Origin of the sequence: Pseudomonas sp. 39004 (assembly GCF_028682155.1) — a bacterium.
Lineage (GTDB): Bacteria > Pseudomonadota > Gammaproteobacteria > Pseudomonadales > Pseudomonadaceae > Aquipseudomonas > Aquipseudomonas capeferrum.
Genome location: NZ_JANIAG010000012.1, coordinates 1 through 55,867 on the forward strand (window position 1 = coordinate 1; position 55,867 = coordinate 55,867).

The following is a 55,867-nucleotide window of genomic DNA, read 5'->3' on the forward strand; positions in this document are numbered from 1 at the left end:
TTCCGACCGGTCCGGCGCCCCGGCAAGGCCGCTCCTACACAGGTCAGTGCGGCGTTGAGAAGGTATCGGCTGTCAGCGCCAGCGTGCTATCACTTCAGGCAATTGCGAGAGGCGCTGAATCTCTGCATCCGGAGCCCGCTCACCGGCCCAGGGCTTGCCTTGGGGGTTGAACCACACGGCACGCAACCCAGCACGCTGGGCGCCGGCGATATCATCGCCTGGGTGGTCACCCACATGCACTGCCGCGCCAGCGTCGACCTCGCCGCGTTTCAGTGCCTCGAGGAACGGCGCCGGGTCCGGCTTGCCGATCCCCAGGTCCTCGGCGCACAGGGCGAAGCGGAAGTAGTCCGCCAGGCCCAGGCGGCTCACATCGGCATTGCCGTTGGTGACCACGCCCAGGGTGTATTGATGGCGCAGGATTTCCAGCACAGGCTGCACCTCAGGGAAAATTTCCACCTGGTGCCGGGCATGCAGGAACACTTCAAAGCCTTCGTTGGCGAGCGCCTGGGCGTGCTTTTCGCTGTAACCGACCTCTTCCAGGGCATGGCACAGCACCCGCCTACGCAAGGCGCTGATACGGTGCTTGAGGCCCGGTTCGGCCTGCACCAGGCGCTCTCGGATGGTGAACAGGTGCTCGACCGGTACGCCGCCCAGGATCGGTGCGTTGGCTTCGAGCCAGTCGCGCAGGACGACTTCAGCGCTGGCAATGACCGGCGCGGTGTCCCACAAGGTGTCATCGAGGTCGAAGGTGATCAGCTTGATGCTCATGAGTCTGTGCCTTTGCTGCGTTTGGCCCGAGGGTGGGCGCTGTCGTACACCGCGGCCAGGTGCTGGAAGTCCAGGTGGGTGTAGATCTGCGTGGTGCTGATGTCGGCATGGCCGAGCATCTCTTGCACCGCACGCAGGTCCTGGGACGATTCCAGCACATGGCTGGCGAAGGAATGGCGAAGCATGTGCGGATGCAGGTGCTGGCCCAGCTCGCGCTCGCCGGCAGCCTTCACGCGCATCTGGATGGCCCGCGGGCTCAGGCGATTGCCCTGGCGGGTAATGAACACGGCGCTGTCGCGCGGGCCGCCGATGCCGCGCAGGCGCAACCAGGCCTGCAGCGCCTCGCGTGCCTTGCGCCCGACCGGCAGCACGCGTGCCTTGCCACCCTTGCCAAGCACCTGCACCAGCCCGGCGGCAAGGTCGAGGTATTCGAGGTCCAGGCCGGTCAGCTCGGACAGGCGCAGGCCTGACGAATAGAACAGTTCGAGGATGGCCTGGTCGCGCCGGGCAATGAAGTCGTCGTCGACACCGCCGTCGAGCAGTTGCAGGGCACGGTCGGTATCCAGCGTCTTGGGCAGGCGCCGTTCGCCCTTGGGCGCAGACAGGCCGTTGGCCGGGTCGTGCTGGCACAGCCCTTCACGGTTCAGGTAACGGTACAGCCCGCGTACCGCTGAAAGCAGGCGCGCCAGGCTGCGCGAGGACTGCCCCTGATGGTGCTGACGGGCGATCAGTTGGCGCAGTTGCTGGATTTGCAACGCTTGCCAGCCGGCAATGCCGTGTTCGTTACAGTAGGCGACGACCTTGTCGAGGTCGCGGCGATAGGCCAGCAGGGTGTGTTCGGACACCTGGCGCTCATTGCGCAGGTGCGCGCAATAAGCTTCCAGCTGGCGGTCCATCAGCGCACCTGGCGCAAGGTCTGGGTCACGCGCGGGACGACGCGGCCGAGCACTTCGGCAATGTAGCCGAGGAACAGCGTGCCGACGCTGCTCTTGTAGTGCTGCGGGTCGCGGCTGCCGATTGCCAGTACACCGTGCAGCCCTTGATATTCGAGGGCTGCAACGGCGCTGGAACCGACCTCGCGACGCTCTTCTTCACCAAACAGGAAGGCCAGTTCGTGTTCGCGCAGGTTGCCGCTGACGGTCTTGCCGCCCCCCAGCAGGCCACCGATGGCCTGGTGTGCCTCGGCATTGCTGACCCAGCGGCCGACCGGGGCGACGTTATCGCCGAACAGAATCAGGCTGACGAAGGGCACCTGAAACTCCTGGCGCAGGCTGTCTTCGACCGCCATCACCACTTCTTCCAGGCTGCCGGCATCGAGCAGGTCGAGGATCAGCCGGCGGGTCTTGTCGAACAGCCGGTCGTTGTCACGCGCCACGTCCATCAGTTGCGACAGGCGATGGCGCATCTCGATGTTGCGATCGCGCAGCAGCTTGAGCTGACGCTCCACCAGCGACACGCTGTCGCCGCGCTGGTGGGGAATGCGCTGCTCGACCAGCAACTCGTCGTGTTCGGCGAAGAAGGTCGGGTGGGCACGCAGGTACGCGACCACCGCCTCGGCATCGAGGTCACTGGACTGCTGGGGTACAACCTTGGGCTGATCGGTCATGGCGGTTACTCACTTAGAGACGAACCTGTCCTTCGTAGACGCGTACGGCCGGGCCGGTCATCAACACGGGCTTGCCGGGGCCGGCCCATTCGATGTGCAGGCGGCCACCCGGCAGGTCGAGGCTTACCGGTGAGTCCATCCAGCCCTGGCTGATAGCCGCCACGGCCGCGGCGCAGGCGCCGGTGCCGCAGGCCTGGGTCTCGCCCGCGCCGCGTTCCCAGACCCGCAGGTTGGCACGGTGACGGTCGATGACCTGGATGAAACCAGCGTTGACCCGCTGCGGGAAGCGCGGATGGTTTTCGATCTTCGGGCCCAGTGCGTGCACGGGCGCGGAATGCACGTCATCGACACGCAGCACGGCATGTGGGTTGCCCATGGACACTGCGGCAATCGAATAGACCTCGCCGTCGACTTCCAGTGGGTAACTCAGTGCCTGCTCGTCGGCGACGAAGGGGATTTCGGCCGGCACCAGGCGCGGAGGGCCCATGTCGACACTCACCTGGCCGTCGTTCTGCACGTCCAGTTCGATGATGCCGCTTTTGGTTTCCACGCGGATGCGTTTTTTCGCGGTCAGGCGTTTGTCCAGCACGAAGCGGGCGAAGCAGCGCGCGCCGTTGCCGCACTGCTCGACCTCGGAGCCGTCGGCGTTGAAGATCCGGTAGCGGAAGTCCACTTCCGGATTATTCGGCGCCTCGACGATCAGCAGCTGGTCGAAACCGATGCCGGTATGGCGGTCGCCCCATTGCTTGGCATGCTTGGGCTGGATATGTGCGTGCTGGCTGACCAGGTCGAGGACCATGAAGTCGTTGCCCAGCCCATGCATCTTGGTGAAACGCAGCAGCATGGGCTCACTCCGGCAGCAGGCTTTCGCCAGCATACAGTTCGGCGATGGTCTCGCGGCGGCGCACTTCAAATGCCTGGTCACCGTCGACCAGGATTTCGGCGCAGCGGCCACGGGTGTTGTAGTTCGAGCTCATGACAAAACCATAGGCGCCGGCAGACTGCACGGCCAGCAGATCGCCTTCGGCCAGGTTCAGCTCGCGGTCCTTGGCGATGAAGTCGCCGGTTTCGCAGATCGGCCCGACCAGGTCATAGGCACGGCCCTGGCCTTCGCGTGGGGTGACCGCGCTGACGCCCATCCAGGCCTGGTACAGGGCCGGGCGGATCAGGTCGTTCATCGCCGCATCGATGATGGCGAAGTCCTTGTGTTCGGTGTGCTTTAGGTACTCGACGCGGGTCAGCAGGACACCGGCGTTGGCCACGATGTAGCGGCCTGGCTCGAACACCAGGGCCAGGTCGCGGTCGCCGACGCGCTCGCGGATGGCCTTGATGTAGTCGGCCACCAAGGGCGGCTCTTCATCGCGGTAGCGCACGCCCACGCCGCCACCCAGGTCCAGGTGGCGCAAGTGGATGCCGCAGTCGGCGAGGCGGTCGACCAGGTCCAGCAGGCGGTCGAGGGCATCGAGGAACGGCTCGACGGTGGTCAGCTGCGAGCCGATGTGGCAGTCGACACCGACCACGTCCAGGTTCGGCAGCTGCGCGGCGCGCACGTAGATCGCTTCGGCGTCGGCGATGGCGATGCCGAACTTGTTTTCTTTGAGGCCGGTGGAGATGTACGGGTGGGTACCGGCATCGACGTCCGGGTTGACCCGCAGCGAGACCGGGGCGACTTTGCCCATCTCGGCGGCCACCACTTGCAGGCGCTCGAGCTCGTCGGTGGACTCGACGTTGAAGCAGTGCACGCCGACTTCCAGGGCGCGGCGCATGTCTTCGCGGGTTTTGCCGACACCCGAGAACACCACGCGATCCGCGCGCCCGCCAGCAGCCAGGACGCGCTCCAGTTCACCGCCGGAGACGATGTCGAAGCCTGCGCCCAGGCGCGCCAGGACGTTCAGCACACCCAGGTTGGAGTTGGCCTTGACGGCAAAGCAGACCAGGCTGGAAATACCGTCCAGCGCGTCGGCATAGCTGCGGTACTGGGCCTCGATGTGGGCGCGCGAGTACACGTAGGTGGGGGTGCCGAAGCGTTCGGCGATGGCCGACAGGGCCACGCCTTCCGCGAACAGTTCACCGTCGCGGTAGTTGAAAGCGTTCATCTGATTTCCTTACTGCGCTGGCGACTGCTCGGGCTCGGATTGCAGCTCGGGCTGCTGTTCTTGCGTCTGGGCCGGCTTGGCTTTGGGCTGGTGCTGGTGCGATTTGCGGGTGTCCTTGCCGTCCTTGCCGTCTTCCGGCAGGTACAGGGGGCCTTTCTGGCCGCAGGCAGAAACGAGGCAGGCAACAGCGACCAGCGCCGCGAGGGAGGAAATCAGGCGCTTCATTGGGTGAAATCCTTTGAAATATGCAGTATTGCGCCCGAGTATACCGAGCGACCGGCGGATTGCCTATGCAAGGGCCGGTCCGCTGGGCGGGCTATTCTTACCGCCTTCAATGGCTAATCTTTGCATTCAGCGCCAAGCGCCCGTATCTTGCCCGGCTTGCCTGTCACGCAGCCAATTTCGAGGTTCCTGCAATGAGTTTGAGCGAAGCGCGTTTCCATGATCTGGTCGACGCGACCCAACAGGCGCTGGAAGACCTGTTCGACGAGAGCGACTTGGACCTGGACATGGAAAACTCCGCCGGCGTCCTGACCATCAAGTTCGACAACGGCAGCCAGCTGATCTTCAGCCGTCAGGAGCCGCTGCGCCAGTTGTGGCTGGCTGACAAGTCCGGGGGTTTCCACTTCGACTACGATGAAGAGAGCAAGAAGTGGACCTGCGAGAAGACCGACGAGCTGCTCGGCGAGATGCTGGAACGCATCGTCTGGGAGCGCGCCGGCGAGAAGCTGGACTTCGACGAGATCTGAGATGAGTGAGCAGCCCCGGCCGCCCAAGCCGCTTTACAGCAATGTCAGCACCGCCGTGAAATCGCCGTGCATCAGTGTCTGCCGCCTGGACGAGCAGCGCGTCTGCACCGGCTGTCATCGCCATGTGGAGCACATCCGCGAATGGCGCTCTGCAGATGACCAGCGGCGCCGGCAGATCTGCCAGGAAGCCGAGGCCTTGCGCGCGCGGGCTTGAGTATTTGCCCGGCTGTGGTAGTGTCGGGTTATGCGTCGGTGACGCCAAAGCATTCACAAACCCCGCCCTTGGGCGGGGTTTTGCTTTATTTGCCCACAGAAAACCGCCTGTTCAATGGAGTCTGACTGGATCATGAGCACCAAGCCTTCCCTCACCCTCACCCGATTGGACGTACAACGTCTGGAGCGTCTGATCGACAGCCTCGACGAAAGTACGCCGGGTGTGCTCGCCCTGCAGGACGAGCTGGACCGCGCCGAGAAGGTGGTCGGTCATGAGGAAGTACCGGCCGGCGTGGTGACCATGAACTCGCGCGTGCACTGCCGTGAAGAGGCCAGTGGCAAGGATTACCACCTTACCCTGGTGTATCCAAAGGATGCCGGCGGCGAAGGCAAGGTCTCGATCCTGGCGCCAATTGGTTGCGCATTGCTGGGCCTGACGGTGGGCGAGCAGATCGACTGGCCGGCGCCCGGCGGCAAGACGCTGAAACTGAAGCTGGTGGCGGTTGAGTACCAACCGGAAGCGGCGGGTGATTTCGATTTGTGAGCCTTTGGGGGCGCAAAGCGCCCCCAACTATTCAGAAGCCCAGCGCCTGCACCTGCTCCAACCCCTCGTTCAACGCCTGCTCCAGCTCCCGCTTGTAGCGCAGATACAACACGGTCGCCCCCAGCTCGTCCCCCAGTAGCTCGGACAAATCCAGGTCGGTGATGTAGCAGCGGTAATGCCCGGCATTGCGCCGTTGGCCGACGATCTGCCGCGCGACCACTGCGTACAGCTGATCACCATGATCCAGCTCGGAAAACTCCTGTTGGTCACAGTACAAGGTGACCTGCACGGCGCCCGCTGCCCCAGCCTGAATGATGGCCTGGACCTCATAGAAAGGCTGGTCGCTGCCGTCCACCGGCGCCAGGCGCGGCTCGATGCTGCGGGCCTTGCCTGTGCCTGAAGGCAGCAACTGCCCATAGCGGATATCCAGCGAAGCCGCCCCCAGGCTGTCGAGCGGCAGTTGCGCATCGCGGCGCATCAGTACCGAGCGCAGAAAGCGTTGCAGCGGCTGCAGCAAGTGGGCTTCGTCCTGCAGTGGCAGGCGCTGCTGCCACAACGCATTGTACTCATCCAGTACATACAGGTCGGCCCAATCACCCAGCAGGCGATAGAACACCTGGATGCAAGCGGGCCGGCCGTGCTCCAGTACCAGTGGCAGGTCGTGGTCCTGCAGGGCATTGGCGTCCAGGTGCAGCGGGCTGTAGACGCTGCGCTCTTCGCTCAGGCAGTCCAGCACGGCCTCGTGGTCGCCCAGGGTCGCCAGGCTGACCTGGCCGGGCAGAAGCTCCAGCACATGGGTGTGCTGGGCCACCTGCAGCACATAGCGGTGGTTGGCACCCTGGTCGAGCAGCCGTTGCACCGTGGCGAAAATGTCCTCGACCCGCTGTTCGATGGCCTGCGCGCGGTTGTGGCAAAAGCAGCGCACCCGCAGCCGGGGGCGATGGCCGCGCTGGCCGAGGTTGTTGAGGTAGTCGCGCAGGCAGCGCAGCAGCGCGTGCTCGCCGTCGTAGCGCTGCACCAGCACCTCGCTCCAGCTGTTGAGGGTGACCTGGTCCAGCGTTAGCACCAGGTTTTCGCGAACGCCGGCGTAGCTCAACGAGTCGGTGCGCTCGGTGGTCATCAGGATGTTCAGGTCGCGGTGGTGGCGCAGTGGGTCGACACCGACGTTGACCAGCAACAGGATGTCGTCGGCCACGCTGGGCTGCAGCAGGCGGACTTCGCTGACGGTGGGCAACGGCAGGTCGATGGCCTGCTGCAGGCTGCCCAGCAGGTTGAACAGTTCGAGCTCTCTGAGATCGCTGGCGCCAGGGTGCAGGGCGAAGCGCGTGCTGCTGTCGATCACGCCGTTGCGATGGGCCCAGGTCAGCAGTTCGAGCAGTTCGCGGCAGCGTTTGATCGGGCTGAAGTGCTCCACTTCGTGGGTGCTCAGGTTGCCTGTGTACAGTTCCCAGTGATGGCTGCCGGGCTCCTTGCGATTGGGGGCCTGGACCAGGGTGAGGGTGCCCTCGGCCAGGTCCGGGGCAATCCCAGGGTTGATCACCTCGGTCTTGCCAGCACGGCGTTCGAACGCGGCATACAGGCGCCGCCCCAGCACATTGAGGTCACGCTGATCGGCGCGGCTGCTGGCGTTGCGGGTCTGGGCGAACTGGCTGAGGAAGCGGTAGCTGTGGTTCAGTTCGGCCACCAGTTCGCGGCGCTCCACGGCCACCTGGCCGACTTTCCATTGGCTGCGGCTATCGAGCACGGCCAGTTGGCGCTCGTCCCAGCCCCATTCGTCTGCCAGGCGCTGCAGCAGCTGGCGCTGCCAACCGTTGCCGCGCACCTGGCCGCTGAGTTTCTTGTTCACCTTCAGGTACAGGCTGCGCCTTACCCGTTCGAGGCGTACCGGCTCGCCGCGTTGGTGCAGGTACTGCTCGATGCGCCGGTAGACCATCACGTAGGGGTCCAGCGCGTCGAGGTCGAGCTGGTTGGCGAACACCGCTTGCTTGTAGTCCAGGCTCAGGCAGCGTACGGCGGGGTGCTCACTGGCGTAGGCTTCGGTCAACAGCAGCTTGAGCAGCGATTTGTAAGGCGAGTCGATGCCCTTGAACAGCTGCCACAGCCCGGCACCGACGAACTCGCCGGGCGGGATATGCGCCAGGTTGCCAAGGTCGAGCACGTCCTGGCTGCGGATGAAGCGCTTGCTGAGCAAGGTCTGGGTGTAGGCCCTGTAGTTGTGCTCTTCATACACCGGCACCAGCCACCACAGGGGCGTGCGCCCGGCCAGCCAGATGGCGGTGCGATAGAACTCGTCGAGCAGCAGGTAATGCTGGGTGGTGCCACAGTCGTCGGAGCCGAGCTGGCCGTCCCGCTCGCCTTGGGCAAAGCCTTGCGGGTCGATCAAGAAGAAGTGTGCCTCGGCCCCCAGGCTGGCGGCCCAGGTTTCCAGCAGCTGGCATTTGCGCCGAAGCTCGTCCAGCTGGCTGTCGCCCAGGTCAGGCGCGTGGCAGACCCAGAAGTCCATGTCGCTGAGTTCTGCCTGGGCCAGGGAGCCAAGGCTGCCCATCAGAAACAGCCCATGGATCGGGCGCGGTGCGTGCCCCTGGCGAGCCTTGTAGGCAAACGAGCGAGCCAGGCGCTGGGCTTCGGCGACCAATTCTGCGCCAGGCTCGAAGCCGGCCACCCCGGCAGGGGTGCTGCCCGAGACATAACCGGGCAGCAGCGGGTGATTGACTTGGAACAGCAGCGGCAACAACGTCAGTACTTGCTGCTGGCGCGTCGACAGCCCCTCCCTCGCACGCTGCAAACGGCCTTGATTGAGCTGCAGGAACCGCGCCCGTAATGTCGCCAGGACCTTGCGGTCGATGCCTTCGTCCAGGTCGGGGCGGATTTCGTGGGGGTGGTTCATTGCACACTCGGGGCAGGCCAGTGGGGCTGCGGCGAGTTTAGCCTGAGTGACGCACTCGGATAAGCGCTAAATGGATCGTTGGCGCCATTTTTCAAGCGCCGGCGTGCCTTGTGCAGGCCAGGCAGCTCCAGCTTTTGCCACGCTTCGGGCATGATATGAGGCATGAGCGTAGTCTCGCTGATTTAGAGGTGTTTCCCGATGCGTGTATGGATCGATGCCGACGCCTGCCCCAAGCCGGCCAAGGACTTGATCGTCAAGTTTGCCCTCAAGCGCAAACTCGAGGTGGTGATGGTGGCGGGCCAGGCGCAAAGCAAGCCGGCCTTTGCCTGTGTGCGGCTGATCGTGGTGCCCAGCGGCATGGATGCGGCTGATGATTACCTGGTCGACAACGCCGCGCCTGGCGAACTGGTGATCTGCAGCGACGTGCCCCTGGCCGATCGGCTGGTCAAGAAAGGTGTGGCGGCGCTGGACCCGCGAGGGCGTGAGTTTGACGAGCGCAACATGGGTGATCGGCTGGCGGCGCGCAACCTGTTCACCGAATTGCGCGAGCAGGGGCAGGTTGGAGGAGGGCAGGCGCCTTACGGCGAGCGGGAGAAACAGGCGTTCGCCAATGCGCTGGACCGCATCATCGCGCGCTTGTCCAAGGGCCCCTGACGCGCGAGCGCGGGTTTTGGTCTTTGTAGGAGCGGCCTTGCCGGTCCGGCGCCCCGGCAAGGCCGCTCCTACAAAGAGGGTGCAGGCCGGGGGTTACTGGTCGTTCTCGTGGGTCAGTTCCAGCACGCGATCCACCAGCTTGTAGATCCCGCCCGCCGCCTCGCTGATTGACTTGGCCACCATGTATGCCGGGGTCGTCACCAGCTTGCGCTGGGTGTCTTCGACGATATCGTGCACATCGCATTCTTCATGCTTACCGCCCATTTTTTCCACTGCAGCAGCGGTGCCGGCATCGTTGCCGATGGTGCAGACCACGCCCGGGCCATAGATTTTCGCTGCCAGCGCTGGCGAGATGCAGATCAGCCCGACCGGCTTGCAGGCGTCGGCAAAGGCTTCGGCCAGGGCCAGCACGTCCGGGTTGACGCTGCAGTTGGCGCCTTCGACGGCAAAGTTGGACAGGTTTTTTGCCGCGCCAAAACCACCGGGCACGATCAGTGCGTCGAAGTCTTCGGCATTGGCTTCGCGGATGTCCTTGACCTCACCGCGGGCGATACGCGCCGACTCCACCAGTACATTGCGCGATTCGGGCATTGGCTCGCCGGTCAGGTGATCGATCACATGCATCTGCGCGATGTTTGGCGCAAAGCACTGCACCTGCGCCCCGCGCTGGTCGAGGCGCAGCAGGGTGATCACGCTTTCGTGGATTTCGGCGCCGTCATACACGCCACAGCCTGAAAGAATCACCGCTACTTTTTTTGTCATGCTCATTACTCCAGTGTCGAGGCGCTAAATGTCCTCTAGTTTGGCAGATGTAGCCATAGGGGTTCCCGCAGTCGCGGCCTAATCTTGGTGGATAACGCCTGAGGTCGTTGCCATGGACCTGATACTGCTGGCCGTGCCGTTCTTCTTCGTATTGATTGCCGCGGAGCTGGTCGCCGACCGCGTGCGCGGCCTGCGCAATTTCACCTTGGCCGACTCGATCAACAGCCTGAGTACGGGCGTCTTGTCGACCAGTACCGGCCTGCTGACCAAAGGTGTAGGGCTGGTGACCTATGCCCTGGCCTGGGAGCACCTGGCGTTGTTGCGCCTGCCGCACCAGGCGTGGTGGGTGTGGGTGCTGGCCTTTGTGCTGTACGACTTCTGCTACTACTGGCTGCATCGCCTGGGGCATGAGCGCAACGTGCTGTGGGCAGCCCATTCGGTGCACCACCAGAGCGAGGAGTACAACCTCACCACGGCGCTGCGCCAGACCAGCAGCGGGTTCATCTTTTCGTGGGTCTTCTACCTGCCGTTGGCGCTGATCGGCGTGCCGCCGCTGGTATTCATCACCGTGGCGTCGCTGAACCTGCTGTACCAGTTCTGGGTGCATACCCGGCACATTCCCAAGCTTGGCTGGCTCGAGTGGATACTGATCACGCCATCCAACCATCGCGTCCACCATGCGCAAAATCCTGTTTACTTGGATCGCAATTACGGCGGCGTGTTCATTCTCTGGGACCGCCTGTTCGGCACCTTCAAGGAAGAAGACCCGGCCGAGCCGGTGGTATTCGGGGTGACCACGCCACTCGCCAGCTGGAACCCGCTGTGGGCCAACCTGCAGTTCTATGCCCAGCTGTGGAGCGATGCACGGCGTACCCAGCGCGTGTGGGACAAGCTGCGGATCTGGTTCATGCCCACGGGTTGGCGCCCGGCCGATGTCGCGGCGCGCTATCCGCAGGCCAAGCCGGACCTGGCGCTGTTTCGCAAGTTCGAGGTTGCCCTGGGGCGGGCGGCGCAGGCCTACGTAGCGGCGCAGTTCGTCGTCTATGTGGCCGTGGGCAGCTACTTGATGGAGGTGGCAGAGCGCGTGCCGAGCGCCGCCCTGGTACTGGGCTGGTCGGTCATGGCCGTGGGCCTGTTCGTGCTCGGCACGCTGCTTGAGAATCGGCCGTGGGCCAGGCGCCTGGAGTGGCTGCGGTTGCTGTCGAATGCGCCAGCGCTGTACCTGGCTGGCGCACTGGGTTTAGCGGTGATCACGCCGCTGGGGTGGTTCCTGCTCCTGGTCTACAGCCTGCTCAGCGTCTGCGGCCTGGCCCAGTGCGGCCGCCTTGCGCTCGGCGCGCATGGTGCGAAAGCGCCGGCGCAGCCAGAGCAGGGCGCCAAGCAACAGCAGGCCGCCGAGCACCCATAGCTCGTATCGCTTCACATTACCCAGCAGGCCTTCGAGGATAGCGCCGAAGTGGTAGGCCGCAGCACCCAGGGCCAATGCCCAGATGGCGGCGCCGAGGCCGTTGAGCAGCAGGTAGCGGCGCGGCGGGTAGCCCGACAGGCCAATGGCCACCGGCATGACCGTGCGCAGGCCATAGACGAAGCGAAAACTCAGCACCCAGATGTCGGGGTGGCGGCGGATGTGGTCCAGCGCCCGATCACCCATGGCCTGCCAGCGCGGCTTGCGTGCCAGGATCTTGCGCCCATGGCGACGGCCCATGAAGTACCACAGTTGGTCGCCAGCATAGCTGCCCAGGAAGGCCACCAGGCACACCAGCTTGATGTCCATGTAGCCGCGGAACGCGAGAAAACCCGCAAGCACCAGGATGGTCTCGCCTTCAAAGAAGGTGCCTAGAAAAAGGGCGAAGTAGCCGAAATCCTGCAGGAATTGTTGAAGCATTTTCTGAGGTGCTGGCGAAATGAACGCGCAGCCTACCCCTTCGCGCGCGTGGATGAAAGTGTCCAAATGTGTCTCGACGTGAACATTTCCTACAAGGACAATGCCTTCGGCCACAAGTCGCAGGCTTGCCAGTGGGTGTAACACAGGCGTCATAATGGCCGCTTATCGTCCCGCTCAATTGATGATAGGGCGTTATCGTCCTCCAGGAACGTCCAGATGAATAATGAAGTGCTCACCCCTGTCGCGATCAAGGACGCCCAGGCAGTCCCCGAAGAGATGGTGCAGACCCCGCCAGACCTGCCGCCGGCGCCAGAGCCCGAGCCAGAACCTGCGCCGGTGGTCGAGGCTGCGGCACCGGCCCCTGCGCCGGCACCAGCGATCGCCGTCCCCGGCCTTGACGACAGCAGCCTGTACATTCATCGCGAGCTGTCGCAGCTGCAGTTCAACATTCGGGTACTGGAGCAGGCGCTGGACGAGAGCTACCCGCTGCTCGAACGCCTGAAATTCCTGCTGATCTTCTCCAGCAACCTCGACGAGTTCTTCGAGATCCGCGTCGCTGGCCTCAAGAAGCAGATCAACTTCGCCCGCGAACAGGCCGGTGCCGACGGGCTGCAGCCGCACCAGGCGCTGGCGCGCATCAGCGAGCTGGTGCACTCCGAGGTGGACCGTCAGTACGCCATCCTCAACGATGTGCTGCTGCCGGAGCTGGAAAAGCACCACATCCGCTTCATCCGCCGCCGTCACTGGACGCCCAAGCTCAAGACCTGGGTGCGGCGCTTCTTCCGCGACGAGATCGCCCCGATCATCACCCCGATCGGCCTCGACCCGACCCACCCGTTCCCTTTGCTGGTGAACAAGAGCCTCAACTTCATCGTCGAGCTCGAAGGCGTCGATGCCTTCGGCCGCGACTCGGGCCTGGCGATCATCCCGGCGCCGCGCCTGTTGCCGCGGGTCATCCGGGTGCCTGAAGAGGTCGGTGGCCCGGGTGCCAACTACGTGTTCCTGTCGTCGATGATTCACGCTCACGCCGACGACCTGTTCCAGGGCATGAAGGTCAAAGGCTGCTACCAGTTCCGCCTGACCCGCAACGCCGACCTGGCGCTGGACTCCGAAGAGGTCGACGACTTGGCTCGCGCCCTTCGCGGCGAGTTGTTCTCGCGCCGCTATGGTGACGCCGTGCGCCTCGAGGTGGCTGATACCTGCCCGAAACACCTCTCGGATTACCTGCTAAAACAGTTCAGCCTGAGCGAGAGCGAGCTGTACCAGGTCAACGGCCCGGTCAACCTTACCCGCCTGTTCAGCATCACCGGCCTCGACAGCCACCCGCAGCTGCAATACACGCCGTTCACCCCGGCGATCCCCAAGCTGCTGGTGAACGCTGACAACATCTTCAGCGTGATCAGCAAGCAGGACATCCTGCTGATGCACCCGTTCGAGTCCTTCACGCCGGTGGTCGACCTGCTGCGCCAGGCCGCCAAGGACCCGCACGTACTCGCCGTGCGCCAGACCCTGTACCGCTCCGGTGCCAACTCGGAGATCGTCGACGCGCTGGTGGACGCTGCCCGTAACGGCAAGGAGGTCACTGCGGTGATCGAATTGCGCGCGCGCTTCGACGAAGAGTCCAACTTGCAGATGGCCAGCCGCCTGCAAGCCGCGGGTGCGGTGGTGATCTACGGTGTGGTCGGGTTCAAGACCCACGCCAAGATGATGTTGATCCTGCGCCGCGAGCACGGTGAAATCGTGCGTTATGCGCACCTGGGCACCGGTAACTACCACGCTGGCAACGCCCGTCTGTACACCGACTACAGCCTGCTGACGTCCGACGACGCCCTGACCGAGGACGTCGGCAAGTTGTTCAGCCAGTTGATCGGCATGGGCAAGACCCTGCGCATGAAGAAGCTGCTGCACGCGCCGTTCACCCTGAAGAAGGGCATGCTCGACATGATTGCGCGCGAGACCCAGTTCGCGCTCGAAGGCAAGCCTGCGCACATCATCGCCAAGTTCAACTCGCTGACCGACGCCAAGGTCATCAAGGCGCTGTACAAGGCCAGCCAGTCCGGCGTGCGCATCGACCTGGTGGTGCGCGGCATGTGCTGCCTGCGGCCAGGCATTGCGGGGGTCTCGCACAACATTCACGTGCGCTCGATCATCGGCCGCTTCCTGGAGCACACCCGGGTGTTCTACTTCCTCAATGGCGGCGAGGAGCAGATCTACCTGTCCAGTGCCGACTGGATGGAGCGCAACCTCGACAAGCGCGTCGAGACGTGCTTCCCCGTCGAAGGCAAGAAGCTGTTGCTGCGGGTGAAGAAGGAGCTGGAAAGCTACCTGACTGACAACACCCATGCCTGGACGCTGCAGTCGGACGGGCGCTACGTGCGCAGCACCCCGACCGGCAACCAGAACCCGCGCAGTGCCCAGGCGACCCTGCTGGAGCGCCTGAGCAACCCGGTGCTCAACGTACGCTGAGGACGAAGCCGACCCGGGCCAGCCACTCTGCCTCGTTGGCGAAGTCGGCCTGGGTCAGCTGGTGTTGCTCCAGCCAACCCTGCGGGAAGACCACTTCGAGGCTGTTGTCGCCGGCTTGCAGCTGCACTTTCGGCATCTGTTGAGTACCACGAATGTGGTGGAACAGGATGGCGAAGCGCAGCAGCACGCACAGGCGAATCAGCTGCACGCCTTCATCGCCGAACTCGGCGAATTTGTCTCTGGGGATGTTGCGGCGATGGCCGCGCACCAGCAGGGCCATCATCTGCTGGTCCTCGCGGGAGAAGCCCGACAGGTCGGAATGTTCGATCAGGTAGGCGCCATGCTTGTGGTAGTGGTAGTGGGCAATGTCCAGCCCAACTTCGTGCACTTTCGCCGCCCACCCCAGAAGATCGCGCCAATTGCCATCTTCCAGCTTCCAGGCTTTGGCCACTTGGTCGAAGGCATGCAATGCCTTGCGCTCGACGCGTGCGGCCTGGCCTTGGTCAACGTGGTAGCGCTCCATCAATGAGTTGAGGGTGCGCTCGCGCACGTCTTCGTGATGATGGCGACCAAGCAGGTCGAACAGCACGCCTTCGCGCAGGGCGCCGTCGCAGTGATCCATGCGTTGTAGCTCGAGGGCATCGAAGATCGCCTCGAGAATCGCAAGGCCTGCCGGGAAGATGGTGCGCCGGTCTGGCTTGACCCCGTCGAAGTCGATCTTGTCGACCTCACCCAGCTTGAACAGCTTGCGTTTGACCCATGCCAGCCCCTCGGCGTTGACCTCGCCATTGCCCAGGCCACTGGCCTTGATGGCTGCGCCGATGGCGCGAATGGTGCCGGACGAGCCGATGGCTTCGTCCCAGGTCAGGCGGTGCAGGGCGTTTTCGATGCTCATCAGTTCCAGGCGTGCGGCGGTGTAGGCCTGGGCATAGCGCGCCGGGGTGATCTTGCCGTCGCGGAAGTAGCGCTGGGTGAAGCTGACGCAGCCCATCTGCAGGCTCTCGCGCAGCAGCGGCTCGAAACGCTGGCCGATGATGAACTCGGTACTGCCGCCGCCAATGTCGGCGACCAGGCGCTTGCCCGGGTTGTCGGCCAGGGTGTGGGAGACGCCCAGGTAGATCAGGCGGGCTTCCTCACGGCCGGAAATCACCTCCACCGGGTGGCCGAGAATGGCCTCGGCGCGCTGGATGAATTCGTTACGGTTGCGCGCTTCGCGCAGTGCGTTGGTGCCAACGATGCGCACGGCGCCCGCAGGCAGGCCGTTGATCAACTGGGCGAAGCGCTTGAGGCAATCGAGGCCTCTTTGCATGGCTTCTTCGCTGAGCTTGCGCTCTTCGTCGATGCCGGCGGCCAGCTGAACCTTTTCCCCCAGCCGTTCGAGAATGCGGATCTCGGTGTGGTGGGCCTTGGCCACGACCATGTGAAAACTGTTGGAGCCAAGGTCGATGGCGGCGATCAGAGACAGGTTCTTCGCGTTGGTATGCGGCATGATCTGGATGTTCTCGGTCGTTAACCTGGCAATCGTGCCACGATACGGGGCTGTCGCCAACGCGTGGCACGCCAAGGCTTGATGCAAGGCAATGTGCCATTCGATGTTATGACACACGTATGACAGTTTTCGATTCGCGGCGTCTTGCACAACTATAGTTACACTCAATCGTCTGTGACTTCCTGTAGCCAGCCTCTGCGGCTATCATGGGTCACGTTTTTTTGCTTACGACCCTGGAGATATCCATGAGCAGCGATCTGATCAAACACGTCACCGACGCGGACTTCGAAGCCACCGTACTGCAGGCTCAAGGCCCGGTGCTGGTCGACTACTGGGCTGAATGGTGCGGCCCATGCAAAATGATCGCTCCAGTCCTGGACGACATCGCCAGCACTTACGAGGGCAAACTGACCGTCGCCAAGCTGAACATCGACGAGAACCAGGAAACCCCCGCCAAGCACGGCGTGCGTGGCATCCCGACGCTGATGTTGTTCAAGAACGGCAACGTCGAGGCCACCAAGGTCGGCGCACTGTCCAAATCGCAGCTGGCCGCGTTCCTCGACGCCCACCTGTGATGTGAAAAAGCCCCGGAAAAACCGGGGCTTTTCTTTTCCAACCCACTAGACGTCGAAAAAAGCAAGTGTTACATTCGGCCTCGCACTGCTTCTCCAGTGCCCCCTGCACGCCGTCGCCGACGCACTCCTAATTAGAATCTGTGCGCGATCCTATCGCCTTCTAGCGGCGCGGCTTCATTAAGCCAGAAGCTTAATCCTCCCTTCATACATGATTACGTCACTCCCCTTATGAACCTGACTGAACTCAAGCAAAAGCCGATTACCGATCTGCTGGAAATGGCCGAACAGATGGGCATCGAAAACATGGCCCGTTCGCGCAAACAGGACGTGATTTTCGCCCTGCTGAAAAAGCACGCGAAAAGCGGCGAAGAGATCTCGGGTGACGGCGTGCTGGAGATTCTCCAGGATGGTTTCGGTTTCCTGCGTTCGGCTGATGCGTCCTACCTGGCCGGCCCCGACGACATCTACGTCTCGCCCAGCCAGATCCGCCGTTTCAACCTGCGTACCGGCGACACCATCGTCGGCAAGATCCGCCCGCCGAAGGAAGGGGAGCGTTACTTCGCCCTGCTGAAGGTCGACACGATCAACTTCGATCGCCCTGAAAACGCGAAGAACAAGATCCTGTTCGAAAACCTGACGCCGCTGTTCCCCAACAAGCGTCTGAAGATGGAAGCCGGCAACGGTTCCACCGAAGACCTGACCGGCCGTGTCATCGACCTGTGCGCCCCGATTGGCAAAGGCCAGCGTGGCCTGATCGTCGCCCCGCCGAAAGCGGGTAAAACGATCATGCTGCAGAACATCGCGGCGAACATCACCCGGAACAACCCCGAGTGCCACCTGATCGTCCTGCTGATCGACGAGCGCCCGGAAGAAGTGACCGAAATGCAGCGCACCGTGCGCGGCGAAGTGGTTGCCTCGACCTTCGACGAGCCGCCGACCCGCCACGTGCAGGTTGCCGAAATGGTGATCGAGAAGGCCAAGCGCCTGGTCGAGCACAAGAAGGATGTGGTCATCCTGCTCGACTCCATCACCCGCCTGGCGCGTGCCTACAACACCGTGATCCCGAGCTCCGGCAAGGTCCTCACCGGTGGTGTCGACGCCCATGCCCTGGAGAAGCCGAAGCGCTTCTTCGGTGCCGCGCGTAACATCGAGGAAGGCGGTTCGCTGACCATCATCGCCACCGCGCTGGTTGAAACCGGCTCGAAGATGGACGAAGTGATCTACGAAGAGTTCAAGGGTACCGGCAACATGGAGCTGCCCCTGGACCGTCGCATCGCCGAGAAGCGTGTGTTCCCGGCCATCAACATCAACCGCTCCGGCACCCGCCGCGAAGAGCTGCTGACTGCCGACGACGAACTGCAGCGCATGTGGATCCTGCGCAAGCTGCTGCACCCGATGGACGAAATCGCCGCCATCGAGTTCCTGGTCGACAAGCTCAAGCAGACCAAGACCAACGACGAGTTCTTCTTGTCGATGAAGCGCAAGTAAGCTTCGCTGCATCATACAAAAAGCCGGGGAAACCCGGCTTTTTGCTGCTTGTCACAAAAGATCGTTAGCCAGCCCCCTGAACGCAGGCCAGTCGGTGAGACTGTGCGCGGCCCAGACTCCCTTGGCCATTTTGCCCTCTTAGGCGCTACACTCTGCACCCCGACCGATACGGCCAACACGAGGCTCCTGCATGCAGTATCGCGACTTGCGCGACTTCATCCGTGGCCTGGAACAGCGCGGCGAACTCAAGCGCATCCAGGTTCCGATTTCTCCCGTCCTGGAAATGACCGAGGTCTGCGACCGCACCCTGCGTGCCAAGGGCCCGGCGTTGCTGTTCGAGAAGCCCACCGGCTACGACATCCCGGTGCTGGGCAACCTGTTCGGTACGCCAGAACGGGTGGCCATGGGCATGGGCGCCGAGTCGGTCGAAGAACTGCGCGAAATCGGCAAGTTGCTGGCCTTTCTCAAGGAGCCCGAGCCGCCGAAGGGCCTGAAGGACGCCTGGTCGAAACTGCCGATCTTCAAGAAGGTTGTGTCGATGGCGCCCAAGGTGGTCAAGGATGCCGTGTGCCAGGAGGTGGTGGTCGAGGGTGACGACGTTGACCTCGGCCAGCTGCCGATCCAGCATTGCTGGCCAGGCGATGTGGCGCCGCTGATCACCTGGGGCCTGACCGTGACCCGCGGCCCCAACAAGGACCGCCAGAACCTGGGCATCTACCGCCAGCAGGTCATCGGCCGCAACAAGGTCATCATGCGCTGGCTGAGCCACCGCGGTGGCGCGCTGGACTACCGCGAATGGTGCGAGAAGCACCCCGGCCAGCCGTTCCCGGTTGCCGTGGCGCTGGGCGCAGACCCGGCGACCATTCTTGGGGCGGTGACGCCCGTGCCGGATACCCTGTCCGAGTACGCCTTCGCCGGCCTGCTGCGTGGCAACCGCACCGAGCTGGTCAAGTGCCGTGGCAGCAACCTGCAGGTACCGGCCACCGCCGAGATCATCCTCGAAGGGGTGATCCACCCTGGCGAAATGGCGCCCGAAGGCCCCTATGGCGACCACACCGGTTACTACAACGAAGTGGACAGCTTCCCGGTGTTCACGGTCGAGCGCATCACCCACCGGCAGAAACCGATCTACCACAGCACCTACACCGGCCGCCCGCCCGATGAGCCGGCCATTCTCGGGGTGGCGCTGAACGAAGTGTTCGTGCCGATCCTGCAGAAGCAGTTCCCGGAGATCGTCGACTTCTACCTGCCGCCGGAAGGTTGTTCGTACCGCATGGCGGTGGTGACCATGAAAAAGCAGTACCCAGGCCACGCCAAGCGCGTGATGCTGGGGGTGTGGTCGTTCCTGCGACAGTTCATGTACACCAAGTTTGTTATCGTCACCGACGACGACATCAACGCCCGCGACTGGAATGACGTGATCTGGGCCATCACCACGCGCATGGACCCCAAGCGTGATACGGTGATGATCGACAACACCCCGATCGACTACCTGGACTTCGCGTCGCCGGTGTCGGGGTTGGGATCGAAGATGGGCCTGGATGCCACCCACAAGTGGCCGGGCGAGACTACACGCGAATGGGGGCGGGTCATCGTCAAGGACGAAGCCGTCACCCGCCGTATCGATGAGCTGTGGGATCAGTTGGGAATAGATTGATGCAGGTAACGTTGCAGCCGTCCGGGGCAGTGCTGGCGCTCGAACCCGGGGAACGGATCCTGGATGGAGCGCGGCGGCTGGGCTATGACTGCCCCAACAGCTGCCGCAATGGCAATTGCCATGTCTGCGCCGCTTTGCTGGTAGAAGGGAGCGTCCGCCAGAACGGCGAAGTACGCGACCATGGCGAGCTGTTCACCTGCATTGCCGAACCGCTGGAGGATTGCGTGTTGCTCTGGGATGGTGTGCTCGCCCTGGGCGAGCTGCCAGTGCGCAAGCTGGCGTGCAGCGTGAGCGAATGCGTCGACGTCGGTGGCGACGTCTGGCGCGTGCGCCTGCGTGCGCCTGCCGGCAAGCCGCCGCGTTATCACGCCGGGCAGTATCTGATGATCGAGCGTGAAGGCGGCAAGCAGGCGGCGTTCTCCCTGGCCTCGGCCCCCCACGGTGGGCGTGAGCTGGAGCTGCACGTGCTGGCGCGTGAACCCAGCGCACTGCAGTTGATCGAGCAATTGCAGCGCGATCGCCTGGCACGTATCGAACTGCCGTTCGGCGATGCGCACCTGGCCGAGCTGCCAGACGGCCCGCTGGTGCTGATCGCTGCCGGTACGGGGATGGGCCAGATGCACAGCCTGGTCGAGCACTGCCGCGCCCAGGGTTTCAAGCATCCGGTACACCTGTATTGGGGTGTGCGCCGGCCCGAGGATTTCTACCAGATCGAGCACTGGGACCAATGGCAGCACTTGCCTAACCTGTTCCTGCACAAGGTCGTCAGTGACCTGTGCGGGTGGGAAGGCCGGTGCGGCATGCTGCACGAGGCGGTTTGCGAAGACATCGCTGACCTCAATACCGTGCATGTGTATGCCAGCGGCTCGCCCAACATGGTCTATGCCACCCTCGATGCGCTGGTCGAGGCGGGCATGGATGCGCACCGCATGCGCGCGGATGTATTTGCCTACGCGCCGCGTGGCTAATAACCGAAGTTTGAACCACTGGGTATAAGGCGGTAATTGTTACCGCCTTGGCTAATAACTTTCACCCGGCTTGAAACAATGCGCTCCAACCGTCGGAAGTTCGCGTGAAACTTTAGCTGCGGGGCTTGAGTATTGGCCTGTTTATATCCTAAGGTTAATCCAGACACCTTTGGTGCGGGGCGCAGGCCCTGGCACACAGCGACTCTCGCTACGACTGTAGTTCACGGGGAATAATGGCGGCAGCTTATGTCGGCACTTCAACAGTTATCCTGGAATAGTTCTTACCCTCCGGCGCTCGATTTCGGCCAGCAATTGACCCGCGAGCAATTGATCAACTCCATGCACACGACCATGTCACGCCATGAAGGCGGGCCGGTGTGGTTGTTTGCCTATGGCTCGTTGATCTGGCGCCCGGAGTGCAGTTCGGTTGAGCGTCAGCGTGCGCGGGTGCATGGGTATCACCGTGGGCTGTACCTGTGGTCGCACGAGCACCGTGGCACGCCGGAAACACCGGGCCTGGTGTTCGGCCTGGACCGTGGCGGGTCGTGCAGCGGTTTTGCCTATCGGCTGGATGAAAGCAACCTGGATGATTCGCTGATGGCGCTGTGGCAGAGGGAGATGCCTTACCCGGCCTACCGCCCGCACTGGCTCAGTTGCCGGTTGGGGGATGGCAGCAAGGTGCAGGCCTTGGGTTTTGTGCTGGAGCGCCACTTGCCGTGCTATGCGGGGAATCTGCCAGATACGCTGCTCAGCCAGATCCTTGCCAGTGCCAAGGGGCGGTATGGCACCACGCGCGAGTACGTGGAGCAGACCTTGAACGCATTGCGCAGTCACCAGATGCCGGATCGCAACCTGGAGGCGCGGTTCAGGCGCTGCCATAACCTGCGCGAAGTTTGAGCAAGACAGTTGCTCAGGTTCTCTGCGGTCTTCAGGTTGTGGGAGCGGGCTTGCCCCGCGAAGAGGCCGGTGCTGCCAACCTTGTGATGCCTTATCGGGTTAGCACCACCAACTTACCCACCGCCTTCCTCTGTCCCAATTGCTCGATAGCCGCCCCAGCCTCGGCCAGTGGATAAGTCTTCGACACCAACGGTTTCAGCTTGCCTTCGGCATGCCAGGCAAACAGCTGGCTGAAGTTCGCCGCATTGTCCTCCGGCTGACGCTGTGCAAACGCCCCCCAGAACACCCCCAGCACCGCAGCGCCCTTGAGCAGCACCAGGTTCGCCGCCATCTGTGGGATGGTGCCGCTGGCAAAACCGACCACCAGTAACCGTCCATTCCAGGCCAGCCCGCGCACGGCATGGTTGAACAGCTCGCCGCCCACCGGGTCGTAGATCACGTCCGCGCCCTGGCCGCCGGTCAGGCGCTTTATCTCGTCCTTGAGGCTGGCCTGGCTGTAGTCAATCAGCTCGTCGGCCCCGGCAGCCTTGGCCACAGCCAGTTTTTCAGCGCTACTGGCCGCGGCGATCACCCGGGCGCCCATGGCCTTGCCTATTTCCACTGCCGCCAGGCCCACACCGCCAGACGCCCCCAGCACCAGCAGGGTTTCACCGGGCCGCAGTTGGCCGCGCTGCTTGAGAGCATGCATCGAGGTGCCGTAGGTCATGCCAAAGGCGGCAGCGGTCGTGAAGTCCATGCTTTCGGGGATCGGCATCACGTTGTAGAAGGGCACCGCGACCTGCTCGGCGAACGCACCCCAGCCCGTCAGCGCCATGACCCGGTCGCCGACCTTGAACGCCCCGGCCTTTTCGCCGACTGCGGCGACCACGCCCGCTGCTTCGCTGCCCGGGGAAAACGGCAGCGGTGGCTGAAACTGGTATTTACCTTCGATGATCAGGGTGTCCGGGAAGTTGACGCCTGCGGCCTGTACCTCCAGCAGGAGCTCGTTCTTCTTCGGCGCGGGGCTGGCGACGTCTTCCAGTACCAGGTCGCGCGCCGGACCCAGGGTTTTGCACAACACAGCTTTCATCGGGGCTATTCCTTTGCGGGTAATGGCCGATAAGTGTAGGAGGGCCACCTGCCGGGTCAACGAGCATGGCCCACCCTGATGGGCCGGCATAAGCCTGGGCTTGGGTTTGAGCGGTGTGCTGGGTAAGCTGGCGCCAATTGTATTGAGGAGCGAATTCGTGAAAGCGTGGATCTTGATGGTGCTGGCCCTGATGCTGCCAGTGGCGGCCATGGCCGAAGAGGCCAAGGAAGGGCAGCCAAAAGTCGCCTACATCACCCTGAGCCCACCCTTTGTCGGTAACTACGCGCTCGACGGTGGCCCCAAGCTGCGCGTCTACAAGGCTGATGTAGCCCTGCGCGTGACCGGTGACGAGGCCGCCAAGGCGGTGAAGCATCACGAGCCGCTGATCCGTAACCAGCTGGTGGCGCTGTTCACCCAGCAGACGGTAGACAAGATGAGCAACGTCGAGGCCAAGGAGCAACTGCGCCAGGAAGCCCTCAAGCAGGTGCAGCAGGTGATGGAAGCGGAAGAGGGCAAGCCGATTGTCGAAGACCTGCTGTTCAACAACCTGATCGTGCAGTGATCAAGAGGCCAGGCTGCGCCGAAAGCGCGCCAGTGCCACGCTGAAGAACACCAGGCCGATCACGGCCAGGGCCAGGATATCTGGCCATACCACGGCCAAGCCGGCGTCGCGGAACAGAATGGCGGCGCCGAGGCTGACGAAATGCGTCGACGGCGAGCCTTGCATCACCCATTGCAACCACTGCGGCATGCTGTCCAGCGGCGTGCTGCCGCCCGACAGCAACAGCATCGGAATGATCACCGGGATTGCCAGCAGGCCGAACTGAGGTGTCGAACGCGCCAGGGTGGCCAGAAAGATGCCCAGCGCGGTGCTGGCGAACAGGTACAGCGCCGTCACACCCAGAAACAGCCCCATGGAGCCGGACAACGGCACGCCCAGGGCGCCTTTGACCACCACGATCAGCGAGATCCAGGTGCAAAGCACCACCACCAGTGCGTTGCTGGCGATTTTCGCCAGCATGATTTCCAGCGCGGTCAACGGCAGCACCAGCAAGTGATCGAGCGTGCCGTGTTCGCGCTCACGCAACAACGCGGTGCCGGTGAGGATGATCGCCAGAATCGTGATGTTGTTGACGATCTGGATCACCGCCAGAAACCAGCCGCCCTCAAGGTTGGGGTTGAACAATGCCTTGGGGTTGATCAGCACCGGGCTCTGCGTGGTGGTGCGCTGGGTATAGTCGAGCAGCTCACGTTCGAAGATCCGGCCGATGTAGCCGGCGCCCATGAAGGCCTGGCTCATGGCTGTGGCGTCGACGTTGATCTGCAGCTCCGGCGAACGCCCGGCCAGCAGGTCGCTCTGGAAATTCACCGGCACATTGATCACGAAGGTGTACTGGCCACTGTCCATGGCCTGGTCCAGGTGGTCCGGAGGCAGAGGCACGGCAGGCTGGAACTCGGGCGGTTGCAGCGACTCGGTGAGTTTGCGCGAGAGCAGGCTGTGGTCTTCGTCGACCACGGCGACACTGGCGTTGTGCACGCCGATCACCGAGCCGGCCGCAGGCATGTAGATCGCCACGCTAAAGGCATAAAGCAGAAACAGCAGCAGCACGCTGTCATGGCGCAGGCTGGTGAGTTCTTTCAGGCCCAGGCGCAGGGTGTGGTTCAAGCGCGACATATCAGGCCTCCTGCTTCTTGAGCATGATCAGGCTCAGGCCGGTGAATACGGCAAAGAAACTCAGCAGGATCAGGCACTGCGGCCACAGCTCGCGCAGGCCCAGCGCTTTGGTGAAGGTGCCGACCGCGATGTCGAGGAAATACCCGGCCGGGAACAGCTGGCCCATCACCGCCGCAGCGCCGTCGAGCGACGAGCGCGGCACGATCAGCCCGGAAAACTGAATGGTCGGCAAGCTGGTGATGATCATGGTGCCCAGAATGGCCGCGATCTGGGTGCGGGTGAACGCCGAAATCAGCAAGCCCAGGCTGGTGGTGGCCAATAGGTAGGCCACGCCGCCACAGGCCAGGGCCAGTACGCTGCCCTTTAGCGGCACGGCGAACAGCCAGCGGTTCATCGCCACCAGCAACGCCAGGTTGACCAGGCTCACGGCCAGGTAGGGCAGCTGTTTGCCGAGCAGGAACTCCAGGCGGGTGAGGGGCGTGGCGTAGAAGTTGGTAATGGAGCCGAGCTCTTTCTCGCGGACAATGCCCAGGGCGGTGAGCATGGCTGGTATGAAGGCCAGGATCAGCGCCATCACCCCGGGGCCGATGGCATTCACGCTGACCACGTCCTGGTTGTAGCGAAAGCGTGTTTCCAGGCGAACCGGCTCCTGGCGCTGCACCGGTTGTGGGCTGTAGGCGGCAAGCTGTTCGAGGTTCGCCTGGTGCACGGCTTCTACGTAGTTACGGCTGGTTTCCGCACGAAATGGCATGCCGCCGTCCAGCCAGGCTGCCACGACCGGCTGGCGCCCGGCGTGCAGGTCGCGGCCAAAGCCCGGTGGGATCTCCAGCGCCAGTTTGATTTCGGAGCGCTGCAAGCGCTGGTGCATCTCGCGGGTATCCCGGATCGGCGCCTGTTCGGCGAAATAGCGCGACCCGCGAAAGGCCTCGAGGTAGGCGCGGCTCTGCGGGCTCTGATCCTGGTCGTGGACGGCGAAGGCGAGGTTCTCCACATCCAGCGAGATGCCATAGCCGAAGATCACCATCATGAACACGGCGCCGAGCAGGGCAAAGGCCAGGCGCACCCTGTCACGCAGCAGCTCCTTGCCCTCCCGGCTGGCCACCGCCAACAGGCGGCGCAGGCTGAAGCCTTGGCGCAACGGCGGCGTGGTCGCTGCCGCCTGCTCCAGTACCGCGTTGTCCGGGGCCTGGGGACCAGCCTCCTGGGCCAGTTCCAGGCAGCGGACGAAGGCGTCTTCCAGGGTGTTGCCGGCGTATTGGCGCTGCAGGGCGTCGGGCGTGTCGCAGGCCAGCACCCGGCCGGCGTGCATCAGCGAAATGCGGTCGCAGCGCTGGGCTTCGTTCATGAAGTGGGTGGAGAGGAAAATGGTCACGCCCTGCTCGCGGGACAATTCCACCAGCAGCCGCCAGAAGTCGTCCCGGGCGGCAGGGTCGACGCCAGAAGTCGGCTCGTCGAGGATCAGCACTTCAGGGCGATGCAGCACCGCGACCGCCAGCGACAGGCGCTGGCGCAGGCCAAGGGGCAGGGCGCCTGACGGCTGGTCGGCGAAGCTGCCCAAGTCGAAGCGTTCGATCAGTTCGCTGATGCGCTGCGCGCTTTCGGCCTTGGGCAGGTCGAACAGGCGGGCATGCAGCGTCAGGTTCTGACGGGTGCTGAGTTCGCCATACAGCGAGAAGCTCTGCGACATGAACCCCACCCGCTTGCGCGTGGCCAGGTCGCTGGCATCCACCGGGCGGCCGAGCAGGGTGGCGCTGCCCTCGGTGGCGGGCATCAGGCCGGTGAGCACTTTCATGGTGGTGGTCTTGCCGCAGCCGTTGGAACCCAGGAAGCCGAAAATTTCCCCACGACCAATGGCGAAGCTGACCTTGTTCACTGCGGTGAAAGCGCCAAAGCGCAGGGTCAGGTCGTGTGCCTCGATGGCAACCGGGCCGTCATTGGTCGGGCGTGGCGGGATGCTCAATGGTGCGTGTTGCGTGCTGCCTGCGCCCTGATAATGGGTAAAGGCGTCGTCCAGCTTGCCGCTGGGCGTGACCGCGGCCAGTGCCTGGCTGGGGCCTGCGGCAATCAGCTGGCCGCCATCGAGCATCAAGCAGTGCTCGAACTGCTCGGCCTCTTCCATGTAGGCGGTGGCCACCAGCAGCGTCAATTGCGGGCGTTGCGCACGTACCTGCTCGACCAGCTCCCAGAAGCGACGGCGCGACAGGGGGTCGACCCCGGTGGTGGGTTCGTCGAGGATCAGCAGGTCAGGCTCGTGGATCAACGCGCAGCACAGGCCCAGCTTCTGCTTCATGCCACCCGACAGCTTGCCGGCCGGGCGCTCGGCGAAACGTTGCAGGTCGGTGGCTTGCAGCAGGTTGGCCATGCGCTGGTCGCATTCATCACGGCCAAGGCCAAACAGGGTGGCGAAAAAGCGAATGTTCTCGCTGATCGACAGTTCGGGATACAGGTTGTTGCCCAGCCCTTGCGGCATGAACGCCACTTTTGGGTACAGCGCCGCGCGATGGCGGCGCTGACGGATCGAGCCGCCGAGCACCTGCAGCTCACCCTGTTGCAGGCGCTTAACGCCGGCGATCAGCCCGAGCAGGGTCGATTTGCCGGCCCCGTCGGGGCCAATCAGTGCACAGCGCGTGCCCGCAGGCAGGCTGAAGCCCAGCGTATGCAAGGCGACCAGGCCGCCGTAGCGGTGGCTGATACCCTCGGCCAGCAGTGCCGGCGCGTTCATTGCAGGTTGGCCGGCCAGTCCACATCAGCCGTGCGCACGTAGCCAGCACCCGGCATGCCCGGCTTGGCTTGAGGCACGGCGCTTGGGTCGATCAGGCGCAGTTTGACGCGAAACACCAGCTTCTGCCGTTCGTCACGGGTTTCGACCTGTTTCGGGGTGAACTGTGCCTTGGCCGCAACAAAGGCCACCTTCGCCGGCAAGGCCTGCTCTGGCAAGGCGTCAAGGACGATGCGTGCCTGATCGCCAACGGTCAGCCGACCGCTGGTGGAGGCCGGCAGATAGAGGTTCATGTACTGGTCGCTCGGGTCGATCAGCATCAGTACCCGACCACCAGCACCCAACACCTCACCCGGCTCGGCCAGGCGCAGCTGGATGATGCCGTCGATGGGCGCGCGCAGGCTGCTGTCGTCGATCTCGCTGGTGAGCTGCGCCACCTGGGCCTGCGCAGCGCCGATGGCGGCCTTGACTGCCGCCAGCTGGGCACGTGCCGCGACGACTGCTGCGTTGGCCGTGTCGAAGCGGGCCTGTTGCTGGTCGAGCAACTGCTGGCTGGCGTACTTGCGCTGGAAGATTTCGCGCACGCGCTTGAGCTCCTGGCCGGCCAGCAGCAGCTCACTTTGGCGCAGTTGCACACTGGCCTGGGCTGCCGCGTAGTTTTCCCGCGCGCGCAGCACTTCGGCCTCGGCCTGGTTGCGTTGGGCCTCCATGGTGCGGGTGTCGATACGGGCCAGCAGCTGGCCGCGGACAACCTTGTCGCCTTCGTCGACCCGCACTTCGGCCAAGCGCCCGGGGACCTTGCTGGCAATCTGCACTTCGGTCGCCTCGAGGCGGCCGTTGCCCATGCTCAAGCCTTCCGGCAATTGGTCGTGCAGCGACTTCCAGTAACCCAGCCCTGCAGCGGTCGCCAGTAAGGCGATCAACGCGGTGGCGAAGACCCTGGGGGCATATCGATTCATCAGTCAGCATCCTGCTCAATGCACGCCCCTATCGTGGCGTGTGGCTATCCATGGCGTGTTGATATCGGTCAAACCCCATGACCATAGCGCACCTTCAGCTCAGCGCGACAATCGCCGCCCATTGCTCGGGGGTCACCGGCATCACCGACAGGCGGCTGCCTTTCTGTACCAGCGGCAGTTCGGCAAGGGCAGCCTGTTGCTTGAGCCAGCCCAGCTCCAGCACCTTGGGCAGGGTCTGCACGTGCGCCACATCTACGGCGCTCCACGGGTTTTTCTCGGCCGTGGCCTTGGGGTCGTGATAGGGGCTCTCTGGGTCCAGTGCGGTTGGGTCCGGGTAGGCTGCCCGCGTGATCCGGGCGATGCCGGCAATGCCCGGCTGCGGGCAGCTGGAGTGGTAGAAGAAGAACGTGTCGCCCACGCTCATGGCCCGCAGGAAGTTGCGCGCCTGGTAATTGCGCACGCCGTCCCAGCGTGTTTCGCCCAGGCGGCCAAGGCCTTCGATCGAGAGCTCGTCGGGCTCGGATTTCATCAGCCAATAGGCCATGGATGCTGCTCCTGAAAAGGTTTGAAATAACCTGTTGCACGAAACCGACAGCCGGTTGGCGTCAATGTTTGCGTGTAGACGCAGGTTGTCGGAAAATGCGCCCCGTTTAAAGCGAGATGCGCTGGCGATACCCAGAAAATCGCCAAGCCGGAACAGTTTGCCTGGGGGGCAATCTTCGATGAATCAACGCAAAAAGCCGGATCTGCTGTGGATCCTGGTGTTCATTTTTGGCCTGGGTGTGGTCACTACCGGTTATGCGCAGGGGTTCTGGGAGCGCAAGCTGGATACCGCCTATCAGATGCCGGTCGACGCCAGCCAGCCGCCACGTTGATGCCCTTCGCTGGCGCCGCTCAGCTCGGCGCCAGGTACCAGTCGCAGTCCGATACCGTCCCCTGCAAGGGTACATCCCAGCTGGCCTGCGCCAGCCGCCCGACCTTCTGGCATTCATGCGCCAGCCCCAGCAGCAAGGGCTTTTTCCAGGTCTTGCGGCGCGCCTGATAGGCCAGGCTGCGGTCATAGAACCCCCCGCCCATGCCCAGGCGCCCACCCACTTCATCGAAGCCCACCAGCGGCAGCAGGATCAGGTCCAGGGACCAGATCGGGCGTTGGCGTTTGCGGTCGGTCAGTGGCTCTGGAATACGGAAGCGGTTGCGCTTGAGTTTTTCACCCTGCTCGAAACGCTGAAACACCATGCGCGTGCGCGGCCAGGCGTGCAGTACCGGCAGGTAGGTGCGCTTGCCGCGTCGCTGGGCTTCGCGCAGTAGCAGGTATGGGTCTATTTCGCCGTCGTTGGGCAAGTACAAGGCAATGTGCCGGGCGCGGCGGAACAGCGGGTCTTGCGCCAACTGGCGGTACAGGCCGAGGGCGGCCTGGCGCTGCTGGGCAGGCGTCAGTGCGCGGCGGGCATTGCGCAGCAGGCGACGGAGCTGGGGGCGGGTAGGCGGCGCGGTGTCGGTCATGGCACGGGCGTTCCCAGTTGTCGCTACTGGTGTGGAGTCTGCCCGCAGCAAATGCAGGCAAGAGAAATAAGGCTCCCCGATAGGACCGCTATCGGTGTAGCCCTTGAACCCGAAAGTTCAAGGTGGAGATTGCAGGGGGCGTTAAGGCTTTCCGTCGAGCGGACATGCACACCGGCCCCAGCGTGCAACCCCCGTGGTTGTGCGTATCGGCTCAGGGACATAACCGACTGGCGCATCCCCCAGGGAGTGGCGCCAGTATACCAATCTCAGCCGATTTTGGTATCCGTGTCGTCGGACAAAGCCTTATCGACCCGATCCAGCAGCTCGCGCACCTGTTCGCGGTTGGTGCCAGCGGCGGGTGCATCGGTACGCTCTTCCTGGCGGTGCAGCATCTCGTGGGTAATGTTCAACGCCGCCATCACCGCGATGCGGTCGGCACCAATCACCTTGCCGCTGCTGCGGATCTCGCGCATCTTGCCGTCCAGGTAGCGCGCTGCGCTGACCAGGTTGTTGCGCTCTTCCGGCGGGCAGATGATCGAGTATTCCTTGTCGAGGATCTGCACGGTGACGCTATTGCTTGAACTCATGAGTCTTGCTCCAGAGCCTTGAGGCGTAAAATCATCGACTCGACCTTGCGCCTTGCGATCTCGTTCTTTTCGATGAGGTGGGCGCGCTCTTCGCGCCAGGATTTTTCCTGAGCTACTAGGAGTGCATTTTGCCGTTTTAGTTGCTCGACACGTTCGATCAGCAACTCGAATCGGCTCATCAGCGCTTGCAGGTCGTTCTCTTGCGTGGGTTGCACTCGAATCGCTCCGTCGTTGAGTCACCTGGCGATGATGCCTCTCCCTGGCCCGCGACGGCCAGTGCCGATGGTCTTGGCGCGCCTGCCGGTGCTAGGATACAAGGTCTCCATTCTAGTCATTGCGCCGTCTGGCGCCTAGTTGCCCATGCCCAATACCCAATCGCCCTACATCGCCTTCGCCATGCTGCTTTCCAGCAATGGCCACCCTGTCACTCCTGCCGAGCTGCACGGCTTGCTGGTCGGGCGCAGTTGCGCCGGTGCCGGCTTCGATGCCGAGGCCTGGCTGGCCGACGCCGCCCAACTGCTGGAAAACGAACCCGGTGACACTGTCCGCAATGCCCTGATCGGCCTGCAGGAGATGGTCAAGGGTGAGCTGACCAGCGACGACATGGCCATCGTCCTGCTGCTGCCCACCGATGACGCCGCGCTGGCCGACCGCGCTGCGGCGCTGGGCCAGTGGTGCCAGGGCTTCATCACCGGCTTCGGCCTGAACGCAGGTGGCAAGGAGCTTTCCACCGAGGCCAAGGACGTGCTGCAGGACCTGGTTGCCATCTCCCAGGTGCAGGAAGCCCTCGAAGAGTCCGAAGACGGCGAGAGCGACTACATGGAAGTCATGGAATACCTGCGCGTAGCGCCGCTGCTGCTGTTCTCCGAGCTGGCCAAGCCGGCCGCACCCGCGTCCAAGCCATCGTTGCACTGATCAACCGGGGGTAGTCTGCCCATGAGCCACATTCCCAAGGCCGAGTATGCCCGTCGGCGCAAGGCGCTGATGGCGCAGATGGTCCCCAACAGCATCGCCATCCTGCCCGCCGCCGCAGTTGCCATTCGCAACCGCGACGTCGAGCACGTGTACCGCCAGGACAGCGACTTCCAGTACCTCAGCGGCTTCCCGGAGCCTGAGGCTGTCATCGCGCTTATCCCTGGCCGGGAACATGGCGAATACGTGCTGTTCTGCCGCGAGCGCAACCCCGAGCGCGAGCAATGGGAAGGGCTGCGCGCCGGCCAGGAAGGTGCGGTGCGTGATTTCGGCGCCGACGATGCCTTCCCGATCACCGACATCGACGAGATCCTGCCGGGCCTTATCGAAGGCCGGGAGCGGGTCTACAGCGCCATGGGCAGCAACCCCGAGTTCGACCGCCGGCTGATGGACTGGATCAACGTGATCCGCTCCAAGGCGCGCCTTGGTGCTCAGCCGCCGAACGAGTTCGTTGCGCTGGATCATCTGCTGCATGACATGCGCCTGTATAAATCGGCGGCGGAAGTGAAAGTGATGCGCGCTGCCGCAGAAATTTCCGCTCGTGCCCACGTGCGTGCCATGCAGGCATGCCGGGCCGGGCTGCACGAGTACAGCCTGGAAGCCGAGCTGGATTACGAGTTCCGCAAGGGCGGGGCGAAAATGCCGGCCTACGGCTCGATCGTCGCCGCCGGGCGCAATGGCTGCATCCTGCACTATCAGCAGAACGACGCCCCGCTCAAGGATGGCGACCTGGTGTTGATCGATGCGGGCTGCGAGATCGACTGCTATGCCAGCGATATCACCCGCACGTTCCCGGTCAGCGGGCGTTTCTCGCCCGAGCAGAAGGCCATCTACGAGCTGGTGCTCAAGGCCCAGGCTGCGGCCTTCGCCGAAATCGCCCCCGGCAAGCACTGGAACCACGCCCACGAGGCGACCGTGCAGGTCATCACCGAGGGCCTGGTGGCACTGGGGCTGCTCAAGGGCGATGTGCAGGGGCTGATCGAAAGCGAAGCCTACCGCGCCTTCTACATGCACCGCGCCGGGCACTGGCTGGGCATGGATGTGCACGATGTGGGCGAGTACAAGGTGGGCGGTCAGTGGCGCGTGCTGGAGCCCGGCATGGCGCTGACCGTCGAGCCGGGCATCTACATTGCCGCCGACAACCAGGCGGTGGCGAAGAAGTGGCGCGGCATCGGCATAAGGATCGAGGACGACGTGGTAGTGACCAGGCAAGGCTGTGAAATTCTGACCTCCGGCGTGCCGCGCACGGTCGCCGAGATCGAGGCGCTGATGCAGGCTGCGCGCAAGGACGCGGCATGAGTCGAGTAAACCTGGCGATCATCGGCGGCGGCCTGGTCGGCGCGAGCCTGGCCTTGGCCCTGCAAGCCGGGGCCAAGGCGCGCGGCTGGAAGATCCTGCTGATCGAGCCGTTCGCGCCTGGCGACAGCTTCCAGCCCAGCTACGATGCGCGCTCCTCGGCGCTGTCGTTTGGCACACAACAGATCTACCAGCACTTGGGGCTGTGGCAGGCCATCGGCCAACGCGCCGAACCGATCCGGCAGATTCAGGTATCCGACCGCGGCCGGTTCGGCGCCACGCGCCTGGATGCCGTCGAGGAGGGCGTGCCAGCGCTCGGCTACGTGGTCGAGAACGCCTGGCTTGGCCAGTGCCTGTGGCAGGGGCTGGACAGCGACGTGGTGAGCTGGCGTTGCCCCGCCGAGGTGCGGGCAATGCACGCCATCGAAGGCGGTTACCGCCTGCAGCTGGATGACGACACCAGCCTGGACTGCGACCTGGCGGTGCTGGCCGATGGCGGCCGCTCCGGCCTGCGTGAGCAACTGGGCATTCATGTGCGCCGCACGCCCTATGAGCAAAGCGCCTTGATCGCCAACATCACGCCTGGCGAGGCCCATCGCGGCCAGGCGTTCGAGCGCTTCACCGAGGCAGGCCCGATGGCGCTGCTGCCGTTGCCGGAAAACCGCTGTGCGTTGGTCTGGACCCGTCAGGGCATGGACGCGCAGCGGCTGGCCGAAATCGATGAGCGCAACTTCCTGCGCGAGCTGCAGGACGCCTTCGGCTATCGCCTCGGCGCATTGCGCCAGGTGGGGGCAAGGCATCTGTACCCGCTGGCATTGGTCGAAGCCGACGAGCAGGTACGCCCGCACCTGGTGGTGCTGGGCAACGCCGCGCACAGCCTGCACCCCATTGCCGGCCAGGGCTTCAACCTGTCGCTGCGTGACGTTCAGGCACTGGCCGAAGCGCTGTTGGCGGGCCCGCAGCAACCCGGAGACCTGGCTACCTTGCGCGTCTATCACCAGCGTCAGCGCCTGGATCAGGCCCTGACCATCGGCTTTTCCGACCAGGTTACGCGCCTGTTCGGCAGCAACCAGCCGTTGTTGGCCGCAGGGCGCAACATCGGCCTGCTCGGCCTCGACCTGTTGCCCCCGGCGAAAAGCTGGTTTGCCCGCCAGGCCATGGGCCTGGGTACGCGCCCCGACCCGCGAGGCCAGGCATGAGCAATCCGCGCAGGCTGGCGCGCCGGGCCCGTATGTTGCGCTGGTTGTTGAACCTCTACCCACCGTACCTGGGCGCCGGTATCCGTGTGCAGCACATCAGCCCGGACATGCGCAGCGTCAAGGTATGCATGAAGCTCACGCGCTGGAACCGCAATTACGTCGGTACCCAGTTCGGCGGCAGCCTCTACTCGATGGTCGATCCGTTCTACATGTTGCTGCTGATCGAGCAACTGGGGCGTGAATACATCGTCTGGGACAAGGCGGCGAGCATCGATTTCATCTCGCCGGGCAAAGGCCCGGTGTACGCCGAGTTCCACCTCGATGACGCCCTGCTGGACGAGATCCGCCAGCAGACCGCCACCGGCAAGAAGTGCCTGCCGCGTTTGCAGGTGGATATCCGCGACGCTGCCGGCGAGCTGGTGGCGCGGGTCGACAAAACCCTATACGTGCGGCTCAAGCCGCAAGCGAGGCAGGCGTAAGGCATGGAAATGCGCGCAGATCTGTTGATTGTCGGTGCCGGTATGGTCGGCAGCGCCCTGGCCTTGGCGTTGCGCCACAGTGGCCTGGACATTCTCCTGCTCGACGGCAGCCCGCTGTCGGTCAAACCCTACGATAACGAGGCCGCGTTCGAGCCGCGTGTCAGTGCCCTGTCGGCGGCCAGCCAGCGCATTCTCGAGCGCCTTGGCGCCTGGGACGGTATCGCCCGGCGGCGGGCCACGCCGTACACCGACATGCACGTGTGGGATGGCAGCGGCACGGGCCAGATCCACTTCTCGGCGGCCAGCGTGCACGCTCAGGTACTTGGCCACATTGTCGAGAACCGGGTGGTGCAGGATGGCCTGCTGGAGCGTCTGCATGACAGCGACATCGGCTTGCTGCCCAATGCGCGGCTGGAGCAACTGCGCCGCTCCGGTGACGAATGGCTGCTGACCCTGGCCGATGGCCGCCAGCTGCGTGCGCCGTTGGTGGTGGCGGCTGATGGCGCCAACTCGGCGGTGCGCCGCCTGACCGGTTGCGAAACCCGTGAGTGGGATTACCTGCATCACGCCATCGTCACCAGCGTGCGTTGCAGCGCGGGGCACCAGTCCACGGCCTGGCAGCGCTTCACCGACGACGGCCCGCTGGCGTTCCTGCCGCTGACACGCGATGGCCAGCAGGACTGGTGCTCGATTGTCTGGTCGACCACCCCGGAGCATGCCGAGCAGTTGATGGCGCTGGATGAGCCGGCCTTCCTCAAGGCCTTGGAGCGGGCCTTCGAGGGGCGCCTGGGTGAAGTCCTGCAGGCAGACCCGCGCGTCTGCGTGCCGCTGCGCCAGCGCCACGCCAAGCGCTATGTGGACGAGGGGCTGGCCTTGATTGGCGATGCCGCGCACACCATTCACCCGTTGGCTGGCCAGGGCGTCAACCTGGGCTTGCTCGACGCCGCTGTGCTGGCCGAGGTGCTGGTCAATGCCTGCGAGCGGGGCGAACGGCTGGCGGATGTGAAGGTGCTGAGCCGCTATGAGCGGCGGCGTATGCCGCACAACCTGGGGCTGATGGCGGCGATGGAGGGTTTCGAGCGGCTGTTCCAGGCCAACCCACTGCCGTTGCGCTGGCTGCGTAACAGCGGCTTGAAGCTGGTGGAGCAGATGCCGGAGGCCAAGGCGTTGTTCGTGCGCCAGGCATTGGGGTTGAGCGGGGACCTCCCGGCGTTGGCCAGGCCTTGAGCCTACGGGGCCGCCTTGCGGCCCCTGCAACATCCGGTAACGGCTCCAAGGGTGAGTGACAAAATGGGATTCACTACCATTTGCGCCTCTCATACGATCCGAGGAGCGCTTTCCATGTTGCCACGCAAGCCCCTATTGGCCGCCCTGGCCCTGACCCTGTTCGGCGGCACTGCCCAGGCAGCGGAGGAAGTGGTGGTGTACTCCTCGCGCATCGACGAGCTGATCAAGCCGGTGTTCGATGCCTACACCGCCAAGACCGGAGTCAAGATCAAGTTCATCACCGACAAGGAAGCCCCGTTGATGCAACGCATCAAGGCCGAGGGCGAGAACGGTGTGGCCGACCTGCTGCTGACCGTCGATGCCGGCAACCTCTGGCAGGCCGAGCAGATGGGCATCCTGCAGCCGATCAAGTCCGACATCATCGACCAGAACATCCCGGCGCAGTACCGTGCCTCGTCCCATGACTGGACCGGCCTGAGCCTGCGCGCCCGGACCATCATCTATGCCACCGACCGGGTCAAACCCGAGCAGTTGAGCACCTACGAAGCCCTGGCCGACAAGCAGTGGGAAGGCCGCCTGTGCCTGCGCACCGCGAAGAAGGTCTACAACCAGTCGCTGACCGCCACACTGATCGAGAACCACGGCGAGGCGAAGACCGAAGAGATCGTCAAAGGCTGGGTCAACAACCTGTCCACCGACGTGTTCTCCGATGACAACGCCGTGATCCAGGCCATCGAGGCCGGCCAGTGTGACGTGGGCGTGGTCAACACTTACTACTACGGGCGCCTGCACAAGCAGAACCCCGCGTTGCCGGTGAAGATCTTCTGGCCCAACCAGGGCGACCGTGGCGTACACGTGAACCTGTCGGGCATCGGCCTGACCAAGCATGCTCCGCACCCAGAGGCTGCGAAAAAACTGGTCGAGTGGATGACCGGCGAAGACGCGCAGAAGCTGTTCGCCGACATCAACCAGGAGTTCCCGGCCAACCCGAAGGTCAAGCCGTCCGAGGAGGTTGCGGCCTGGGGCAGCTTCAAGGCTGACAGCATTCCGGTCGAGATCGCGGGCAAGCGCCAGGCAGAAGCGATTCGGTTGATGGACCGGGCTGGCTGGAACTAAGCGCCAGGCTTTATCCTTGCGGGGCCTGCAAGGGCCCTTTCGCGGGGCAAGCCTGCTCCCACAGGGTTTCCACTGCCTTCAAGGTTTGTGTGATCCCTGTGGCAGCGGGCTTGCCCCGCGAACGACCGCAAACGGTCGCAAATCAGCCACAGAGACCGTCAACTTGCCCCACACCCCCCAACGCCGCTGGTACCTCCCGGTCGCCCTGATCGCTGCCCTGGTGCTCCTGCCCCTGAGCGTCCTGCTGCTGTCGTGGCAGTCGATCGACCAGCAGATCTGGTCGCACCTGCTCGACACCCAGATGAGCCGCCTGCTCGGCAACACCCTGACCCTGGTGCTGGGCGTAGGCATCGGCGTCACTGTCCTGGGTGTCAGCCTGGCCTGGCTCACCAGCCTCTGCGAGTTCCCCGGCCGACGCTGGCTGGACTGGGCGCTGATGCTACCGTTCGCCATCCCCGCCTACGTGCTGGCATTCGTCTTCGTCGGCCTGCTGGACTTTGCCGGCCCCGTGCAAAGCGCCCTGCGTGAAGCCTTCGGGCCGATGCGCCTGCCCCGGGTACGCTCCACGGGTGGGGTGGTCATCGTGTTGGTGCTGGTGTTCTACCCCTATGTCTACCTGCTCGCACGCACGGCCTTCCTGGCGCAGGGCCGGGGCCTGATGGAAGCGGCCCGGGTACTGGGGCTGTCGCCGCTGCAGGCGTTCTGGCGGGTGGCGTTGCCCATGGCGCGCCCGGCCATCGGTGCCGGTATCGCCCTGGCGTTGATGGAAACCCTGGCCGATTTCGGTGCAGTGGCAGTGTTCAATTTCGATACCTTCACCACGGCCATCTACAAGACCTGGTACGGCTTCTTCAGCCTGTCCAGCGCCGCGCAGTTGGCCAGCCTGCTGCTGTTGGCGGTGATGCTGGTGCTCTACGGTGAGCGCCGTGCGCGCGGCGCCAGCCGTACCGGCAACGAGCGGCCGCGTGGGCAAGCGCTCTATCACCTGCGCGGGGTCAAGGCGCTGCTGGCCAGCGGCTGGTGCCTGCTGGTGTTCGCCTGCGCCTTCGTCATACCGCTGCTGCAGTTGCTGGTGTGGTTCTGGCAGCGCGGGCGGCATGACCTGGACGATCGCTATGTCGGCCTGGTGCTGCACACCTTGTACCTGGGCGGCATGGCGGCATTGATCACGGTGAGCGTGGCGCTGTTGCTGGCATTTGCCCGACGCCAGGCGCCGACGGCTGGCATCCGCGCCGGGGTCGGCCTGGCCAACCTTGGTTATGCCTTGCCAGGTTCAGTGCTGGCGGTGTCGATCATGCTGGCCTTCAGTTACCTCGATAACCAACTGGTGGTGCCGCTCTCCACATGGCTGGGCGGCGCTGGCAAACCCTTGCTGCTGGGTAGCCTCTCGGCCTTGCTGCTGGCCTACCTGGTGCGCTTCATCGCCGTGGCCTACGGGCCGCTGGAGGGCAGCCTGGAGCGTATCCGGCCGTCGTTGCCGGAGGCGTCGCGAAGCCTGGGCGTCGGCGGCGTGGGATTGTTCTTCAGGGTGTATCTGCCGTTGTTGGTGCCCGGTGCACTGAGTGCGGCCCTGCTGGTATTCGTCGATGTGCTGAAGGAAATGCCGGCTACCTTGCTGATGCGTCCGTTCGGCTGGGACACCTTGGCGGTACGGGTGTTCGAAATGACCAGCGAGGGGGAGTGGGCGCGCGCCTCGCTGCCTGCCTTGACCCTGGTACTGGTGGGGCTGCTGCCGGTCATCGGGCTGATCCGCCGTTCGGCTCGGCGCCCCGGTCACAGACACTAAGGGTGCCAGCCTGCGTCCATGCGGCTACAATGCGCGGCATTCGCGCGGCGGGTCCTACAAGAAGAGCTGACGACCCAACGTCATCGACCGCCGCCGCTTCGCCACGCCCGGAAGGAGAAACCCATGGGACAGCGCACGCTTCTGTATGACCTGCACCTGGCGCTCGGCGCCAAGACGGTCGATTTTGGCGGCTGGGACATGCCCCTGCACTATGGCTCGCAAGTCGAGGAGCACCATCAGGTGCGCAGTGACTGCGGGGTCTTCGATGTCTCTCACATGACCGTCATCGACGTCACGGGCAGTGATGCCTTTGCCTGGTTGCAGCGTTTGCTGGCCAACGACGTCGCACGCCTCGCGGGTATTGGCAAGGCGCTGTACAGCCCACTGCTGAACGCGCAGGGGGGGGTTATCGACGACCTTATCGCCTACCGTACCGAAGGCGGCTATCGCCTGGTGACCAACGCCGCCACCCGCGAAAAGGTGCTTGGCTGGCTGCATGCGCAGCGTGCAGGCTTCGAGGTGGATGTTCAGGTTCGCCCGGACCTCGCCATTCTCGCCATCCAAGGCCCCCACGCCCGTGAAAAGGTGGCGGCCTTGCTGAGCCCCTCGCGCGCCGCGCTGATCCGCGAGCTGCGCCCGTTCGAAGGTATCGCCGAAGGCGACTGGTTCATTGCCCGTACCGGTTATACCGGTGAGGACGGCCTGGAGATCATCCTCCCAGGTGACCAGGCCGTGGCCTTCTTCAACGACCTGGTGGGGGCCGGCATCGCCCCCAGTGGCCTGGGCGCCCGCGATACCCTGCGTCTGGAAGCCGGTATGAACCTTTATGGCCAGGACATCGACGAAGCCCACACGCCGCTGACCTCCAACCTGGGCTGGAGCATCGCCTGGGAGCCGGCTGCGCGCGAATTCATCGGCCGCACTGGCCTGTTGGCGGAAATCGAGCAGGGGGTGAAGGAAAAACTGGTTGGCCTGGTGCTGGAAGAACGCGGCGTTCTGCGTGCCCATCAGGTGGTTCGTGTTACCGGTATTGGCGAAGGTGAGATCACCAGTGGTAGTTTCTCTCCTACGCTGAGCAAATCCATTGCCCTGGCGCGTGTACCCATGGCTACCGGCGACCGCGCCGAGGTCGAGATTCGCGGCAAGTGGTACCCGGTGCGGGTGGTCAAACCGACCTTCGTGCGCCACGGCAAAATCCTGATTTGAACAATTATTAACCGGCGGGCCGACCGCTGAGCCAATCGAGGAATTCAAGACATGAGCAATATCCCCGCCGATCTGCGTTTTGCCGAAAGCCACGAGTGGGCGCGCCTGGAAAGCGACGGCACAGTGACCGTTGGCATCAGCGACCATGCACAGGAAGCCCTGGGTGACGTCGTGTTTGTCGAACTGGCGGAAGTCGGCAAGGTGTTTGCCCAAGGCGATGCCGCAGGCGTGGTCGAATCGGTCAAGGCGGCTTCCGACATCTACGCCCCGATCGCTGGCGAAGTGATCGCGGTCAACGACGCGCTGGCAGACAACCCGGAGCTGCTGAACGAAGAACCTTATGGGGCGTGGATCTTCAAATTGAAGCCAAGCGACGCAGCTGAATTGGAAAAGCTGCTGGATGCTGCGGCTTATCAGGCTGCGATCGGCGAGTAACTGATCTGGCCGGGGGGGCGCAATGCGCCGCCCGGCCATGGTGCAGCAAAAGCAAGTTTCTCCGCACAATCGGCAATCCTTCCTAGACTTATAAGTCTCCATGAGGCCTGGTCTAGGAAGAGAGCGTCGTCATGTCCCAGTCGCCGTCCCTGCATCAACTGCAAGAGCTCAACCCTTTCCTGCGTCGCCACCTGGGCCCCGATGCCTCGGAGCAGCAGGCCATGCTCAGCGCGCTGGGTGTTGCCAGCCGCAGCGAGCTGATCGAGCAGACGGTCCCGCCAGGGATCCGCCTCAATCGCTCACTCGACCTGCCGCCGGCCCTGGATGAACAGGCCGCACTGGCCAAGCTCGCCGGTTACGCCGAACAGAATCAGGTCTGGACCAGCCTCATCGGCATGGGCTACCACGGCACCGTCACGCCAACCGTCATCCTGCGCAACGTGCTGGAAAACCCAGGCTGGTACACCGCCTATACGCCTTATCAGCCAGAAATCGCCCAAGGCCGGCTGGAAGCCCTGCTCAACTTTCAGCAGATGGTCATCGACCTGACCGGCCTGGCCCTGGCCAACGCCTCGCTGCTCGACGAAGCCACCGCCGCCGCCGAGGCGATGGCCTTGGCCAAGCGCGTGGCACGTAACAAGAGCAACGCCTTCTTCGCCGACGAGCACTGCCATCCGCAAACCCTCTCGGTACTGAAAACCCGCGCCGAGGGGTTCGGCTTCGAGCTGATCATCGACACTGTGGATAACCTGGCCAAGCACTCGGTATTCGGCGCTTTGCTGCAATACCCGGACACCCATGGCGAGGTGCGCGACCTGCGTCCGTTGATCGACCAGTTGCACAGCCAGCAAGCCTTGGCCTGCGTTGCCGCCGACCTGCTCAGCCTGGTGGTGCTGGCGCCGCCCGGTGAACTGGGCGCCGATGTGGTGCTGGGCTCGACCCAGCGCTTTGGCGTACCGATGGGCTACGGCGGGCCACACGCGGCCTATTTCGCCTGCCGTGACGACTTCAAGCGGGCCATGCCGGGGCGCATCATCGGTGTGTCACGCGATGCCCGTGGCAATACCGCGCTGCGCATGGCCCTGCAGACCCGCGAGCAGCACATCCGCCGTGAGAAGGCCAACTCCAACATCTGCACGGCCCAGGTACTGCTGGCCAATATCGCCGGCTTCTATGCCGTCTACCATGGCCCAGAGGGCTTGCAGCGCATCGCCCAGCGCGTGCATCGGCTGACCTTTATCCTGGCGGCCGGCCTTGAAGCCAAGGGCATCAAGCGGCTCAACCAGCATTTTTTCGACACCCTGACGCTGGAGGTGGGCGGCGCGCAGGCGGCGATCATCGAAAGTGCCGAGCACGCGCAGATCAACCTGCGCATCCTCGGGCGTGGGCACCTGGGCGTGAGCCTGGACGAAACCTGCAGCGAACAGACCGTGTTGCGCCTGTTCGATGTGTTCCTGGGGGTCGACCACGGCCTGGACATCGCGACGCTCGACCAACTGGCGCTGCCCGAAGGCATACCAGCGGGGCTGGTGCGGCGCACGCCGTTCCTCGCGCACCCGGTCTTCAACCTGCACCACAGTGAAACCGAGATGCTGCGCTACCTCAAGCAGCTGGAAAACAAGGACCTGGCGCTGAACCAGTCGATGATCCCGCTGGGCTCCTGCACCATGAAGCTCAACGCCACCAGCGAGATGATCCCCATCACCTGGCCCGCCTTCGCCCAGCTTCACCCGTTCGCGCCTGCTGCCCAGGCGGTCGGCTACAAAGCGATGATCGACGAGTTGGAAAGCTGGTTGTGCGCCATCACAGGCTTTGACGCCATTTGCATGCAGCCCAACTCCGGCGCCCAGGGCGAATACGCCGGTCTCATGGCCATCACCCGCTACCACCGCAGCCGCCATCAGCCGCAGCGTACGCTGTGCCTGATTCCGTCCTCCGCCCACGGCACCAACCCGGCCTCCGCGCAAATGGCCGGCATGGAGGTGGTGATCGTCGATTGCGACGAAGACGGCAACGTCGACCTCCCGGACCTCAAGGCCAAGGCCCAGGCGGCAGGGGATCGGTTGTCCTGCCTGATGGTCACTTACCCCTCGACCCATGGGGTGTACGAAGAGGGTATCCGCGAGATCTGCGACGTGGTGCACCAGCACGGTGGCCAGGTGTACATGGACGGTGCCAACCTCAATGCCCAGGTCGGCCTGGCACGGCCCGCAGACATCGGCGCCGACGTCTCGCACATGAACCTGCACAAGACCTTCTGCATCCCCCATGGCGGCGGCGGCCCCGGCATGGGCCCGATCGGCATCCGCGCCCACCTCAAGCCCTTTGTCGCCAGCCACCCGGTGGTGCCGGTACCCGGCCTGGACCCGAACAACAGCGCGGTCAGTGCCGCGCCCTGGGGCAGTGCGAGCATTCTGCCGATCAGCTGGATGTACATCGCCATGATGGGCCCGCAACTGGCCGATGCCAGCGAGGTGGCGATCCTCTCGGCCAACTACCTGGCCAGCCAGCTTGCCGGGGCGTTCCCGGTGCTCTACCGCGGGCGTAACCAGCGTGTGGCCCACGAATGCATCCTCGACCTGCGCCCACTCAAGGCCCAGACCGGCATCAGTGAGGAGGACGTGGCCAAACGTTTGATGGACTACGGCTTCCATGCCCCGACCATGTCATTCCCGGTACCGGGCACGCTGATGGTCGAGCCGACCGAGAGTGAATCAAAAGCCGAGCTGGACCGTTTCGTCGAGGCGATGCTGGCGATACGCGCAGAAATCGCCCAGGTGCAGGAGGGCAACTGGCCGGCAGAAGACAACCCGCTCAAACATGCGCCGCACACCCTGGCCGATGTGTTGGCACCGTGGAACAGGCCGTACAGCCTGGAGCAGGGCATCGCCCCCAGTGCTCACGTACGCCAGCACAAGTATTGGCCAGCGGTGAACCGGGTCGACAATGTGTATGGAGACAGGAACTTGTTCTGCGCGTGTGTGCCGGTGGAGGCTTATCGCTGAGTTTCGGGGGGCTTGGCCCCCCGAATATTTATTCGGCTACTGCGTTCTTGGCCAGGATGGCATTGGCCAGTTCCATGTCGCTGGCTTGCATGCCTGGGTTTTCGGCGCGCACCTGGCGCAGCGCAGACTCCAGGAACGGCCCACGAATGGCGCCTTCGCTGGCCACGAAGCTGCCAGCGTCTTCCTGCGCGGCCAGTACCAGCTTGTGATCCTTGGAGGTCAGGTAGGTCGACGCGGTGGTCGCACCGGAAGAAATCACGTTACGCCAGAAGGTATCGGCCATGGCGGAGCCCATTGGCAGCGAAAGCAAGGCAGCGGTCGCGATGGCGGTTTTGAGACGCATGTTGAAACACCTCGAAGGGTGAGGGTTGAAGATGCGCGGTTTGATCGTGGCAGAGGAGGCAAGTTCCTTGAATACAAGGGATTTTCGCTCAGGAGCAGGCCCGTAGCACTTCCTCTGCGCAGGTCAGCCCGCAGGCCACTTTTGCCTCACCGCAGCGGCGCAGATCCAGCAAGCCTTCTGTCAGTGCCTGGCGCCGCAAGTGCGCAAGGTCGGTGTGCGGGCCTATCTGCGCGCGCAAGTTTTCGCTGGGTATCAACAGCTCGAACAGGCCCGTGCGACCGTGAAACCCGGTACCACGACAGGTCCGGCAGGGCTGGCCGCTGGCCGCCGAGGCACAACCCTGGCAATCGCCGCAAAGGGTACGAATCAGCCGTTGCGCCATGACCCCGATCAGCGTTGCCTTGATCAGGTAGTCGGCTACGCCCAGCTCCTGCAGTCGGGTGATTGCAGCGCAGGCATCATTGGTGTGCAGGGTCGACAGCACCAAGTGCCCGGTGAGGGCTGCCTGAACGGCCACCAGGGCGGTTTCACGGTCGCGGATCTCGCCGATCATGATGATGTCCGGGTCCTGGCGCAGCATCGCCCGCACGCCGTTGGCGAAGCACAGGCCCAGGGCCGGCTGCACTTGCAACTGGTTGAACGCCGGTTCCAGCCGTTCGATCGGGTCTTCGATGGTGCACAGGTTGATTTGCGGGGTGGCCAGCAGTTTGAGGCTGGCGTAGAGCGTGCTGGTCTTACCGGAGCCGGTGGGCCCCGTTACCAGGATGATGCCTTGGCGGTGGCGCAGCAGCGCCCGCCATTGCTCCAGCTGCTGCCCTTCGAGGCCCAGGCGGTCGAAGCCTTCATGCAGTTGTTGCGGGTCGAACAGGCGCAACACCAGTTTTTCGCCAAACGGCGTCGGCAGGGTCGACAGGCGCAGCTCCACCTCGCCGCCGCCCGGCAGGCGGCTTTGCAGGCGACCGTCTTGTGGCCGGCGTTTCTCCGCTACATCCATACGCCCCAGGTGTTTGAGGCGGCTGACCAGCGCCAGGGTCACGCCTGCGGGAAAGGCGTAGACGGTGTGCAGCAGGCCGTCTATGCGGTACCGCAGTTGCCCCTGTTCGCGGCGGGGCTCCAGGTGGATATCGCTGGCGCGTTGTTCGAGGGCGTACTGCAGCAGCCAGTCGACGATGTGCACGATATGCGCATCGTCGGCATTGGCCTCGGCCTGGCGTTTGCCCAGTTCCAGCAGGTGTTCGAGCTCCCCCAGGCTGGCCGGCTGCTGGTGTTGCGCACCCTGTACCGACTGGGCCAGGCGCAAGAACGATTGCCCCAGCTGACGGATCTGCAACGGGCTTGCCAGCACCCGACGGATCGGCCTGCCGAGGCTGCGGGCCAGGTCTGCCTGCCAGTCATCCTGATAAGGCTGGGCGCTGGCCACGGTGACGCCCGAGGCGTCGGCGGCCACGACGAGGATGCCATGGCGCTGGGCGAACGCCGGGGAGATCAGCCCGCTGACCTGGGACATGTCCAGTTGCATCGGGTCGATGCGCACAAAGGGCTGGCCGACCTTATCGGCCAGCCACTGACAGAGGCGGTCGAGGTCCAGCGGCTGGCCGGGGTGCATGCGGTCTTCAAGACCAGGGGCGGCGATCAGCTCCAGTGGGTGGCAGGCCGGGCGTGCGGCGGCCTGCTCCAGCACCAGCAGGGTGTCGCTGGCGTCCAGGTGCTGCTCGGTCAGCAGAGCCTGGAGCAGGCGGTTGAGGTCGAGGGCTTGCTTGCCGGGGGTATGCATGTTGGCGTCCTTGCCAGGTGGGGAGTCCTGATGAAGGCTAGCCGGGTGCGGTGGGCTGTCTGCTGGCAAAGGGTTTCGGGATCTTGCGACATGAACAAAAGAAGCGGGCTCAGACCACCGCCAGCTCCACGCGCGCAAGGTTCGCCAGGCTCACCTCACCCACGCACACCAGGTTGCGCAATTTTTGCGCAATGACCTCGGCCCGGTGCCAGCTCAGCCCGCCAATGCCGATTTCGATATCGAGCCAGTCCTCCTGTTGGCTGACCTGCACGTGGTGCGGGGTCAGAAACTGCAAGGCAAACAGGTTGAGCACCCGGCACAGGCTGTCGGGCTCGGCTTCGGCTTGCAGGCGGTAGTGCACGGTGCTGTGGGCGTTGCTGGCGGCCCAGGCGTCGGTACGTGGCAGTGCGTTCATGCTGGTCTCCGCGAATGTGGGAGAAATTCTTGCACGTTGCGGCGGGAATTTTTTCGCTATGATTCCATCGATTTGCCGGTATGGCAGATCGTTCAATTCTGATTATCTGGTTTTAGGGGATTATTCATGCACAGCGAGCTGGACGCCTATGATCGGCGCATCCTCGAACTGCTTCAGGAGGACGCTTCGCTGTCCAGCGCACAGATCGCCGAGCGTGTCGGGCTGTCGCAATCGCCTTGCTGGCGGCGTATTCAGCGGCTGAAGGAGGAGGGGGTGATACGCGGGCAGGTGACCTTGCTCGACCGCAAGAAAATCGGCTTGAACACGCAGATCTTCGCCGAGGTGAAGCTGAACGCGCACGGGCGCTCGAATTTCACCGAGTTCACCGAGGCGATTCGGGGGTTCCCGGAGGTGCTGGAGTGTTATGTGCTGATGGGGTCGGTGGACTTCCTGCTGCGCATCGTTACCTCGGACATCGAGGCGTACGAGCGGTTCTTCTTTGAAAAACTGTCGAATGTGCCGGGGATTCAGGAGGTCAATTCGATTGTGGCGCTTTCGGAGATCAAGTCCACGACGAGCCTGCCACTGGGTCGCTGAGGTAGATTTTCGTGATTTTTGCAGGAGCGACCTTGCCGGGGCGACGGACCGGTCGGAAAGGGTCGCTGCGCGACCCGTTCGCGACGCAAGGCCGCTCCTACAGGGGCCGTGTCGTCAGGCTTTGAGCAGGTGCTTCCAGCCGCGGCTCTGATCAACGGCGCGGGCCTGTTCGATACGGGCTTCAAGCAGCTCGTCGGGCTCTTCCGACAGCGGCAGCTCGGCCAGCTCGTGCAGTTTTTTCAGGTCGCCGTACAGGCGGTCCATTTGCGGTGCTTCGAGCACCTGGCGGGCATGGTGCAGCCAGGCCAGCAACTGTTCGATGCGCGGCAGCTGTTCGGCCAGGTCTTCCGGGCGCTGGGTGTACAGCGGCAGCTTCAGCGCACGGCCTTCTTCGCCCAGCAGGTGGGCCATCCAGCTGGCCAGCTGCGCGTTGCCCTGGCGTTCGCCACGGCCTTTGCGCTCGGCGGTCCAGCCACGGGCCAGCAGCCAGCGCGAGGTTTCCAGGGAGAACTGACCCCAACGCACGTCTTCGAGCTCTTCGGCAAACTGCTCGGGCGCGGCGCGGCGGATGTCTTCGTCATCGTTACCGGCCTGCACCAGCGGGCGCCAGTCTTCGAGCAATGCGTCGAGGCTGCTGCGCAGGGCGCGGGTGGACGGGCGTGGCGCCGCCTGGCCCAGGCTGCTGGTCAGTGCGCGCAACTCGGCCAGGCACTCGACCCAGTCCTGCAACAGGCGCCAGTGGCCATTGTGGCGATATTGCTCGGCCAGGCGCTGGCTGCTGGCCAACAGCTGCCAGGCGAGGGCGGCGTAGGCATCGTCCACGGCCATTTCGGCGTCCAGCTCGGTGTGCGGCAGGCCCAGCTCATAGCTCTCGGGCTCCAGCAGGCGGTAGCCACGCTCGGCCTTGCTGATGTCGCAGGGCATCAACGGCAGGCTGGCGGCGAGCTCGGCGGCCAGCTCCAGCAGGGCTTCAGGCGCACCTTCGCGCAGCTCGAGCTCCAGCTCGCAGATTTCTTCCTTGCGCTTGCCGGCGATCACGAAGCCTTGGTCCAGAGCGGCCTCGATCACGACTTTGCTCTTGCCACGGCCCCAGGCAATTTCCGCGAATTCGCGGGTGAAGTCGGTGGTGAACAGCGGCTTGATGGTTTTCTTGTCGAGCGCGGCCAGCTGCTCGGGCCAGCAGGTGGCGTCGAGTTTTTTCAGGTCGAGCTTGACCTTGTCCAGGTGCCACTCGTACTCGTTGCGCTCGGACAGCCCGGCCACGCTTTGGCCACGGCACTTCAAGGTCTGGATGATCGCCTCGCCATCGCGGCGCAGGCGCAGGGCCACGCGGGCAGCGCAAAGGTCACGCTCCGGGGTGTCGAAGTACTGGTTGAGCAGTTCGCGGGTCTGCCAACCGGACTTGTTGCGCTTTTTCAGCAAGGGGTGCTCGCGCAGGGCGGCAAGGGTCTCGCGGCTGGCGCGGAGCTTGAGTTCGGTTTCTTTGTGCATCGCTGGCTCGAAGGAGGGGCTCGTTGGCAACAGAGTCTACAGCAGTCGGCCGCCAACGGTTTATTCCAGACGGCAGATGGTCCTATGATGGGCAACGCTTCCGAGGAGTACGGGCATGCCGTTGCCGACGCTGAAAGACCAGTTTGCCGCTTTGATCGCCGCGCCTTCGGTCAGTTGTACCCAGCCTGCGCTGGACCAGTCCAACCGCCAGGTCATCGACCTGCTGGCCGGCTGGTTGGGCGACCTGGGTTTCACGTGCGACATCCAACAGGTCAGCCCCGGCAAGTTCAACCTGCTGGCCAGCCGTGGCACCGGCCCGGGTGGCCTGGTGCTGGCGGGGCACAGCGATACCGTGCCCTTCGACGAGCAGCTGTGGTCGAGCGACCCGCTGAAGCTGACCGAAATCGATGGCCGTTGGGTCGGCCTGGGCAGCTGCGACATGAAGGGCTTCTTCCCCCTGGTCATCGAGGCCGTGCTGCCGTTGCTGGAGCACGACTTCAAGCAGCCGCTGCTGATTCTCGCCACCTGCGACGAAGAAAGCTCCATGTCCGGCGCCCGCGCCCTGGCCGAGGCCGGCCAGCCTCTGGGTCGCGCAGCGGTGATCGGCGAGCCCACCGGCCTGCGGCCGATCCGCATGCACAAAGGCATCCTCATGGACCGCATCGACATCTTGGGCCGCAGCGGCCATTCGTCGGACCCAAGCCTCGGGCGCAGCGCCATGGAAGCCATGCACGCGGTGATGGGCGAGCTGATGCAGTTACGCGGGCAATGGCAGCAGGCGTACCGCAACCCACAGTTCACCGTGCCTACGCCAACGATGAACTTCGGCTGCATCCATGGCGGCGATAACCCCAACCGCATTTGTGGCCAGTGTGCGCTGGAATTCGACCTGCGGCCGCTGCCGGGGATGGATGCAGAGCAGTTGCGTGCGGCGATTCGCCAGAAGCTGGTACCGCTGGCGGAACGTTTTGAGGTGCGTATCGACTATGCGCCGCTGTTCCCCGAAGTACCCCCGTTCGAGGAGGCTGCGGACGCCGAGCTGGTGCAGGTGGCCGAGCGCCTGACCGGTCATCGCGCCGAAGCGGTAGCGTTCGGCACCGAAGCGCCTTATCTTCAGCAGCTGGGCTGCCAGACCATCGTGCTGGGCCCTGGCGACATCGCCTGTGCCCACCAGCCTGGCGAGTACCTTGAAATGTCACGAATCGAGCCTACCGTGCGTCTATTGCGTGACCTGATCCGGCACTATTGCCTGCACTAAACGTCCATTGAGCTGATTCGTTCCTGCCTAGAGGAGACCGCGCGTGACCGCAAGCCTGTTCCGACGATGATCTTGAACGCCCCCTGTATCGCCGTTCTCCGTCCACTTATCCACAGGCCCTGTCATGCCCGATTACGTCAACTGGCTGCGTCATGCTTCCCCGTACATCAATGCCCATCGCGACTGCACCTTTGTGGTCATGCTCCCCGGCGATGGGGTAGAGCACCCTAATTTCGGCAATATTGTCCACGACCTGGTGCTGCTGCACAGCCTGGGCGTGCGGCTGGTGCTGGTGCATGGCTCGCGCCCGCAGATCGAGAGCCGCCTGGCCGAACGCGGCCTGACTCCGCACTACCACCGCAGCCTGCGCATCACCGATGCGGCCACGCTGGATTGCGTGATCGATGCTGTGGGTGCCCTGCGTCTGGCCATCGAGGCCCGCTTGTCGATGGACATCGCCGCTTCGCCGATGCAAGGCTCGCGCCTGCGCGTGGCGTCCGGCAACCTGGTCACTGCCCGGCCGATCGGTGTGCTCGAAGGCGTGGACTACCACCACACCGGCGAAGTGCGCCGGGTCGACCGCAAAGGCATCAGCCGCTTGCTCGACGAGCGCTCCATCGTGCTGCTGTCGCCGCTGGGGTACTCGCCCACCGGTGAAATCTTCAACCTTGCCTGCGAAGACGTGGCCACCCGCGCGGCCATCGAGCTGGGTGCCGACAAACTGCTGCTGTTCGGCGCCGAGCCGGGGCTGCTGGATGAACAGGGCAAGCTGGTGCGTGAGCTGCGCCCGCAGCAGGTGGCGCCGCATCTGCTGCGCCTGGGCAGCGACTATCAGGGTGAGCTGCTGGATGCTGCCGCCGAGGCCTGCAAGGGCGGCGTGGCGCGCAGCCATATCGTCAGTTATGCCGAAGACGGTGCGCTGCTGACCGAGCTGTTCACCCGCGGGGGTGGCGGTACACTGGTGTCCCAAGAGCAGTTCGAGGTCGTGCGTGAGGCAACCATCGAAGATGTCGGCGGCCTGTTGGAACTGATCAGCCCGCTGGAAGAGCAAGGCATCCTGGTGCGCCGTTCGCGCGAGGTGCTGGAGCGGGAAATCGAGCAGTTCAGCGTGGTCGAGCGCGAGGGCATGATCATCGCGTGTGCGGCGCTGTACCCGATTGCCGATTCCGAGGCGGGGGAGCTGGCGTGCCTGGCGGTGAACCCGGAGTACCGGCATGGTGGGCGCGGCGATGAGCTGCTTGAACGCATCGAGAGCCGGGCACGGCAGATGGGTTTGAATACGTTGTTCGTGCTGACGACGCGCACTGCGCACTGGTTCCGCGAGCGTGGCTTTGCGCCAAGTGGCGTGGAGCGGCTGCCGGCGGCGCGGGCTTCGCTGTACAACTATCAGCGCAATTCGAAGATTTTCGAAAAGTCGCTGTAAGCCTGCCTCGGCCTCAATGAAAAACGCCGCCCTGATGGGCGGCGTTTTCAGTTACACGGTATGCAGGTACCAGTTGTACTCGAGGTCGGAGATCGAATGCTCGAACTCCTCCAGCTCGCTTTCCTTGCACGCGACGAAGATGTCGATGTACTTCGGATCGATGTACTTGTTGAGGATCTCGCTGTCGTCCAGCTCACGCAGGGCATCGCGCAGGTTGTTCGGCAGGCTCTGATCCAGCTGCTCGTACGAGTTGCCTTCGATCGGCGCGCCGGGCTCGACCTTGTTGGTCAGGCCGTGGTGCACGCCGGCCAATACGGCCGCCATCATCAGGTACGGGTTGGCATCGGCGCCGGCTACGCGGTGCTCGAGGCGCACGGCATCGGCAGAGCCGGTCGGCACGCGCAAGGCCACGGTGCGGTTGTCCAGGCCCCAGCTCGGCGCGTTCGGCACATAGAACTGCGCGCCAAAGCGACGGTACGAGTTGACGTTCGGGCAAAGGAAAGCCATGGACGCGGGCAGGGTCTCGAGCACACCGCCGACAGCGTGACGTAGCGCGGCGTTCTGCTCGGGATCCTCGCTGGTGAAGATGTTGTTGCCATCTTTGTCCAGCACGGAGATGTGTACGTGCAGGCCGTTGCCTGCCTGGCCCGGGTAGGGCTTGGCCATGAAGGTGGTGTCCATTTCATGGTCGTAGGCGATGTTCTTGATCAAGCGCTTGAGCAGCACCGCGTAGTCACAGGCCTTGAGCGGGTCGGGGACGTGGTGCAGGTTGACTTCGAACTGCGCCGGGGCGCTTTCCTTGACGATGGCGTCGGCCGGAATACCCTGCTCCTTGGCACCCTCGAGGATGTCCTGCAGGCAGTCGGCGTATTCGTCGAGGTCGTCGATCAGGTACACCTGGGTCGACTGTGGGCGCTTGCCCGAGATCGGCGAGCGGGGTGGTTGCGGGCGGCCGTTCACGTTCTCCTGGTCGATCAGGTAGAACTCCAGCTCGAACGCGGCGCAGATGGTCAGGCCCATGTCGTCGAACTTGCTGACAACCTGACGCAACACTTCACGAGGGTCGGCGAAGAAGGGCTCGCCTTCGATCTCGTGCATGGTCATGAGCAGCTGTGCGGTGGGGCGTTTCTGCCACGGCTCGTTGCACAGCGTGTCGGGGATTGGATAGCAGATGCGGTCAGCATCGCCGATGTCCAGGCCAAGCCCAGTGCTCTCGACGGTGGAACCGTTGATGTCCAGGGCGAAGAGGGAGGCCGGCAGGTTGATGCCTTTCTCGTAAACCTTGTGGAGGCTGGTGCGCTCTATGCGCTTGCCGCGCACCACACCATTCATATCTGCAATCAGAAGGTCAACGTAGAGAACCTCAGGATGTTCCTTAAGGAACGCGTTCGCTTCGTTAAGCTGAACGGCACGCGGGGGTACCGACATGATGCAACACCTTTGTTGTTAAAAATATCAATCAAGGGGGGCTTGCAGGACCAGTCAATCGAAAAGCCATACTGATGTCAAGCCAACCCCATGATGCCCTGAAATGGCACATCTACGGCAGATTTGCTGCATATCGGGGCGTGCCATTATCCGCTATTTACCGCTCAAAGGGCTATCTCAAGCTTGCCGTGTTTTATTTTTTACGGAGGTGTTGTGTAAAAAAATGAACAAGGCTAAGCTCGGTCACAACCCAAAACACAATAATACGAGGGTCATATGGTCCGCTTGTCGCGACCTGAAAGCGCTGCCTGCGCAGTGCAGTCGGGTACCCCTGTCGTTCATGAACGCACCGTCAACGGTGTGGCCGCCCTGGCCGCAATAATTGACGCTTGGCGCACTCGGACCTTCCCCCGTAGCGGCGTTGCGCTACTCGATTCGCCTTCCTGCCCTTCAAACTCATTACGGACACGCTTGTTTTCAGTGTATCCACTGTGCTCGTGCGTGGGGGTTTTTGCTTTAGCAATCTTCTCCATCCAGAATCAATGCGCGGACCACCTTACCTCCTGAGGTATTTATGAGTAACAACCTCGACCAGCTCACCGATTGGTTGAAAGAGCACAAGATCACTGAAGTCGAATGCATGATCAGCGACCTCACTGGCATCACGCGCGGCAAGATTTCGCCGACCAACAAGTTCATCGCCGAAAAAGGCATGCGCCTGCCCGAGAGCGTGCTGCTGCAGACCGTGACGGGTGACTACGTCGACGACGACATCTATTACGAACTGCTCGACCCGGCCGACATCGACATGATCTGCCGCCCCGACGAAGACGCCGTGTTCCTGGTGCCCTGGGCCATCGAGCCGACGGCGCAGGTGATCCACGACACCTACGACAAGAAGGGCAACCCGGTCGAACTGTCGCCGCGCAACGTGTTGAAGAAAGTGCTCAAGCTCTACGCCGACAAAGGCTGGCAGCCGATTGTCGCGCCCGAGATGGAGTTCTACCTGACCAAGCGTAGTGAAGACCCGGACTTCCCGCTGCAGCCGCCGGTAGGCCGCTCGGGCCGCCCGGAAACCGGCCGCCAGTCGTTCTCGATCGAAGCCGCCAACGAATTCGACCCGCTGTTCGAGGATGTCTATGACTGGTGCGAACTGCAGAAGCTGGACCTCGACACGCTGATCCACGAAGACGGTACGGCGCAGATGGAAATCAACTTCCGTCACGGCAACGCGCTGCACCTGGCCGACCAGATCCTGGTGTTCAAACGCACCATGCGCGAGGCTGCGCTCAAGCACAACGTGGCCGCCACCTTCATGGCCAAGCCCATGACCGGCGAGCCTGGCAGTGCCATGCACCTGCACCAGAGCGTGATCGACGCGGCCACCGGCAAGAACATCTTCAGTAACGAAGACGGCAGCATGAGCGAGCTGTTCCTGCACCACATCGGTGGCCTGCAGAAGTTCATCCCCGAGGCGCTGCCGCTGTTCGCCCCCAACGTCAACTCGTTCCGCCGCTTCCTGCCCGACACCTCGGCGCCGGTGAACGTCGAGTGGGGCGAGGAAAACCGTACCGTCGGCCTGCGCGTGCCGGATGCCGGGCCGCAAAACCGCCGGGTCGAGAACCGCTTGCCGGGCGCCGATGCCAACCCTTACCTGGCCATCGCCGCCAGCCTGCTGTGCGGCTACATCGGCATGGTCGAAGGCATCGAGGCCAGCGCGCCGGTGCAGGGCCGTGGTTATGAACGCCGCAACCTGCGCCTGCCACTGACCATCGAAGACGCCCTGGAACGCATGGAAGTCAGCCGTGCGCTGGTGCAGTACCTGGGCAAGAAGTTCATCACCGGCTACGTCGCGACCAAACGCGCCGAACACGAAAACTTCAAACGCGTCATCAGTTCCTGGGAACGTGAGTTCCTGCTGTTTGCAGTCTGATCAACCCTGGTGCCGCAGGAGCGCGGCTGTCGGATAACGGAGAAGCACATGAGCGTCAAAAACCCGCAAACCCGTGAATGGCAAACCCTGAGCGGCGAGCACCACCTCGCGCCCTTCAGCGACTACAAACAGCTGAAGGAGAAGGGGCCGCGCATCATCACCAAGGCCCAGGGCGTGCATTTGTGGGACAGCGAGGGCAACAAGATCCTCGACGGCATGGCCGGCCTGTGGTGCGTGGCGGTGGGGTATGGCCGCGAAGAGCTGGTGCAGGCTGCCGAAAAGCAGATGCGCGAGCTGCCGTACTACAACCTGTTCTTCCAGACCGCGCACCCGCCGGCATTGGAACTGGCCAAGGCGATCACCGACGTGGCGCCAGAAGGCATGAGCCATGTGTTCTTCACCGGCTCCGGCTCCGAAGGCAACGACACCGTGCTGCGCATGGTCCGTCACTACTGGGCACTGAAGGGTAAACCGCACAAGCAGACCATCATCGGCCGCATCAACGGCTACCACGGTTCCACCTTCGCCGGTGCGTGCCTGGGTGGCATGAGTGGCATGCACGAGCAGGGCGGCCTGCCGATCCCGGGTATCGTGCACATCCCGCAGCCGTACTGGTTCGGTGAGGGCGGTGACATGAGCCCGGACGCGTTCGGGGTGTGGGCTGCCGAGCAACTGGAGAAGAAAATCCTCGAAGTCGGCGAAGACAACGTCGCGGCCTTCATCGCCGAGCCGATCCAGGGCGCGGGCGGGGTGATCATCCCGCCAGAAACGTACTGGCCGAAGGTCAAGGAGATCCTCGCCAAGTACGACATCCTGTTCGTTGCCGACGAAGTCATCTGCGGCTTCGGCCGTACTGGCGAGTGGTTCGGCTCCGACTACTACGACCTCAAGCCCGACCTGATGACCATCGCCAAGGGCCTGACCTCCGGTTACATCCCCATGGGCGGTGTGATCGTGCGTGACACTGTGGCCAAGGTGATCAGCGAAGGCGGCGATTTCAACCACGGCTTCACCTATTCGGGCCACCCGGTAGCGGCCGCGGTAGGCCTGGAAAACCTGCGCATCCTGCGCGACGAGCACATTGTCGAGCAGGCACGCAACGAAGCGGCACCGTATTTGCAAAAGCGTTTGCGTGAGCTGCAAGACCACCCGCTGGTAGGTGAAGTGCGCGGCCTGGGCCTGCTCGGCGCGATCGAGCTGGTCAAGGACAAGGCGACCCGCAGCCGTTACGAAGGCAAGGGCGTGGGCATGATCTGCCGCAACTTCTGCTTCGAGAACGGCCTGATCATGCGTGCGGTGGGTGACACCATGATCATCGCGCCACCGCTGGTGATCAGCCATGCAGAGATCGACGAGCTGGTGGAAAAGGCACGCAAGTGCCTGGACTTGACCCTCGAAGCGATCAGATGAGCACCTGCTAGGCTAGCGTTGTGACATTAGTTGGTTACAAGGGGCTGCTTTCCTTGAAACAGCGCCTTGTAACTTGCCAGACTAGCGACTGTTTCAGTCGCCCAGCGCGTGTACTGCGGGACCTGGCAGCTGAACGGATGGCTAATCAAAAAAATCTGGAGCATGACGCATGAAGAAAATGGGCAAGACGTTGCTGGCCGCCGCCCTGATGGGTGCCATGGCGACCGCTGTTCAGGCTGATGACAAAGTACTGCACGTGTACAACTGGTCGGACTACATCGCCCCGGACACCGTGGCCAATTTCGAGAAAGAGACCGGCATCAAGGTCGTCTATGACGTCTTCGACAGCAACGAGACCCTCGAAGCCAAGTTGCTGGCAGGCAAGTCGGGCTATGACATCGTCGTGCCGTCCAACAACTTCCTGGCCAAGCAGATCAAGGCGGGTGTCTACCAGGAGCTGGACCGCTCCAAGCTGCCAAGCTGGAAAAACCTCGACCCAGCCCTGCTCAAGGCTGTTGGCGATGCCAGCGACCCCGGCAACAAATTCGCCTTCCCCTACATGTGGGGCTCCATCGGTATCGGTTACAACCCAGAGAAGGTCAAGGCCGCGCTGGGCGTCGACAAGATCGAATCGTGGGACGTCGTGTTCAAGCCTGAGAACATCGAAAAACTCAAAAGCTGTGGCGTGAGCTTCCTCGATGCACCGACCGAGATGATCCCGGCCGCGTTGCACTTCCTGGGCAAGCCGAGCGACAGCACCAAGAAAGAAGACCTGAAAGCCGCGGAAGATCTGTTCCTGAAGATTCGTCCGTCGATCACCTACTTCCATTCCTCCAAGTACATCTCTGACCTCGCCAA

General features: G+C 63.7%; 51 protein-coding genes, 1 other RNA gene and 1 pseudogene (1 of these 53 cut by a window edge). 29 read left to right on the forward strand and 24 right to left on the reverse strand.

The window, feature by feature from the left end:
- Positions 1 to 72 precede the first annotated feature (72 nt).
- From NP534_RS03710 to lptM, 6 genes are read right to left on the reverse strand one after another with little or no spacing between them, the layout of a single operon-like run.
- Positions 73 to 768 (reverse strand): HAD family hydrolase, encoded by a 696-nt coding sequence (locus NP534_RS03710; RefSeq protein WP_274097812.1) that lies wholly within the window; start codon positions 766 to 768, stop codon positions 73 to 75.
- Complete coding sequence (xerC, locus tag NP534_RS03715) at positions 765 to 1,664, reverse strand: tyrosine recombinase XerC (protein ID WP_033702222.1); 900 nt, start codon at positions 1,662 to 1,664, stop codon at positions 765 to 767. Before xerC ends, NP534_RS03710 begins: the two co-directional genes overlap by 4 nt.
- Complete coding sequence (locus NP534_RS03720; RefSeq protein WP_033702220.1) at positions 1,664 to 2,374, reverse strand: DUF484 family protein; 711 nt, start codon at positions 2,372 to 2,374, stop codon at positions 1,664 to 1,666. Before NP534_RS03720 ends, xerC begins: the two co-directional genes overlap by 1 nt.
- 13 nt (positions 2,375 to 2,387) lie before the next feature.
- A complete protein-coding gene (dapF, locus tag NP534_RS03725) occupies positions 2,388 to 3,218 on the reverse strand; it encodes a diaminopimelate epimerase (protein ID WP_274097813.1) in 831 nt (276 codons plus the stop codon).
- Positions 3,219 to 3,222: 4 nt separating this feature from the next.
- Complete coding sequence (lysA, locus tag NP534_RS03730; RefSeq protein WP_033702216.1) at positions 3,223 to 4,470, reverse strand: diaminopimelate decarboxylase; 1,248 nt, start codon at positions 4,468 to 4,470, stop codon at positions 3,223 to 3,225.
- A gap of 9 nt (positions 4,471 to 4,479) precedes the next feature.
- Positions 4,480 to 4,695 (reverse strand): LPS translocon maturation chaperone LptM, encoded by a 216-nt coding sequence (gene lptM / locus NP534_RS03735; protein ID WP_033702214.1) that lies wholly within the window; start codon positions 4,693 to 4,695, stop codon positions 4,480 to 4,482.
- A 191-nt stretch (positions 4,696 to 4,886) separates the two neighbouring features.
- On the opposite strand from lptM, the gene cyaY reads away from it, so the two are divergent.
- From cyaY to rnk, 3 genes are all read left to right on the forward strand, one after another.
- Positions 4,887 to 5,219 (forward strand): iron donor protein CyaY, encoded by a 333-nt coding sequence (gene cyaY / locus NP534_RS03740; protein ID WP_274097814.1) that lies wholly within the window; start codon positions 4,887 to 4,889, stop codon positions 5,217 to 5,219.
- 1 nt (position 5,220) lies between these two features.
- On the forward strand, positions 5,221 to 5,433 hold the full coding sequence (locus tag NP534_RS03745; protein WP_095063924.1) for a DUF1289 domain-containing protein: 213 nt from the start codon (positions 5,221 to 5,223) through the stop codon (positions 5,431 to 5,433).
- A 132-nt stretch (positions 5,434 to 5,565) separates the two neighbouring features.
- The gene (rnk, locus tag NP534_RS03750) at positions 5,566 to 5,976 is read left to right on the forward strand and encodes a nucleoside diphosphate kinase regulator (protein ID WP_033702208.1); all 411 of its coding nucleotides are present in this window, start codon (positions 5,566 to 5,568) and stop codon (positions 5,974 to 5,976) included.
- Positions 5,977 to 6,007: 31 nt separating this feature from the next.
- Here rnk and NP534_RS03755 read toward each other — a convergent pair whose 3' ends face one another.
- The gene (locus NP534_RS03755) at positions 6,008 to 8,863 is read right to left on the reverse strand and encodes a class I adenylate cyclase (protein WP_274097815.1); all 2,856 of its coding nucleotides are present in this window, start codon (positions 8,861 to 8,863) and stop codon (positions 6,008 to 6,010) included.
- Positions 8,864 to 9,061: 198 nt separating this feature from the next.
- On the opposite strand from NP534_RS03755, the gene NP534_RS03760 reads away from it, so the two are divergent.
- Positions 9,062 to 9,517 (forward strand): YaiI/YqxD family protein, encoded by a 456-nt coding sequence (locus NP534_RS03760; RefSeq protein WP_033702205.1) that lies wholly within the window; start codon positions 9,062 to 9,064, stop codon positions 9,515 to 9,517.
- A gap of 93 nt (positions 9,518 to 9,610) precedes the next feature.
- Here the strand turns inward: NP534_RS03760 and elbB are convergent, their stop codons facing one another.
- Entirely contained in the window at positions 9,611 to 10,279 is a 669-nt protein-coding gene (gene elbB, locus NP534_RS03765; protein WP_274097816.1) for an isoprenoid biosynthesis glyoxalase ElbB, read from the reverse strand.
- Positions 10,280 to 10,391: 112 nt separating this feature from the next.
- Between elbB and NP534_RS03770 the strand changes: the two are divergent.
- Positions 10,392 to 11,018: pseudogene (locus NP534_RS03770) on the forward strand (sterol desaturase family protein); the annotation flags it as partial.
- A 501-nt stretch (positions 11,019 to 11,519) separates the two neighbouring features.
- Here NP534_RS03770 and NP534_RS03775 read toward each other — a convergent pair.
- Positions 11,520 to 12,164 (reverse strand): DedA family protein, encoded by a 645-nt coding sequence (locus tag NP534_RS03775; RefSeq protein WP_274097817.1) that lies wholly within the window; start codon positions 12,162 to 12,164, stop codon positions 11,520 to 11,522.
- 216 nt (positions 12,165 to 12,380) lie between these two features.
- Between NP534_RS03775 and ppk1 the strand changes: the two genes are divergently transcribed.
- Complete coding sequence (ppk1, locus tag NP534_RS03780) at positions 12,381 to 14,630, forward strand: polyphosphate kinase 1 (protein WP_033702202.1); 2,250 nt, start codon at positions 12,381 to 12,383, stop codon at positions 14,628 to 14,630.
- Here ppk1 and ppx read toward each other — a convergent pair.
- A complete protein-coding gene (gene ppx / locus NP534_RS03785; protein WP_033702200.1) occupies positions 14,617 to 16,119 on the reverse strand; it encodes an exopolyphosphatase in 1,503 nt (500 codons plus the stop codon). The genes ppk1 and ppx overlap by 14 nt on opposite strands.
- A 245-nt stretch (positions 16,120 to 16,364) precedes the next feature.
- Between ppx and trxA the strand changes: the two genes are divergently transcribed.
- From trxA to NP534_RS03810, 5 genes are all read left to right on the forward strand, one after another.
- Entirely contained in the window at positions 16,365 to 16,694 is a 330-nt protein-coding gene (gene trxA / locus NP534_RS03790) for a thioredoxin TrxA (protein WP_033702198.1), read from the forward strand.
- A 228-nt stretch (positions 16,695 to 16,922) separates the two neighbouring features.
- A complete protein-coding gene (gene rho / locus NP534_RS03795; protein ID WP_003253661.1) occupies positions 16,923 to 18,182 on the forward strand; it encodes a transcription termination factor Rho in 1,260 nt (419 codons plus the stop codon).
- A 190-nt stretch (positions 18,183 to 18,372) separates the two neighbouring features.
- Positions 18,373 to 19,839, forward strand: coding sequence for a 4-hydroxy-3-polyprenylbenzoate decarboxylase (ubiD, locus tag NP534_RS03800; protein WP_033702193.1), 1,467 nt, complete (start codon positions 18,373 to 18,375; stop codon positions 19,837 to 19,839).
- Positions 19,839 to 20,807, forward strand: a complete 969-nt coding sequence (locus NP534_RS03805; protein WP_047582091.1) for a CDP-6-deoxy-delta-3,4-glucoseen reductase — start codon at positions 19,839 to 19,841, stop codon at positions 20,805 to 20,807. The genes ubiD and NP534_RS03805 overlap by 1 nt, the downstream gene beginning before the upstream one ends.
- Positions 20,808 to 21,053: 246 nt before the next feature.
- Positions 21,054 to 21,704 carry a gamma-glutamylcyclotransferase gene (locus NP534_RS03810; RefSeq protein WP_274097818.1) on the forward strand — a complete coding sequence of 217 codons (651 nt, stop codon included), beginning with the start codon at positions 21,054 to 21,056 and terminating at the stop codon, positions 21,702 to 21,704.
- A gap of 91 nt (positions 21,705 to 21,795) precedes the next feature.
- Here NP534_RS03810 and NP534_RS03815 read toward each other — a convergent pair whose 3' ends face one another.
- Positions 21,796 to 22,773 carry an NADPH:quinone oxidoreductase family protein gene (locus NP534_RS03815; RefSeq protein WP_274097819.1) on the reverse strand — a complete coding sequence of 326 codons (978 nt, stop codon included), beginning with the start codon at positions 22,771 to 22,773 and terminating at the stop codon, positions 21,796 to 21,798.
- Between the two features lie 157 nt (positions 22,774 to 22,930).
- Between NP534_RS03815 and NP534_RS03820 the strand changes: the two genes are divergently transcribed.
- Complete coding sequence (locus NP534_RS03820) at positions 22,931 to 23,335, forward strand: flagellar basal body-associated protein FliL (RefSeq protein WP_033702186.1); 405 nt, start codon at positions 22,931 to 22,933, stop codon at positions 23,333 to 23,335.
- Here the strand turns inward: NP534_RS03820 and NP534_RS03825 are convergent, their stop codons facing one another.
- The 4 genes from NP534_RS03825 to NP534_RS03840 all read right to left on the reverse strand — a co-directional run bounded on the left by NP534_RS03825 (position 23,336) and on the right by NP534_RS03840 (position 28,670).
- Positions 23,336 to 24,448 carry an ABC transporter permease gene (locus NP534_RS03825; RefSeq protein WP_274097820.1) on the reverse strand — a complete coding sequence of 371 codons (1,113 nt, stop codon included), beginning with the start codon at positions 24,446 to 24,448 and terminating at the stop codon, positions 23,336 to 23,338.
- Between the two features lies 1 nt (position 24,449).
- Positions 24,450 to 27,170, reverse strand: a complete 2,721-nt coding sequence (gene rbbA / locus NP534_RS03830; protein ID WP_274097821.1) for a ribosome-associated ATPase/putative transporter RbbA — start codon at positions 27,168 to 27,170, stop codon at positions 24,450 to 24,452.
- Positions 27,167 to 28,126 (reverse strand): HlyD family secretion protein, encoded by a 960-nt coding sequence (locus NP534_RS03835; RefSeq protein ID WP_033702180.1) that lies wholly within the window; start codon positions 28,124 to 28,126, stop codon positions 27,167 to 27,169. The genes rbbA and NP534_RS03835 overlap by 4 nt, the downstream gene beginning before the upstream one ends.
- A gap of 94 nt (positions 28,127 to 28,220) precedes the next feature.
- A complete protein-coding gene (locus tag NP534_RS03840) occupies positions 28,221 to 28,670 on the reverse strand; it encodes an EVE domain-containing protein (RefSeq protein WP_033702178.1) in 450 nt (149 codons plus the stop codon).
- Between the two features lie 178 nt (positions 28,671 to 28,848).
- Here NP534_RS03840 and NP534_RS03845 point away from each other — a divergent pair, with 178 nt between their 5' ends.
- The gene (locus NP534_RS03845) at positions 28,849 to 29,001 is read left to right on the forward strand and encodes a hypothetical protein (protein WP_167334468.1); all 153 of its coding nucleotides are present in this window, start codon (positions 28,849 to 28,851) and stop codon (positions 28,999 to 29,001) included.
- A gap of 19 nt (positions 29,002 to 29,020) precedes the next feature.
- On the opposite strand, the gene NP534_RS03850 is transcribed toward NP534_RS03845, so the two are convergent.
- From NP534_RS03850 to NP534_RS03865, 4 genes are all read right to left on the reverse strand, one after another.
- Positions 29,021 to 29,629, reverse strand: coding sequence for a 5-formyltetrahydrofolate cyclo-ligase (locus tag NP534_RS03850; protein WP_274097822.1), 609 nt, complete (start codon positions 29,627 to 29,629; stop codon positions 29,021 to 29,023).
- 69 nt (positions 29,630 to 29,698) lie between these two features.
- A non-coding RNA gene (gene ssrS / locus NP534_RS03855) (6S RNA) lies at positions 29,699 to 29,878 on the reverse strand.
- A gap of 17 nt (positions 29,879 to 29,895) precedes the next feature.
- Positions 29,896 to 30,216 carry a cell division protein ZapA gene (locus tag NP534_RS03860; RefSeq protein WP_033702174.1) on the reverse strand — a complete coding sequence of 107 codons (321 nt, stop codon included), beginning with the start codon at positions 30,214 to 30,216 and terminating at the stop codon, positions 29,896 to 29,898.
- A complete protein-coding gene (locus NP534_RS03865) occupies positions 30,213 to 30,395 on the reverse strand; it encodes a TIGR02449 family protein (protein WP_033693939.1) in 183 nt (60 codons plus the stop codon). Before NP534_RS03865 ends, NP534_RS03860 begins: the two co-directional genes overlap by 4 nt.
- 181 nt (positions 30,396 to 30,576) lie before the next feature.
- Between NP534_RS03865 and NP534_RS03870 the strand changes: the two genes are divergently transcribed.
- The 10 genes from NP534_RS03870 (at position 30,577) to gcvP (ending at position 42,937) form a co-directional block, all read left to right on the forward strand.
- Positions 30,577 to 31,131 (forward strand): YecA/YgfB family protein, encoded by a 555-nt coding sequence (locus NP534_RS03870; protein ID WP_274097823.1) that lies wholly within the window; start codon positions 30,577 to 30,579, stop codon positions 31,129 to 31,131.
- A 21-nt stretch (positions 31,132 to 31,152) separates the two neighbouring features.
- Positions 31,153 to 32,487: a Xaa-Pro aminopeptidase gene (gene pepP, locus NP534_RS03875; protein ID WP_274097824.1), complete on the forward strand. Its 1,335-nt coding sequence runs from the start codon at positions 31,153 to 31,155 to the stop codon at positions 32,485 to 32,487.
- Positions 32,484 to 33,683 (forward strand): 2-octaprenyl-6-methoxyphenyl hydroxylase, encoded by a 1,200-nt coding sequence (gene ubiH / locus NP534_RS03880; RefSeq protein ID WP_274097825.1) that lies wholly within the window; start codon positions 32,484 to 32,486, stop codon positions 33,681 to 33,683. Before pepP ends, ubiH begins: the two co-directional genes overlap by 4 nt.
- Complete coding sequence (locus NP534_RS03885; protein ID WP_033702166.1) at positions 33,680 to 34,162, forward strand: DUF4442 domain-containing protein; 483 nt, start codon at positions 33,680 to 33,682, stop codon at positions 34,160 to 34,162. The genes ubiH and NP534_RS03885 overlap by 4 nt, the downstream gene beginning before the upstream one ends.
- A 9-nt stretch (positions 34,163 to 34,171) precedes the next feature.
- Positions 34,172 to 35,389, forward strand: a complete 1,218-nt coding sequence (locus tag NP534_RS03890; RefSeq protein WP_274097835.1) for a 2-octaprenyl-3-methyl-6-methoxy-1,4-benzoquinol hydroxylase — start codon at positions 34,172 to 34,174, stop codon at positions 35,387 to 35,389.
- 114 nt (positions 35,390 to 35,503) lie between these two features.
- The gene (locus tag NP534_RS03895) at positions 35,504 to 36,505 is read left to right on the forward strand and encodes an extracellular solute-binding protein (RefSeq protein WP_274097826.1); all 1,002 of its coding nucleotides are present in this window, start codon (positions 35,504 to 35,506) and stop codon (positions 36,503 to 36,505) included.
- Between the two features lie 163 nt (positions 36,506 to 36,668).
- A complete protein-coding gene (locus tag NP534_RS03900) occupies positions 36,669 to 38,291 on the forward strand; it encodes an ABC transporter permease (protein ID WP_274097827.1) in 1,623 nt (540 codons plus the stop codon).
- Positions 38,292 to 38,414: 123 nt separating this feature from the next.
- Entirely contained in the window at positions 38,415 to 39,497 is a 1,083-nt protein-coding gene (gene gcvT / locus NP534_RS03905) for a glycine cleavage system aminomethyltransferase GcvT (protein ID WP_186657665.1), read from the forward strand.
- A 51-nt stretch (positions 39,498 to 39,548) separates the two neighbouring features.
- Entirely contained in the window at positions 39,549 to 39,932 is a 384-nt protein-coding gene (gcvH, locus tag NP534_RS03910; protein ID WP_156309953.1) for a glycine cleavage system protein GcvH, read from the forward strand.
- 131 nt (positions 39,933 to 40,063) lie between these two features.
- A complete protein-coding gene (gene gcvP / locus NP534_RS03915; RefSeq protein ID WP_274097828.1) occupies positions 40,064 to 42,937 on the forward strand; it encodes an aminomethyl-transferring glycine dehydrogenase in 2,874 nt (957 codons plus the stop codon).
- 28 nt (positions 42,938 to 42,965) lie between these two features.
- On the opposite strand, the gene NP534_RS03920 is transcribed toward gcvP, so the two are convergent.
- The 3 genes from NP534_RS03920 to NP534_RS03930 form a co-directional block, all read right to left on the reverse strand.
- Positions 42,966 to 43,280, reverse strand: a complete 315-nt coding sequence (locus tag NP534_RS03920; protein ID WP_274097829.1) for a DUF2388 domain-containing protein — start codon at positions 43,278 to 43,280, stop codon at positions 42,966 to 42,968.
- 88 nt (positions 43,281 to 43,368) lie between these two features.
- Positions 43,369 to 45,054 (reverse strand): GspE/PulE family protein, encoded by a 1,686-nt coding sequence (locus tag NP534_RS03925; protein WP_274097830.1) that lies wholly within the window; start codon positions 45,052 to 45,054, stop codon positions 43,369 to 43,371.
- Positions 45,055 to 45,163: 109 nt separating this feature from the next.
- Positions 45,164 to 45,469: a hypothetical protein gene (locus NP534_RS03930; RefSeq protein WP_258714235.1), complete on the reverse strand. Its 306-nt coding sequence runs from the start codon at positions 45,467 to 45,469 to the stop codon at positions 45,164 to 45,166.
- A gap of 126 nt (positions 45,470 to 45,595) precedes the next feature.
- Between NP534_RS03930 and NP534_RS03935 the strand changes: the two genes are divergently transcribed.
- Positions 45,596 to 46,066, forward strand: coding sequence for an Lrp/AsnC family transcriptional regulator (locus tag NP534_RS03935; protein WP_033702147.1), 471 nt, complete (start codon positions 45,596 to 45,598; stop codon positions 46,064 to 46,066).
- A 114-nt stretch (positions 46,067 to 46,180) separates the two neighbouring features.
- On the opposite strand, the gene NP534_RS03940 is transcribed toward NP534_RS03935, so the two are convergent.
- Positions 46,181 to 47,557: a CYTH domain-containing protein gene (locus NP534_RS03940; protein WP_274097831.1), complete on the reverse strand. Its 1,377-nt coding sequence runs from the start codon at positions 47,555 to 47,557 to the stop codon at positions 46,181 to 46,183.
- Between the two features lie 115 nt (positions 47,558 to 47,672).
- Between NP534_RS03940 and argE the strand changes: the two genes are divergently transcribed.
- Both argE and argA read left to right on the forward strand, forming a co-directional pair.
- Positions 47,673 to 48,815, forward strand: coding sequence for an acetylornithine deacetylase (gene argE, locus NP534_RS03945; RefSeq protein ID WP_274097832.1), 1,143 nt, complete (start codon positions 47,673 to 47,675; stop codon positions 48,813 to 48,815).
- A 124-nt stretch (positions 48,816 to 48,939) separates the two neighbouring features.
- A complete protein-coding gene (gene argA, locus NP534_RS03950) occupies positions 48,940 to 50,238 on the forward strand; it encodes an amino-acid N-acetyltransferase (RefSeq protein ID WP_033702141.1) in 1,299 nt (432 codons plus the stop codon).
- A gap of 51 nt (positions 50,239 to 50,289) precedes the next feature.
- On the opposite strand, the gene NP534_RS03955 is transcribed toward argA, so the two are convergent.
- Positions 50,290 to 51,666: a glutamine synthetase family protein gene (locus NP534_RS03955; RefSeq protein WP_033702140.1), complete on the reverse strand. Its 1,377-nt coding sequence runs from the start codon at positions 51,664 to 51,666 to the stop codon at positions 50,290 to 50,292.
- Between the two features lie 574 nt (positions 51,667 to 52,240).
- Here NP534_RS03955 and NP534_RS03960 point away from each other — a divergent pair.
- From NP534_RS03960 to NP534_RS03970, 3 genes are all read left to right on the forward strand, one after another.
- Positions 52,241 to 53,599, forward strand: a complete 1,359-nt coding sequence (locus NP534_RS03960; protein ID WP_033702137.1) for a glutamine synthetase family protein — start codon at positions 52,241 to 52,243, stop codon at positions 53,597 to 53,599.
- Positions 53,600 to 53,647: 48 nt separating this feature from the next.
- Positions 53,648 to 55,009 (forward strand): aspartate aminotransferase family protein, encoded by a 1,362-nt coding sequence (locus NP534_RS03965; protein ID WP_033702135.1) that lies wholly within the window; start codon positions 53,648 to 53,650, stop codon positions 55,007 to 55,009.
- 169 nt (positions 55,010 to 55,178) lie between these two features.
- Positions 55,179 to 55,867: the 5' portion of a polyamine ABC transporter substrate-binding protein gene (locus NP534_RS03970; RefSeq protein ID WP_047582109.1), read on the forward strand. 409 nt of this gene lie beyond the right edge of the window; only the first 689 of its 1,098 coding nucleotides appear in the window; its start codon is at positions 55,179 to 55,181; its stop codon lies beyond the right edge, outside the window.

Bases quoted from the DNA above. Each gene is read 5' to 3' on its own strand.
- NP534_RS03745 (WP_095063924.1), top strand. From the start codon at position 5,221: ATGAGTGAGCAGCCCCGGCCGCCCAAGCCGCTTTACAGCAATGTCAGC.
- NP534_RS03865 (WP_033693939.1), bottom strand. From the start codon at position 30,395: ATGAGCCGATTCGAGTTGCTGATCGAACGTGTCGAGCAACTAAAACGG.
- NP534_RS03925 (WP_274097830.1), bottom strand. From the start codon at position 45,054: ATGCATACCCCCGGCAAGCAAGCCCTCGACCTCAACCGCCTGCTCCAG.
- NP534_RS03940 (WP_274097831.1), bottom strand. From the start codon at position 47,557: ATGCACAAAGAAACCGAACTCAAGCTCCGCGCCAGCCGCGAGACCCTT.
- ppk1 (WP_033702202.1), top strand. From the start codon at position 12,381: ATGAATAATGAAGTGCTCACCCCTGTCGCGATCAAGGACGCCCAGGCA.
- NP534_RS03755 (WP_274097815.1), bottom strand. From the start codon at position 8,863: ATGAACCACCCCCACGAAATCCGCCCCGACCTGGACGAAGGCATCGAC.
- NP534_RS03850 (WP_274097822.1), bottom strand. From the start codon at position 29,629: ATGACCGACACCGCGCCGCCTACCCGCCCCCAGCTCCGTCGCCTGCTG.
- ubiH (WP_274097825.1), top strand. From the start codon at position 32,484: ATGAGTCGAGTAAACCTGGCGATCATCGGCGGCGGCCTGGTCGGCGCG.
- xerC (WP_033702222.1), bottom strand. From the start codon at position 1,664: ATGGACCGCCAGCTGGAAGCTTATTGCGCGCACCTGCGCAATGAGCGC.
- NP534_RS03890 (WP_274097835.1), top strand. From the start codon at position 34,172: ATGCGCGCAGATCTGTTGATTGTCGGTGCCGGTATGGTCGGCAGCGCC.
- cyaY (WP_274097814.1), top strand. From the start codon at position 4,887: ATGAGTTTGAGCGAAGCGCGTTTCCATGATCTGGTCGACGCGACCCAA.
- lysA (WP_033702216.1), bottom strand. From the start codon at position 4,470: ATGAACGCTTTCAACTACCGCGACGGTGAACTGTTCGCGGAAGGCGTG.
- elbB (WP_274097816.1), bottom strand. From the start codon at position 10,279: ATGACAAAAAAAGTAGCGGTGATTCTTTCAGGCTGTGGCGTGTATGAC.
- argA (WP_033702141.1), top strand. From the start codon at position 48,940: ATGCCCGATTACGTCAACTGGCTGCGTCATGCTTCCCCGTACATCAAT.
- lptM (WP_033702214.1), bottom strand. From the start codon at position 4,695: ATGAAGCGCCTGATTTCCTCCCTCGCGGCGCTGGTCGCTGTTGCCTGC.
- NP534_RS03870 (WP_274097823.1), top strand. From the start codon at position 30,577: ATGCCCAATACCCAATCGCCCTACATCGCCTTCGCCATGCTGCTTTCC.
- NP534_RS03860 (WP_033702174.1), bottom strand. From the start codon at position 30,216: ATGAGTTCAAGCAATAGCGTCACCGTGCAGATCCTCGACAAGGAATAC.
- NP534_RS03960 (WP_033702137.1), top strand. From the start codon at position 52,241: ATGAGTAACAACCTCGACCAGCTCACCGATTGGTTGAAAGAGCACAAG.
- gcvH (WP_156309953.1), top strand. From the start codon at position 39,549: ATGAGCAATATCCCCGCCGATCTGCGTTTTGCCGAAAGCCACGAGTGG.
- NP534_RS03930 (WP_258714235.1), bottom strand. From the start codon at position 45,469: ATGAACGCACTGCCACGTACCGACGCCTGGGCCGCCAGCAACGCCCAC.
- NP534_RS03775 (WP_274097817.1), bottom strand. From the start codon at position 12,164: ATGCTTCAACAATTCCTGCAGGATTTCGGCTACTTCGCCCTTTTTCTA.
- NP534_RS03810 (WP_274097818.1), top strand. From the start codon at position 21,054: ATGTCGGCACTTCAACAGTTATCCTGGAATAGTTCTTACCCTCCGGCG.
- NP534_RS03835 (WP_033702180.1), bottom strand. From the start codon at position 28,126: ATGAATCGATATGCCCCCAGGGTCTTCGCCACCGCGTTGATCGCCTTA.
- trxA (WP_033702198.1), top strand. From the start codon at position 16,365: ATGAGCAGCGATCTGATCAAACACGTCACCGACGCGGACTTCGAAGCC.
- NP534_RS03815 (WP_274097819.1), bottom strand. From the start codon at position 22,773: ATGAAAGCTGTGTTGTGCAAAACCCTGGGTCCGGCGCGCGACCTGGTA.
- NP534_RS03895 (WP_274097826.1), top strand. From the start codon at position 35,504: ATGTTGCCACGCAAGCCCCTATTGGCCGCCCTGGCCCTGACCCTGTTC.
- ppx (WP_033702200.1), bottom strand. From the start codon at position 16,119: ATGCCGCATACCAACGCGAAGAACCTGTCTCTGATCGCCGCCATCGAC.
- argE (WP_274097832.1), top strand. From the start codon at position 47,673: ATGCCGTTGCCGACGCTGAAAGACCAGTTTGCCGCTTTGATCGCCGCG.
- NP534_RS03840 (WP_033702178.1), bottom strand. From the start codon at position 28,670: ATGGCCTATTGGCTGATGAAATCCGAGCCCGACGAGCTCTCGATCGAA.
- dapF (WP_274097813.1), bottom strand. From the start codon at position 3,218: ATGCTGCTGCGTTTCACCAAGATGCATGGGCTGGGCAACGACTTCATG.
- ubiD (WP_033702193.1), top strand. From the start codon at position 18,373: ATGCAGTATCGCGACTTGCGCGACTTCATCCGTGGCCTGGAACAGCGC.
- rho (WP_003253661.1), top strand. From the start codon at position 16,923: ATGAACCTGACTGAACTCAAGCAAAAGCCGATTACCGATCTGCTGGAA.
- NP534_RS03710 (WP_274097812.1), bottom strand. From the start codon at position 768: ATGAGCATCAAGCTGATCACCTTCGACCTCGATGACACCTTGTGGGAC.
- NP534_RS03885 (WP_033702166.1), top strand. From the start codon at position 33,680: ATGAGCAATCCGCGCAGGCTGGCGCGCCGGGCCCGTATGTTGCGCTGG.
- NP534_RS03965 (WP_033702135.1), top strand. From the start codon at position 53,648: ATGAGCGTCAAAAACCCGCAAACCCGTGAATGGCAAACCCTGAGCGGC.
- rbbA (WP_274097821.1), bottom strand. From the start codon at position 27,170: ATGAACGCGCCGGCACTGCTGGCCGAGGGTATCAGCCACCGCTACGGC.
- NP534_RS03825 (WP_274097820.1), bottom strand. From the start codon at position 24,448: ATGTCGCGCTTGAACCACACCCTGCGCCTGGGCCTGAAAGAACTCACC.
- NP534_RS03720 (WP_033702220.1), bottom strand. From the start codon at position 2,374: ATGACCGATCAGCCCAAGGTTGTACCCCAGCAGTCCAGTGACCTCGAT.
- NP534_RS03955 (WP_033702140.1), bottom strand. From the start codon at position 51,666: ATGTCGGTACCCCCGCGTGCCGTTCAGCTTAACGAAGCGAACGCGTTC.
- NP534_RS03760 (WP_033702205.1), top strand. From the start codon at position 9,062: ATGCGTGTATGGATCGATGCCGACGCCTGCCCCAAGCCGGCCAAGGAC.
- NP534_RS03845 (WP_167334468.1), top strand. From the start codon at position 28,849: ATGAATCAACGCAAAAAGCCGGATCTGCTGTGGATCCTGGTGTTCATT.
- gcvP (WP_274097828.1), top strand. From the start codon at position 40,064: ATGTCCCAGTCGCCGTCCCTGCATCAACTGCAAGAGCTCAACCCTTTC.
- NP534_RS03805 (WP_047582091.1), top strand. From the start codon at position 19,839: ATGCAGGTAACGTTGCAGCCGTCCGGGGCAGTGCTGGCGCTCGAACCC.
- gcvT (WP_186657665.1), top strand. From the start codon at position 38,415: ATGGGACAGCGCACGCTTCTGTATGACCTGCACCTGGCGCTCGGCGCC.
- rnk (WP_033702208.1), top strand. From the start codon at position 5,566: ATGAGCACCAAGCCTTCCCTCACCCTCACCCGATTGGACGTACAACGT.
- pepP (WP_274097824.1), top strand. From the start codon at position 31,153: ATGAGCCACATTCCCAAGGCCGAGTATGCCCGTCGGCGCAAGGCGCTG.
- NP534_RS03935 (WP_033702147.1), top strand. From the start codon at position 45,596: ATGCACAGCGAGCTGGACGCCTATGATCGGCGCATCCTCGAACTGCTT.
- NP534_RS03920 (WP_274097829.1), bottom strand. From the start codon at position 43,280: ATGCGTCTCAAAACCGCCATCGCGACCGCTGCCTTGCTTTCGCTGCCA.